Origin of the sequence: Nosocomiicoccus sp. HMSC067E10 (assembly GCF_001810835.1) — a bacterium.
Lineage (GTDB): Bacteria > Bacillota > Bacilli > Staphylococcales > Salinicoccaceae > Nosocomiicoccus > Nosocomiicoccus ampullae_A.
In genome coordinates this window covers 20846-78516 of sequence record NZ_KV802757.1, presented here as the reverse complement: position 1 = coordinate 78516, position 57671 = coordinate 20846, and the positions used below count along the sequence as shown (strand labels likewise).

The window sequence follows — 57671 nt, the reverse complement described above, 5'->3', positions numbered from 1 at the left end:
GACAATGGTGACGACTCAAGCACTGACGAAGCACATCCAGGAGAACAAGTTGCAAAACAAACCTGTTCATCTTGTCACGGAGCTGACTTCACAGGAGCTTCAGGTCCAGCACTAGCGGGCACTTCATTAAGTGAAGATGAATTTACAGATATCGTTAAAAACGGTAAAGGCGGAATGCCAGCGTTTGGTAGTTTATCAGACGAAGAAGTTAGCGACTTATACGACTACTTCACGAAATAAAACTCGTAAGGCTTTGTCACTCGACAAAGCCTTTTTAATCAATGGAGACAAATATGAAGCGATTTTTATTAAGTTTAATGGCAGTTGTTATTTTGTCAGCGTGCACGTCTAACGAAAATACAACTGAAGAAAGTCGCGTGGTGTCAGAAATGCACCGCGGGGAAGTTGTATATAAACAGACATGCGTTGGATGCCACGGTGTCGACTTAAGAGGACGCGGCAGTAGCGCAAAAGATCTTTCAAATATCGGAAGTGAAAAATCACCGGAATATATCCGTTCGATTATCGAAAATGGAACGAGAAGTATGCCGAGCGACTTAGTAACGGATGAAGATGACTTAAATGCACTCGTAGAATGGCTAATGGAACAGAAGTAAATATTACGTAAACACAAGGCGCTGTAACAAACAGCGCCTTTTTATTATGGAGGTATATCTATTCTGTTACATTTATGTTACAACGCGAAAAACAGCAAAAATATGTGCTATAGTTTGATTTACATTCACTAATTTTATATTTAACAACTTTGAATTTTACTTTTATTATATATATACGTTTATTTAATACATAGTATTCAGGAGGACATTAGAACTTATGAAGAAGACAGTATTTTCAGTAGCAACATTAACAGCATTAACAGGTACATCACTTACAGCAAACGCAGAAGAAGTTATCGTTAAAGAAGGAGATACACTTTGGGGTATCGCTAACGAAGTTGGCACGACAGTTGAGAAGTTAAAAGAGTTAAACAACTTAAACAGTGATTTAATTCACCCAGAAGATGTTTTAACATATGAAGTTGAAGCAGTAGAAGAAAACAACGGTAATACATACACAGTAAAAGCAGGCGACACTTTATGGCAAATTGCTTTAGACCACGGTATGGATTTAGATGAGTTATTCGCAGTAAACAACCTTTCATCAGACTTAATTCACCCAGGACTTGTATTAACAGTTGGAGCACAAGTTGAAGCGGTTGAAGAAGTCGCACAAGTTGAAGAAGTTGTTGAAGTTGAAGCAGTAGAAGAAGTTGTAGAGCCTGTAGTAGAAAATGAAGTAAACGAAGTTGCTTCAGGTGTTTACCACATCCAAGCTGGAGACACTTTATACTCAATCTCACGTGCAACAGGACTATCTGTTGACGAGTTAAAAGCATTAAACGGCTTAACAAGCGATCATATCGTTGCAGGTGACGTACTTGTATTAGAAGGTAACCCAGTTGTTACTGAAACAGTAGAAGAAGTACAAGAAGTACAAACTGAAGAAGTTGTAGAAGAAGTTGTTGAAGTTGAAGAAGTAGCAGAAGTTGAAAACAACGTTCAAGCAGAAGCTGAAAAAGCAGTACAAGAAGCTGCAGCAGCACAAGCAGAAGCAGACAGAATTGCAGCTGAAGAAGCAGCAGCGGCTCAAGCAGAAGCTGAAAGAGTAGCAGCTGAGCAAGTAGCAGCAGCTCAAAAAGCTGAAGAACAACGTATTGCAGCAGAGCGTGCAGAAGCACAACGTGTTGCTAAAGAAAAAGCGGCAGCTGAAAAGAGAGCTCAACAAGAAGCAGCTAAAAAAGTACAACAAGCACAACAAACACAACAAGCACCAGCAGCTTCAGCACCATCTGTAAATAGTTCACAGTTTGCTGGTTTATCTAACTACTATGACTGGGGATGGTGCACATGGCACGTATTTGAAAAACGTGCGGCACTCGGTAAACCTGTCAGCAACATGTGGGGCAACGCAAATAACTGGGTAAACGGAGCAAGTGCGAATGGATTTGCTGTTAACAACACACCATCAGTTGGAGCAGTTGCACAAAGTTATGCAGGTACAAACGGAGCAGGTGCATTAGGTCACGTTGCAGTTGTCGAATCAATCAACGGCGACGGATCAATCACAATCTCAGAAATGGGTTGGAACGGTACTGTAGGTGTTGTAAGCTACCGTACAATTCCAGCATCACAAGTATCAACATTTAACTACATTCACTAAAATATAAAAATCAAGCACCCGAACGGGTGCTTTTTTTATTATAATAAGAGTAGTAGGATGACGGAGGTTAGTTCTGTGAGTAAACAATTGAAAGTATTAGTTGGCATTGTTCTTTTTGGGTTGATTAGTTTTAGCATATACCAGGTTATTACGTTTTCGAGTGAATTGTTGAAGGATGAAGCAGCAAATGATATAAAACAAAAGCCACCTACTAATAATCATGCGGAAGGTCAGTTGATTACGGAATACTCGTTTAATGGTGTGACGACAGATGAATCGTTTGATAATATTATTAAAAATAATGAAGTAACTGTTGTGAATTTGTTTGCGTCTTGGTGTAATCCATGCCGCAATGAAACGCCAGATTTAAATGAATTTTATTTGAAAGATTTACCAGATGACGTAGAACTTGTCGGGTTAAATGTACAAGATAGTGGTAAAGCACGAGATGCGTTTATTGAAGAGTTTGATGTCCAATATCCGATATACAATATGGACAATGATAAAGACTTTATGGTGGATCTTCGTTTAACGATTATACCGACAACGTTGTTTATTAACAGTGATGGTGAAATTGTGAAGACTTATGTCGGAGAGATTTCTAAGAAAACGTTAGACAGTTACATTCAATATGTAAGGGATGAGTAATATGGAAGACGTTTTTTGGTATATGATGGCAATTACTGTACCAGCATTTACAGTGATTTTGTTTACGACGATTACGAGAAATCGTTACGTCGCGATATTTTTAACGTTTATCGTATTTGCAATTTCGATGTACCGTGGATACTATAACTCGGATTGGATTATATATTTAGATGCGCTAAGCATTGTGATTGGCTATATATTCGTTGAAGTATACAATTTAGATAGTAAAGATGATATTTAAGAAATGACAAACATCCGTTCGGTCATTTCTTTTTTTAATTTCGAAGAAGTGGTGTAAGATAGATATAAGTTAAAAATTTGGAGGTACATTATGGCAGAATTTGAACTCGTTTCAAACTTTGAACCTGCCGGTGATCAACCGCAAGCGATTAAAGAAATAGTAGAACAAATACGTTCCGGACAAAAACACCAAACATTACTCGGTGCAACTGGAACAGGTAAAACATTTACGATGAGTCAAGTTATTAAAGAAATCGGTAAGCCGACGTTAATTATCGCCCATAACAAAACGTTAGCTGGGCAGTTATATAGTGAATTTAAAGAGTTTTTCCCAAATAATAGAGTCGAATATTTCGTCAGTTATTATGATTTTTATCAACCTGAAGCGTACGTACCATCTACGGATACGTTTATAGAAAAAGATGCGTCTATTAACGATGAAATCGACCAACTGAGACACTCGGCGACGAGTGCATTATTTGAAGGCGATGACGTAATAATCATCGCCTCTGTGTCGTGTATTTACGGTTTAGGTAACCCAGAAGAATACCAAAACTTACGTTTAAATATACGTGTTGGAATGGAAATTGAACGAAACGAATTATTACGTCGTCTCGTCGACATACAGTATCAACGAAACGATATCGATTTTGGACGTGGTACGTTTAGAGTGCGCGGAGATATCGTTGAAATCTTCCCAGCAGCTCGAGATGATCAGTGTATTCGCGTTGAGTTTTTCGGTGATGAAATCGATAGAATACGAGAAATTGATTTTATTAGTGGTGAAGTGCTAAGTGAACGCGAGCACTTCGTTCTATTCCCAGCATCTCACTTCGTCACGCGCGACGAAAAGATGACTGTTGCGATCGAACGTATTGAAAAAGAATTAGAAGAACGTCTAAAAGAATTACGCGATGAAGACAAATTACTCGAAGCACAGCGACTTGAGCAGAGAACGAATTACGACTTAGAAATGATGAGAGAGATGGGCTTTACGTCAGGAATCGAAAACTATTCGGTTCACTTAACGTTACGTCCACTGGGGAGTACACCGTATACACTGCTCGATTACTTTAAAGACTTCGTTATTATGATCGATGAGTCGCACGTGACACTTCCTCAAATTAGAGGAATGTATAACGGAGACCAAGCGCGTAAACAAGTGCTCGTCGATCACGGGTTTAGATTACCGTCAGCGTTAGATAACCGCCCGTTAAAATTTGAAGAATTTCAAGATAAAGCACAACAATTATTGTACGTGTCTGCCACTCCTGGACCGTATGAATTAGAACATACAGATAAGATGGTCGAACAAATTATCCGACCGACAGGACTTCTTGACCCGACAATTGACGTACGTCCGACTGAACATCAAATTGACGATCTGCTTCATGAAATACAAACGCGTGTTGAAAAGAACGAACGCGTCTTAATTACGACGTTAACGAAGAAGATGTCAGAAGATCTAACGGCGTATTTAAAAGAAGCGGGCGTTAAAGTTCAATATTTACACAGTGAAGTAAAAACGTTAGAACGTATCGAAATCATTCGTGAATTACGACTCGGTACGTATGACGTTCTCGTCGGTATTAACTTACTACGTGAGGGAATCGATATCCCAGAAGTGTCACTTGTTGCGATATTAGATGCAGACAAAGAAGGATTTTTACGTTCGGAACGTTCATTAATACAAACAATCGGGCGTGCTGCACGTAACAGCGAAGGTCACGTCATTATGTATGCAGATAAAATTACGGATTCCATGAGAGTTGCACTCGATGAGACAGAGCGACGTCGTAAAATTCAAATCGAATATAACGAAAAACACGGGATTACACCGACGACGATTAAAAAGGAAATTCGTGACCTCATCAGTGCTGAAGTTGAAATTAAAGATGATAAAACATATGAAAAAACGGGTACAGTAAAACTCACAAAGAAAGAGCGCGAAGATTTAAAAGCAAAACTCGAACGCGACATGAAAGAAGCAGCGAAAAACTTAGATTTCGAAACAGCAACAGAACTTCGGGATGCGTTATTTGAGTTAGAAGCAGAAGGGTGATAAGTACGTGAGTGAAAAGATAAATAATAAATTCATTAAAATTAATGGTGCAAGACAGCACAACTTAAAAAATATAAATATAGATATACCGAGAGATCAGCTCGTCGTAATGACGGGCTTATCAGGCTCTGGTAAGTCATCGCTCGCATTCGATACGATTTACGCAGAAGGACAACGCCGTTACGTTGAGAGTTTAAGCGCGTATGCGAGACAGTTTTTAGGTCAGATGGAAAAGCCAGACGTCGATACGATTGAAGGGTTATCACCAGCGATTTCAATCGATCAAAAAACGACGAGTAACAACCCGCGTTCAACGGTATCGACAATTACAGAAATATACGATTATTTACGATTATTATATGCACGTGCGGGGACGCCGTATTGTCCGCATCACGATATTGAAATTAAAAGCCAAACGATTGAAGAAATGGTCGACACGATTATGGAACTTGAAACACGTACGCGCCTTCAAATATTATCTCCAGTTGTACGTGGCAGAAAAGGACAACATAAAAAGATATTTGAAAGTCTTCGAAAAGAAGGATACGCAAGAGTCATCGTTGATGGTGAAATGTATGATATCGAAGACGTACCAGAATTAAATAAAAATAAAAAACACGATATCGATATCGTGATTGATAGAATCGGAGTTAAACCAGGTATTGAAGCGAGACTTTCTGATTCACTACAAATCGCATTAGAAAAAGGAGAAGGTAACGCGGTCGCTAACGTTATAGATGGAGAAGATATCCACTTCTCAGAAAACTTTTCTTGCCCTGAATGTGGATTTACAATTAGTGAATTAGAGCCGAGACTCTTTTCATTTAACAGTCCGTTTGGTGCGTGTCCAACGTGTGACGGATTAGGTAAAAAATGGTCGGTTGACGCGTCACTCGTTATTCCAGATGACACGTTATCGTTAAATGACGGTGCGATTTTACCGTGGAGACCGATTAGTTCAGATTATTATCCGAATCTTTTAAAACAAGTCGCTGAACATTTTAATATCGATATGGACCAACCGTTCAAAGATTTATCTAAAGAAGAACAAGACATTATTTTAAAAGGGTCTACCGATTATTTAGACGTTACGTTCACACAGCGTAACGGTGCAAAGCGTACTCGTACAATTCAATTTGAAGGTGTTTTAAATAATATCGAGAGAAGATATCAAGACAGTCCGTCAGAGTATACGCGTGAACAAATGGCGCAGTATATGCGTGAAACAGACTGTACGACGTGTCATGGATATCGTTTAAATATTGAGGCGCGCTCAGTTAAAATTAAGAAACGCCATATCGGTGAAGCGGTAGATCAATCGGTGAACGATGCGCTTCAATTCTTTAATGATTTACATTTAAGTGAAAAGAATCAAGCAATCGCACAGCCGATATTAAAAGAAATCAATGACAGACTCACTTTTTTAAGAAATGTTGGGCTTGGATATTTAACGCTCAACCGCCGGAGCGGCACGTTATCTGGTGGGGAAGCACAGCGTATTCGACTCGCGACACAAATCGGTTCGATGTTAAGTGGAGTGCTTTATATACTAGACGAGCCTTCAATTGGTCTTCATCAACGTGATAACGATAAGCTAATCCGAACGTTAAAAGAGATGCGCGATTTAGGGAATACGTTAATCGTCGTTGAGCACGATGAAGATACGATGATTGCGAGTGATTATTTAATCGATATCGGACCGGGTGCTGGAGAAAACGGTGGACAAATCGTCGCAGCTGGAACACCAAAAGAAGTCATGAATAACGACGCTTCAATTACAGGTCAATATTTAAGTGGTAAAAAAGAAATCCCGTTACCAGAAAATTATCGAAAACAAACGACTAAAAAGTTTAGAGTAAAAGGCGCAGTAGAAAACAACTTAAAAAATATCGATGTAGACTTCCCGCATGGTATCTTAAACGTCGTAACAGGCGTCTCAGGATCTGGTAAGAGTACTTTAGTCAACGAAATTTTATATAAAGGACTCCATAAAGAGCTATATAAATCTAAACTCGTACCTGGAAAGTTTAAAGAAATAGAAGGTGCCGAGTATTTAGATAAGATTATCGACATCGACCAATCTCCAATCGGTCGTACACCGAGAAGTAACCCGGCGACGTATACAGGTGTCTTTGATGACATTCGTGACGTCTATGCTGAAACGAACGAAGCGAAAGTTCGTGGGTACAAAAAAGGGAGATTTAGTTTTAACGTAAAAGGTGGACGTTGTGAAGCGTGTAAAGGTGACGGTATTTTAAAAATTGAAATGCACTTTTTACCAGACGTCTTTGTACCGTGTGAAGTATGTCACGGTAAACGTTATAACAGAGAGACGTTAGAAGTGAAATATAAAAATAAAAACATCTCAGATGTCCTTGAAATGACGGTAGAAGAAGCAGCGAAATTCTTTGAGAACATTCCGAAAATCAGTCGTAAGCTAGAGACGCTATTAGATGTTGGACTCGGCTACGTAAAACTCGGGCAACCAGCAACGACGTTATCCGGGGGAGAAGCACAACGTGTGAAACTTGCGAGTGAACTTCAAAAACGTTCAAATGGTAAGACGCTCTATATACTCGATGAGCCAACGACAGGACTCCACTCAGAAGATATTAGAAAACTGATTAAAGTCATTCAGCGTCTCGTAGATAACGGTGACACCGTCGTCATTATCGAACATAATTTAGACGTTATAAAAGTTGCAGATCATATCATCGATCTTGGCCCTGAAGGTGGCGACGGTGGAGGAGAAGTCGTTGCGCATGGTACAATAGAAGATATAATGGAGACGAAAGAAAGCCATACAGGATACCACTTAAAAAAATGGCTCAATCGTAACCATCAGGAGGTTAAATAATGGATAGTAAAGCGCGAATTTTAAAAATGCTTGAAGATGGTTTAATCACGACAAAAGAAGCAATCGACCTTATGAATGCATTAAACGAAGACGATCAAGATAAGAAACACACGAACGATAAAAAAGAAGAAGAGAACAGTATTTATAAGTTTTTTGAAAATATGACAGACGAAGTTGGAAAAATTTTAGATCCAGATACGATTCAAAAAAACGCGAAAGAAACGTTTAACGATGTCCGCCGTAAAGCAAAAGCAACGAAGAGTACGTCAGATATTTTAAAAACGTTAGAAGACGTATTCGACAAAGCTAAAACGGGAGACATCGATGCGATTTTCCAGCAAGGGTCTAAAAATAAACTCATCGAAACGATCGAAGAAGATTTTTCATCTGTTACGTTAGACGTAACGAATGGTAACGTCGAAGTTAAAAAGACAGATGGCGTCACAGCGGTACGTTTTGAAGTGACACCGTTCTATAGAAAACTCGATAAAAAACGCAATTACTTTGAAGATATTTTCTGCGAAGTAAAAAACGGGAACTTAGAAATTATGTCACCACTTCGTAGTGCGAAAGTAAACGTCGTATTAGAAATTAACGAACGTGCACTCGACTACTTACACATCTCAAGTTCAAACGGCAGCGTCGACGTTGAAGATTTACTGTTAAAAGATTTATCTATCGATATTTTAAATGGTGATATCGAAGTCGACGATATTTCAGCAAAACATGCGTTCGTTAGAACGTCACGTGGGTCATTAGAAATAAAAGAAAGTGCGTTTACGAATTTAGAACTCGTATCGATGCTTGGAACGATTTCAACGAAAGAACTAGATGTTGAAGAAATCGACATTAAAGCGAACGGCTCAGTGTCACTTTCATTAAATGAAGATACGCGCGATGCTAAAATTCAAACGAACATGGGAAGCATCAACGTAGAAATTCCGTCAGGTCGTAAAGTCGAAGGACGTTTAAACACAGTGCTTGGACATATTAACTATCCGCCTGGGTTAAACATCCGAGATATGAAGCCATCCGATTTAGGATTAAAAGAAATTATGATCATTAACGACACAGATGAATCAGGTCTCGTTATAGAAGCGAGCACTAAAGTAGGTTCAGTCACACTCCATACAGTATAAAACGTATTTAAAGGACAAGTAGCTATCAGACTTGTCCTTTTTTGCTATAATAGGAAGTATCAAATTTGAGAGGTATATTATGTTAACGGTAAGTAACGTCATCGAACGATTCAAATTAGAAATTATCACTGGTAAAACAGGTATACATAAACCAATCACAAGTATCGACGTCTCACGACCAGGTCTTGAGATTGCGGGTTATTTTTCACATTATTCAAAAGAACGCGTTCAGTTATTCGGACTGACTGAAACGACGTATTTTAATACGAAATTAACGGATGAAGAACGCGCAACTCGTGCACAACTACTATGTACAAATGAGACGCCGTGTTTTATATTTACAGACGATTTAATACCACCAAAAGAAATTATAGAAGCGTGTGAGAATGCAAATATTCCACTTTTAAAAACGTCGAATACGATTACGAATTTAATGTTTTACTTAACCGATTATTTAGAGATTTCTCTCGCACCTGAGACGAACGTTCACGGCGTACTATTAGATGTCTACGGAATCGGCGTATTAATTACTGGTGAAAGTGGTATCGGTAAAAGTGAAATTGCGTTAGAGCTCGTTAAAAATGGACATCGTCTCGTCGCAGACGATAACGTCGAAATCAAAGAAATCGGTAAAAACGTTCTCATCGGTAAATCTCCAGAGCTCATCGAAAATTTACTTGAAATTAGAGGGCTTGGCATTATAAACGTGATGACATTATTCGGTGCAAGTGTTGTGCTAAGTGAAAAGCGTATTATGTTAAACGTTCATTTAGAGTTTTGGCAAGAAGATAAAGAATACGACCGCCTCGGATTAGATAAACGAACAAAAAATATATTAAATTCTGAAATACCGAGTAAGTTAATCCCTGTACGACCAGGGCGAAACGTATCGAATATTATTGAAGTGGCAGCGATGGACTTTAGACTTCAAAATATGGGAGTCAGTGCAGCGAGAGAATTTAACGAGCGCTTAATTGCGCATATTAGAAGTAAAGATAATGGAGGTAAATAATGATATATGCGATTGACCGCGTCGCAGTAAGTATCGGTGGGTTCGATATTTACTGGTACGGGATTTTAATATTTACAGGAATGATTTGTGCATACTTTTTAGCAAATCATGAAATGGTTAAAAAAGGATTTAGTGACGAAACACTCACGGAGATGATGGTATATATCATCGTCTTCTCACTCGTAGGTGCGAGACTTTACTTTGTGTTATTCAACTTAGATTATTATTTACTCCACCCGCTCGATATTATAAAAGTGTGGGAAGGTGGAATGGCGATCCACGGTGGACTCATCGGTGGGGTCCTTGCAGGATATTACTACACGCGTAAAAACAATTATAGTTTCTTCCAGTTTGGGGATATGTTAATGCCGAGCGTACTACTCGGCCAAGCGATCGGACGTTGGGGAAACTTTATTAACCAAGAAGCACACGGTGGTCCGGTCTCTCGAGCGTTTTTAGAGACGCTACGTCTACCTGAATTTATCATTAACCAAATGTATATCGACGGTGTGTATTATCACCCGACCTTTTTATATGAATCGATTTGGAACGTCGTCGGTATTTTTATACTGATGCGTTTACGTCCGAAATTAAAAATTGGTCAGACGTTTTTACTCTATTTAATTTACTATTCTATCGGGCGCTTCTTTATCGAAGGAATGCGTACAGATAGTTTAATGATTCTAGACCTTCTCCGTACAGCACAAGTGATGAGTCTCTCGCTTATCATCTTAGCGATTATTGTATGGATATATAGAAATAAAAAGTACGACTTACCGGTATATGGTAACGTACACGGAAACTTTAACACGTTTAACAAAAAACAGCGTGCGACAGTTAAACAAAACACGAAAAAGAAAAAGAGGAAATAATTATGCGTAAGCTCGAACGTTTTCCTTCAAAAAAAGAAAATCCGCTTTGGCGAATGTACCGTACGATTTCGTTTTTTAGAGTCGTTAAAAACTTCATCATTGTTGAAGCGGGAAGGTATTCCCCATCCACGAGAATGAAACATACACTGTATAAAACTGGACTCAATATGAAACTCGGTGACAAAGTAAGTTTTGCATATAAAGCGATGCCGGACTTATTTTATCCTGAAAATATTACAGTTGGTGAGAACTCGATTATCGGTTATAACGCGACCTTACTTACACACGAATATTTAGTCGATGAGTACCGTATCGGTTCTATTACAATCGGTAAAAATACGATGATCGGCGCGAACGTTACGGTGTTACCTGGTGTGACGATTGGTGACAACGTATTAGTCGGTGCTGGAAGTGTCGTCTCTAAAGATATTCCAGATAATAGTATCGCGTACGGTAATCCGTTAGTTATAAAGGAGAGAAGCGATATTGAAAAGTAAAATTATCTCGCTTCGTAACGACGGGAGGGTATACTACCGTCAAGCGATGAAGAAAAAGCATCACGGATCATATCGTGATGCTTTAAATCTTATGGAGCGAGCGTTAAATGAAAGTAAAGAACGCGAATATATGACGGAGTATGCGTATATACTCACGTTACTCGGTGAATACGATAGAGCAGAGCAGTTTATAATGACAGAGTTTGCAGCGTCAAATTTTGATACGACATATTACTATGAATTATCTGAGATGAATGTGTTAATCGAAGATGCAAATAAAGGACTGTTATTTGGTATATTGTATGCGGAACTGCATAAGGATGATGATTATTACGACGATTTAATGGAAATGTTTACCGTTGAAGACTATAGTTACGATGAACTTCTAAAGGAAGCGAAAGAATTCGTCGGTCAATATATATTCCAGTCGTACTTTATGAGTGGTCAAATTGAAACATCACTCGATTATTTAGATGATATTGACTTTGACTTATCAAATAAAAGAGAACTTAGAAATTTACGTGGGATGGCGTTACTCTTTTTAAATCGATTCGAAGAAGCAGAAGCGATATTAACAGAGCTATTAAAAGAAGACCAAACAGATATGCATGCGTTAAGTCATTTAACGTTGCTTTATTTTTATACGAATCGTCACGACTTATATGTAAAGTTTTTACGTCATTTAGAAGTCGTCGAACCACTCGACGAAGACGACCGTTTAAAAGTCGGGCTCGTTTTAAACTTTTTGAAAAAGCATAAAGAAGCGTATCAATTACTTTATCCATTATATAAAAAGAAGTATATGGTCAATTTCCAGTTATTACACGCACTCAGTCAAGCTGCGTACAAAATTGGCGAAGTTGAAGAAGCAGAAATGTTTTGGAAAGAGATGCAGCTCTATCACCCACTCGATGAAATTCACAGTCCGTGGCAAAAAGAACAAGCGGCTGAAACGTTAAATAAAATCATCGATGAGTATTTACAAAGTGATGATCCACATAAGCGCATACTCGGTTTATTCCGTACGAGTATTATTCGACCTGAAGATGTCATATTAGGGTCACCCGTATGGGATTTAATTGAACGGTTTGGAAACTTTGAAAAGATGTACACGGCGTATATATTTAACAATTTTAAGTTTAAAAAGTTTGATATATTACATGAAGGACTTGAAGTGTTATCGATTGATTATCTCGATAGAGATGACATTTTACTCGGCTGGATTGACGCGATTACACATATCGACATTAGCGAGTTAAAAGAATCTGGGAAAACATATGCGTTAGCTTTTTTATATGTGTATTATAACGACGGTATTACAGTAGAAACATTGTCAGAAAAGTATCAGGTTTATCCGCATAAATTAAAAAAAGCAATTGAAGATATTAAGCAGAATGAGTGACACACCCGGCTCATTTTAGATATAATATGAAAAGTATGTTACGAGTAAAGGAGAGTCATTATGTCAGAAGTAAAAGAGTATGATGTCGCGATTTTAGGGGCAGGTCCTGCTGGGATGACTGCTGCAGTATACGCGTCACGCGCAGAGTTAAAAACAGTAATGATCGAACGAGGTATGCCTGGTGGGCAAGTAGCAAGTACTGAAGACGTTGAAAACTTCCCAGGATTTTCTTTAATAACAGGCCCTGAATTATCATCAAAAATGTTTGAGCACTCAACGAAGTTTGGTGCAGAATATAAATATGGTGATGTTAAATCAGTTACATTAGACGGTAATTATAAATTGATCGACCTCGGTAGTGAGACGATCAAAGCAAAAGCAGTGATTATCGCAACAGGTACAGAACATAAAAAAATCGGTGTACCTGGTGAAGAAGCGTTAGCAGGTAAAGGTGTCAGTTACTGTGCGGTATGTGACGGTGCGTTCTTTAAAGAGCGTCATTTAGTCGTTATCGGTGGTGGAGACTCAGCAGTAGAAGAAGGTATTTTCTTAACGAAATACGCAAGTAAAGTAACCGTCGTTCACCGTCGTGATACGTTACGTGCACAAAAAATTATTCAAGACCGTGCATTTAATAACGACAAAATGGAGTTCATTTGGGACACTGAAATTCAGTCTATTAATGGAGACGGCGTCGTACAATCAGTGACGCTACTCGACAAAAATACAGGCGAAACGTACGACTATGAAGCGGATGGTGTATTTATTTACATCGGACTGCTCCCGTTAACTGAACCGTTTAAGGACCTCGGTATTTTAGACGAAGAAACAGGATATGTCACTTCGAACGAAGAAATGGAAACGAGTATTCCAGGAATCTTCGCAGCAGGAGACGTACGTGAAAAAACGTTACGTCAAATTGTCACTGCAACTGGAGACGGCAGTATCGCGGCACAAAATGCAAGCGAATATATCGAAACATTTACAGAATAGAATTTAAAAGATGGGACGCTCGTTCCATCTTTTTAAACGTAGATGGGAGGAATCCGAGTGAAAAACCTAATTATATTAACTGGGATGAGTGGTGCAGGTAAATCTATTGCATTAGAGTCTCTTGAAGACATGGGCTATTTTGCGATCGATAATTTACCCGTACCGTTATTACCAAAAATTGTAGAAATGATGCAGTCGACAAACGAAGATATGCATGACGTTGCGCTAAGTATCGACTTAAGAGATCGTATGTTTTTTAGTCAGTTTATTCCAGCAATCAACGATCTTATTTCAGTAAAAGGGATTCGCACACAAATCGTCTTTTTAGATGCGACAGATAATAAATTAATTAGTAGATACAAAGAGACGAGAAGAAGTCATCCGTTAAATGATAATGTGTCATTATCTGAAGCAATTAAAAATGAGCGTAGTTTACTAGAAGACGTGAAAAAAGCGTCGACAATTATTATCGATACGACAGAAACATCTGCAAAAGAATTAAAAGAAAAGATTTACGACTACTTAAAATATGACCGCGATGAAAAGTTTACTATTAACGTGATGAGTTTTGGGTTTAAACATGAGATCCCTCAAGATGCGGACATTATGTATGATGTTAGATTTTTACCAAATCCGTATTATATCGAGTCACTTCGTCCGAAAACGGGACTCGACCAAGACGTCTATGATTACGTTATGAAGTTTAAAGATACAGAAATATTTTATGAGAAGTTCATCGACCTTATTAATTTTTCACTCCCGTTATACGTAAAAGAAGGAAAATCTCAATTAAATATCGCAATTGGTTGTACAGGTGGACAGCACCGTTCAGTTGCGATCGCAGAACGTATTTCTAATGATTTAAAAACTAAACATATGTATAAAATCAATACAATCCACAAAGAAACACATAGGCACCGCCATGAAGACTAATACAATCAACGTCGTTTTAATCGGTGGTGGAACGGGATTAAGTGTACTTGCGCGTGGGTTAAAAAATTATCCAATCGATATATCTGCAATCGTTACAGTCGCAGATGACGGTGGATCTACAGGAAAAATACGTTCTGAAATAGATATGCCAGCACCAGGAGATGTTAGAAACGTCCTCGCTGCACTAAGTGAATCTGAAGCATTAATTAAAGATTTATTTACATATCGCTTTAACCGTGAAAAAATCAGCGGACATAGTCTCGGGAATTTAATGCTCGCTGCGATGTATGATATGCAAGGAGATTTTTCAGTCGCGGTTGAAAAGCTATCCGAGATATTAAACGTCAAAGGTAAAGTGATTCCAAGTACAAATCGCTCCCCAAAACTCGTTGCGATAATGACAGACGGGACAAAATACGAGGGAGAAAGTTATATTCCGAAAGTTAAAAAGAAAATCGATCATATATATTTAAGCCCATCGGGAATCGAAGGTTCGAATACGGCAATCGAAGCGATTCAAAACGCGGACTTTATTATATATGGTCCGGGAAGTTTATATACGAGTATTATCCCAAACGTCTTACCGACGAGTATAAAAAAATCGCTACAAGAATCCCATGCAAATCAGATTTATATTAGTAATCTCGTAGAACAACCGGGAGAAACAAAATCGATGACAGCAGGGGACTGTGTCGATGCGATTCATAAACATATTGGAAAAGACGTCATCACACACGTATTAGCAAGTGACGAAGATACAAAGCAACTCGTCTCACAGCGATATAAAAAAGAAGACGTGTGTGCAGTATTTGTCAATAAAGAGGATTTAGAAAAACGAGGAATCAATGTATATATATATGATAATATCGTTCAAAAAACAGAGGATGGTATATTAAGACACGACTCGATACAACTAGCTAAAAATATATATGAACTTGTACTCGAACTATTTGAAACGATAGAATATTGAAAGAGAGGTGAGTCAATATGTCGTTTGCCTCAGAAATGAAAGGTGAGCTGTGTCGAATAGAAGCGGACGAAAAATGTAGTAAAGAAGAATTGTCGGCAATTATAAAAATGAACGGATCGATCGCAATATCAGAAGGTAAATGGATCATCAACATCCAAACAGAAAATGCAGCAATCGCAAGACGTATATTTAGACTCATTAAAGAGCTATATAAAATCGAACCAGAATTAGCCGTTCGAAGAAAAATGCAGTTAAAGAAAAATAACGTCTATATATGTAGGGTAAAAGAAAATACGAAAGAAATATTAAGTGACCTAAATGTCATGCGTGACGGAGAAATTATACATGACGTCGAACTGTCGTCACTCACAGATGATGAATGTGTAAGAAGCTATTTAAGAGGCGCATTTTTAGCAGCAGGATCAGTCAACAACCCAGAAACATCATCCTATCATTTAGAAATCGCGTCACTCTATGAAGAACATGCCTACTCACTCATGAAACTAATGAACGAATACGAACTTAACGCAAAAGTCATCGATAGAAAACGTGGGTACATTACGTACTTAAAAGAAGCGGAGAAAATCTCAGACTTCTTAGGACTCGTCGGCGGACATCAAGCGATGCTAAAATTTGAAGACGTTAGAATACTAAGAGACATGAGAAACTCCGTCAACCGACTCGTCAACTGTGAAACAGCAAACTTAAACAAAACAATAAGCGCAGCGATGCGCCAAGTAGAAAACATCAAATACATCGATCAAGAAATCGGGTTAGAAAAACTACCAGACCGATTACGAGAAATTGCGTACTTAAGAAGAGACAACCATGATATGAGTTTAAAAGAACTCGGAGAAAGCATCTCAACAGGACCGATATCAAAATCCGGCGTCAACCACAGACTGCGAAAAATCGATGAGATTGCAGATAAGCTGAGAAGCGGGCAAGATGTGAAGTTGTAGGGGATAATGCGATGATTTCTACGTGTTATTTACAAAAATGAGACTAGAATCTAAAAATATGTTAGATAAATCAATATATCTAACAAAATCAAAAGAAAAGTGTTAAATAAACACGCCGAGTAAAGTCATCTAATAATAATTACAAACAAAATAAAATAAAAGAAGGGATTCAACGAAAGTTGAATCCCTTTTACCTTATACTTATTTAACTTTTTCTGGTTGTAACACATCATCGATTAAACCATACTCTTTAGCTTCTTCAGCTGTTAAGTAGTTGTCACGATCTGTGTCTTTTTCAATTTGTTCAAGAGGTTGACCAGTACGCTCAGCTAAAATCTTATTTAGCTTTTCACGTGTGTTTAAAATATGACGTGCAGCAATTTCAATTTCAGTCGCTTGACCTTGAGCACCACCTAATGGTTGGTGAATCATCACTTCAGCATTTGGTAACGCAAAACGTTTACCTTTAGTTCCAGCAGCAAGTAAGAAAGAACCCATAGATGCTGCCATACCCATACAAATCGTTTGTACGTCTGGTTTAATATGTTGAATCGTATCGTAAATAGCCATACCAGCAGTTACGCTACCACCTGGTGAGTTAATATATAAGTAAATATCCTTCTCAGCATCTTGTGCTTGTAAGAATAGTAACTGACTCACAACAGAGTTCGCGACATTATCATCAATCGCACTACCGATCATAATAATTCTATCCTTTAATAAACGAGAGTAAATATCATACGCACGTTCACCGCGGTTTGTTGATTCAATTACTGTAGGTATTAAGTTCATAAAAAATCCCCCTGTATATACATATCGTAATTTTATTAAAACATATTAGTCAAACAAGGTCAAAAGATATACTTGTCTATGTTATAATACAATTGTTGCCCTCGTGGTGTAATGGATAACACATGAGATTCCGGTTCTCATACTGGGGGTTCGATTCCCTTCGGGGGCGTTTTTTAAATTGAATATTACTGTGTGGATCACTTTTAGCTGTTTTATGTAATGTTCTTCGAACTTTACATAAGATTTACGTTATCTTTACCTTTGATTGCTAGAATTAGGGGATAACAGCTAGAGGTGATTTTTTTGTATTTAATTATTGGGTTAACTATTATTTTTTTAGTACTCGGTATGTTAGATAAATATATACATAATAGACGTTTAAAAAGAGTACCTCTTAGAATTAATATTAACGGTGTGAGAGGGAAGTCTACGATAACGCGTTTGACATATAGTATTTTAAGAGAAGCAGGATATAAGGTCGTTGGTAAAACGACAGGTACAGATGCACGGTTGTTATATTGGTATCAAAATGAAGAGGTTCCGATTGTACGTAAACCGCAAGGTGCGAATATAGGGGAACAAAGAGAGATTATTAGTAAAACTGTGAAGTCTGGTGCAAAAGCGATTGTGAATGAGTGTATGGCAGTGAATCCAGATTATCAGAAAGTATTTCAACAAGACTTGTTAAAAGCCAATGTCGGTGCGATTGTGAACGTTATGGAAGATCATATGGACGTATTAGGTCCAACGTTAGATGAGGTCGCAGAGTCATTTGTCGCAACGATACCGAATAACGGTCACTTAGTCGTGCTGAAGGGTCATTATGAAGAACTGTTTAAAAAAGAAGCAGCGAAAAGAAATACTGAAGTGATTATTACTGATCCGTCAGAAGTATCTGAGGAATATTTAAAGGAGTTTCCGTATTTAATATTCGCTGAAAACGTTGCGATTGCACTTGGTATTTCTAGAGTAATCGGAATTGATGACGATATCGCTTATAGAGGGATGTTAAAAGCACCCCCAGACTCTGGAGCAGTTGATATTGTGTCTTACGTGTCAAATGGTACGAATAATATATTTGTAAATGCATTCGCAGCGAATGAGCCGACATCTTCTAAAGCAATATTAAAGAAAATTGAAGCATCCGGATATGAGTATGAGTCGAAAGTGTTATTACTGAATTGCAGATCGGACAGAGTGGACCGGACGAGACAATTCGTTGAAGACTTTTTACCGAATGTACAGTTTGATGCACTCATTTGTACAGGAAAATCCACACAGATGGTAACCGATTTTATGAAACATAGAAATGAAACATATGTTAACTTAGAAGGTAAAAGCAATGAGGACGTATTAAACGAGATATTAAACATATCAAGAAACATCCTACTATTTTGTGTCGGTAACATTCATGGTCCAGGCAAAACAATTATTCAGTATATGGAGGATTTAAAAGAATGATTGGTACAGAACTTTATTTTTCACTGTTTACAGGGGTACTATTAAGTTTACTGTTTGCTGAACGGTTTGGTATAAGTCCAGCAGGGCTAGTCGTTCCAGGATACCTCGCACTAATATTTGACCAGCCAGTCATGTTATTTTCGATTCTTATTATTAGTTGTTTGACATATATCATTGTCGACAAAGTACTCAGCAAGATCATTATTTTGTATGGTAGAAGAAAATTCTCAGCGATGATCTTAACAGCGATGGTCTTAAAATTTATATTTGATGCGTCGTTCCCGTATGCACCGATACCATATGACATGATTGAAATTACAGGGATAGGTATGGTCATCCCTGGTATTATCGCAAATACAATCCAAAGACAAGGTGTAGTCATTACGTTATCATCATCGCTATTCGTTACATTTTTAACGTATGCTCTCTTAAATGTGTATAACTACGTTGTATTACTATAGTTAGGTGATTTAATAATGAAAAAACTAACACTTCAAGAAAAAATATTAAAATATATCAAACATAATAAACGTTCTAACTTAATGATTGTACTAGTAATGCTAGTCATTAGCGTTATAAGTATATATTTTGTGAATAGAACATATACACCGATCGAAGTAGAGAGTTTTGAAACAGAAAACAGTCCGACTATTTTCTACACGGGGAATTTATATTTACAAGAATATAACGACATATTTGAGTCCGAGCACTTTCTAACAAGTTTACAGGGGCCCTTATTAGAAAATGAATTATCATTTACAAATGTCGTGTTAGACAAACGAGTAAATAATAAGAATGAGCAAATTAATGAGATACAAGACAATTACTTTACGGATTTAACATTTTTTAACAAAAATGTACCGTACGTTGACCTCGTTGATGTCGAAAGAAATATCGGACTATCATTAGAAAATCCAAGTCTTGAAGACGTCATTGAACATAATGTTGGAGAAAAGAAAATATCATTTTTATCGTTTGTAGATAAAAACTCAAAATTCATATCGAGTGAAATACCACAAATTAACCATGAATTAGAACCGAGTTTCTTTTTACCGAAAATTCAGCAGCTAGATAATGATAGTGATTTAATTATAGTGAGTGTTACTTGGGGGATACCGAACGAACGTGAAGTGACTACAAGACAAAGAGAACTCGCACACGCGTTATCTGACGCAGGCGTCGATATTATTATCGGTAATAATAGCGTCGTTCAAGAAATTGAGAAATATAACGACACAGTTATTTTTTATAGTTTAGGAAACTTAGTGTCAAACGATTATATTTCAAACTATAAAAAGAGTATCGTCGTTCAACATGATATAGAGAACGATCAATTTAAAGTCACACCTGTACAATATAAACATGGCACATTAACTAAAAACAATTTAAATTTCTTTGAGCAAAAAACATTGTTCCAACAAATGCCGACACACACTTCATATAAGGATGGGGAGTTTTATTTTGAACAGTAAAAAGGTACTCATTTGGATTTTACTTATCGTCGTTGTCTGTTCAATGTATATTGCGATGTTTGTTAAGCAAAATGATGAACAGTTAAGTGAATCTGAACGAAAAATTATCGAATACTATACTAAATAAGTGGCGGTTATTATAATGAAAAAATATTTTCCTTTAATTGCATTAATATTATTGTTACTGACATCAGTCGCAATATATATGGTGAAAAATAATCGAGATATGATTTCTTTAGAAAAGGACAGTTTTAAAAATGAAAAGAATGAATCATACTCCGTAACGTCAAGTGACTACCGAGCAAGCGAAGTCGGTCAAAAAATAATCGCAGACGGTGGGAACGCTGCAGATGCTGCGATAGGTGTTGCGTTTGCGTTAGCTATTGTCGAGCCGTATGCTTCAGGACTTGGCGGCGGTGGAGCGTTATTATATTACGATGGTCAAATGGAAGCACCCGATGAAATCAAATATCAGAGTATATCATCAAGCGTATATGAGCAAGGTGATTTAATCGGAATTCCTGGACTCGTTAGAGGAATGGACTACTTACAAAAAGAGTACGGCAGTATGGAAATGGAAGAAATTTTAGATTATGTCATACCTTTAGCTGAAGACGGAATTACAGTCGATGCAAGATTTGCACAAAACCTCGCGTTGTATAAAGAATATAATGACTTAGACAGTCCGTTTTATAAAGACGGTGAGCCAGTAGCTAGCGGCGAAAAGATCACTCAACCGGAACTTGCAGACACTTTACAATACATCCAAGCATATGGCGCTGATGCATTTTACGAAATGCTTGGTGAGAGTATGGCTGATGAGTTTGAACGTTTTAATGTCGAAGACTTCACGAATTATACTGCGACTAAAGGCGACGTATTAAGTATGGACTACCAAGGATCTACAGTATACACGCCGAGTAGCCCGCTCGGTGGAGTGTTTACGTTACAAGCGTTAGCAATCGATGAAATACTACGTGAACAAGATGGTGTGTCTTATAACTTCATACAATCTGTAAGTAACGCGAGAGATATAATGATGATCAACCGAGATATCGTGAGCGATATGGACGGTGACAGAAAGCAATATTTAGACAGATATTATATTGAAAATGAACTGAATCAATTAAACGATATCGAGAACGTCGAGTATGAAGAAAATATTAATAACAACACCACACACTTTGTCGTCGTCGACAAAGAAGGACGTATGATTAGTGCAACGAATACGTTAAATAGATATTTTGGATCAGGTAAATATAGTAGTTTAGGATTTTACTTAAATAACTCTTTAGACAATTTTTCAAAAGATCCGATGAGTCCAAACTTCGGTGAACCAAACAAAACACCAAGATCATATACGAGTCCAACAATTATTGTGAATGACGATGGCTATATCGGTATCGGTACACCAGGTGGAAATATGATACCGACGGTCATATCACAAATTATCATTCAGTACTTTAATAACGATATGACATTAAAGTCAGCCATCAACCAAGGGAGATTATTTAAATCTAACGATCAAATTTATTACGAAGATTTTGCACAATTTGAATTGCTGGGTAATATTGATGAACTCGATTCGCCGATTAGAAAAATTAGTTCACCGAATGAATTCGGTAATATTCAGTCCGTCATTTATGACCGTGAAACTAAAGAAAGTCACAGATATTATGACCGAAACAATCGATAAAGAAGGCGAAACGCCTTCTTTTTTGTGTATATTAGTTTTGTTACAATTATAAGTAAGACAAAAGAAATAAATAATAATTTTTTAGAAAGAGGAATGTGATGAAGAAGTATATCGTATTTTTATTAAGTGTTTTACTTAGTTTAACTATAAGTTTTAAAGCACATGCAAATGAAATTGATAATATTAACATTCATATTGATATTAAAAAAGATGGTTCAGTCGAAGTAACTGAAGAGCGAAAACAAAATATGGATGAAGGTACAGAAAATTATATCGTGTTTAATGAAGACGATATGCAAGGAGCTAAATTAACCCACTTTTCTGTAGACGGATTTAAAGAAGTAAAAGAATGGGATTCTGACTGGAATCGTGAGGAAAAAGCCGGTAAATATAGTATTTTAAATACTGATGATGGCTTTGATTTAGTATGGGGAATTGGAGAGTATGGAGATAAGAATTATACCGTTCACTATACATTAACTAACATGGTAAAAAATTTAAAAGATGGCCAGTCCATTTACTGGGATTTCAATACATTTACAGAACTACCGACTGATGAAATGACGATGACTATCTCATCATACGAACCTTTTACTAAAGATAATGTTCGATTTTATGGATTTGGTATTGTTGGAAATATGCATTTAAAAGATGGAAATATTGTTTGGAAATCTAGTGAAGCTATGGATGGTAGTAACTATGCAACGGTACTTTTACAATTTGATTCGAAATTATTTAATACAAATGTAAATAAAGACAAAACGTTAGAAGAAGAAAGAAGTATGGCATTACATAATTCAAACTATAGTGAGGATTATTTAAATAGTAATGAAACTCTTGGACCGAAGATGAGTCTTACAGGTAAAATTTTCTCAGGATTAGCGATTCTATTTGGAAGTATCGTTGGGCTATGGACGATTGCTGGATTATGGATCGCAAATCGTAAGAAAAAATCACGTGGCCATATTAAATCAGGGTATGCAATTAAAAAGGACTTAAAAAATTCATCAACAAAAATTCCACCGTCAAAAATGAACGATTATGCAGGGTACGCATACTTACTTAATCATTTAGACTATGCGTATTTTGAGCAGTTTATATCTGCATATTTAATAAAATGGCATCGAGATAATCGTATTGAAATTGAATTTGAAGATGACTCCAAAAAATTAAATAAAAGAAATACCTCAATTATTGTAAAAGATTATGAGACTGTGAAAGAGGAATACGGTAAATATTTTGAAGAAGCGCTAAAGCAAATTAAAAACGAAACATATAATGGAGATTACGAGTTATTATTATGGATGATGTTTTTAAATGCGATGGATGATCACAAAGTAATTACGAAAAAGAACCTGGAAAAGTGGTTTAAAAAGAATGCAACAGACGTTTCTAAAGTTGCAGATTACCTCGAAGATTACTCAAAAGAATATTTAGAGGAAAATGGGTATATTAAAGTTGAGAAAGATTCAGCTGCATTTGTACCTTTTGAAATTATAGTACCAACACCTAAAGGACATGATTTAATTGAACACTTCGTTAAGTATAGTAATTACTTACAAAATGAAGATGAGAATACATGGTTAGAACGTGTTAAAAATGATGAAATTCAAACAGAAGAACTCATTTATATTTATTTACTTGGGGTAACAGATGAAATTGAATCAAGATTTAAAAAATATCATTTAAATAAATCTGAGGAGAATTATTTTTACCCAAATTACTTCTATCTCTTTAATAATACGACAAACTCTATAAACCAAGGACTATCCAGCGGTGGATTTAGTAGTTCTCAAGCATCCAGTGGTTTGGGTGGAGCTACTGGAATGGGAGGTGGCATGGGCGCCGGCGGAGGCGGAGGTGGTGGTGCAAGATAGCACCACTTTAGTATAAGAGCGTTAAAAATCATGTTATAATAATGATGATTTTTATAGAAAGAGGCAACACTATGTCAGAATTTAGTAGAGTCGATCGTCTAAAAAACGAAGAGCGTGAGACTCCTATAGTTAAAGATAAAAAACCATCAAAACCTAAGAAAAAACGTAAAACTTTTAAACGAATTATACTAGTTTTACTCGCTTTACTGATAATATTTGCAGTGTTTTCTATATATAAGTTATTTAGTTTAAGCGATGATATACACGCACCTTTAAATCGTGAAACATCATCGTATCGAAATAGTCCAGTTAGTCATTTGTCTGGATATCCGATTTCAGTCGTCATTTTTGGAGTGGATTCAGACAGTGAACGCGGTCTAGCGGGCGGAGAACGTAGTGACGCGATTATGCTACTTTCAATTAATCCGAAGAAAAAGACGACGATGATGGTCAGTATCCCTAGAGACACTCGAACAGAAATCGTCGGTTACGGAACGGTTGAAAAAATCAACCATGCGTATGCGTACGGTGGGCCAGATATGGCTGTTGATACGGTTGAGAACTTTATGGGTGCACCAGTTGATCATTACGTCGCGATGAATATGGATAGCGTCAAGTTATTAATTGATAGTGTCGGAGGCGTTAAAGTAAAAAGTAACGGCACGTTTACTGTAAAAGGTATCGAGTTTGTTGAAGGTGAGACGTATCATATGGACGGAGATACGGCACTTAAATTTATTCGAAGCAGATACGAAGAAGGATCTGGTGGGGATAATGGCCGTCAAGAACGTCAACAGCTCGTCTTAGAGTCACTCGCAACTAAAATGTTAAGTCCAAGCGGTCTACTTCACATGAACACAGTGTTTGATACGTTAGGAGATAACGTCAAAACAGATTTATCTTCTAGAGAAATTAGTTTAATGGCACTTCGTTATTACGGAGCGAAAAACAATATTGAAAAGTATCAACTAGAAGGCGAAGATGTCGTTTTAGAAGACGGGTTATGGTACTTTATCCCAAATACAGAAAGTTTTTATGACATACAATCTAAGTATTTAGAAAATCTAGAGTTACAATAAAGCGTGGAATCACGCTTTATTTTTATATAAAAGAGGTGACACGATGTTAGACGTATTAGAAGAAGTCGAACGCCCCGATAGTAGTCTCAGTTTAAGGTACGTGCGTGACGTGTTCTTTGTGACGTTAAATGCAGGCAAAATGTTACTTGAAAATGGTGCAGAGACGTACCGAGTCGAAGACACGATGGAGCGTATCGCAAAACATTACGGAGTTGAAAACGTTCAAGTATTCGTAGCAACGACTGTAATTATATTGTCGATGAACGACTACGGATTATCTCAACAAATCCGAATTTTAACACGTAACAACAATTTAGAAAAAGTCGTCAATATAAACGAATTATCACGACAAATAATTACAAATGGGATGACGATTCAAGAAGCTAAAAACGCACTAGATGATATTAGCGCTTCAAGAACGTTCCCATTATGGATGGTCGTATTATTTGGTGGAGTCGCTGCGTCGATGTTCTTATTTATGTTTAACGGATCGATTAAAGACTTACCGATAACGTTATTTGCAGGTGCTTTAGGTGTATTCGTCACTGAATGGATTCAGCGTTATACAAAAATTAAGTTTTTCACAGAAATACTAGCGGCGTTTTTAATCGCCTTATTTGCGCTTGTTTACGTGCGCTATAGTTTCGGAGTAAACATCGATACGATTATTATCGCTTCAGTGATGCCTCTTGTGCCTGGGGTGCCAATTACTAATGCACTTCGTGAATTAATACGCGGACACTTTTTAGCAGGGACGATGAAAGGCATTGAAGCGGGACTCACTGCGATTGCGATCGGTGCCGGTGTTGGAACGGTGTTTCTCATATTATAGGAGGTGAAATGAGTATGGTGTTTTTCGCACAATTTATTTTAAGTTTTTTTGCATCATTTAGTTTCGGAATCATATTTAACATACCGAGGCGTCACCTCGCCGCGAGCGGAATAACAGGGGCGCTCGGTTGGGTGATGTATTACTTTTTAAGTCAGACGATAGGGATTGAACCACTCATTTCAAACTTCGTTGCCGCAATTACGATGACGAGTACAGCGATATTTTTTACGAAACGACTTCAAGCGCCACTTATCGTATTTGTAACGTGCGGACTTATACCGTTAGTTCCTGGAGGTAAAGCGTACGAATCCGTACGTGCCGTCGTAGAAAATGATAATTTAGCTGCATTAGATTCAGGATTTCAAGCGGCACTTATCGCATTATCAATTGCGATGGGAATCATCATAACTGAAATGATGTATGAACTATTTAATATTATAAAAAGAAAGGTCACAAACCGATGAAACTCGTATTATATACTTCACCGAATTGTAAGTTATGTGAAGATGCGAAGCTCCAATTAAATATAGCGTTAGAATCATTTAAAGACGTTGAAGTGAGTGAAGTCGATATTACGTCAGACGACACGTTACATGAACGATTTTTAATCCGGGTACCAGTTGTTATGCACGAAGATGAGATCGTTCAAGAGGGTATTATCGACTTTTTTACGATTCATGAATATGTTGAAGGGGCGAAACAGTGATTCATCCCTTAACCGTTTAAAATAAATGTAAATAACGATATAATTAAGAGAGTGTATATTTTTATTTGGAGGATCTCAATGAAACAGACAATTAAGGATGTAGAATTTAAAGGAAAGACAGTACTCGTACGTGCGGATTTTAACGTACCGTTACAAGACGGTGAAATTACGAACGACAAGCGTATTAAAGCAGCACTACCGACGATACAATATATAATAGACGCAGGTGGTAAAGTCATCTTATTCTCACATTTAGGACGTGTAAAGACAGAAGAAGACTTAGAAGAGTTATCGCTATTACCAGTTGCGAAACGTTTAAGCGAACTGTTAGATAAAGACGTATTCTTTGTCAACGCGACGCGCGGTGAAGAATTAGAATCTTCGATTGAAGACTTAAACGAAGGAGACGTATTACTCGTAGAGAACACGCGCTTTGAAGATTTAGACGGTAAAAAAGAAAGTAAAAACGATCCAGAGCTCGGTAAATATTGGGCGTCACTCGGGGATGTGTTTGTTAACGACGCATTCGGAACAGCACATAGATCTCACGCATCAAACGTTGGGATTTCTGAACATTTACCTGCTGTGTCAGGATTTTTAATCGAAAAAGAAATCGACTTCTTAGGTGAAGCGGTATTAAATCCAAAACGTCCACTCGTTGCGATTTTAGGTGGCGCAAAAGTGTCAGATAAAATAACGGTAATCGAAAGCTTACTTGAAAAAGCAGATAAAATTCTAATCGGTGGCGGAATGGCGAACACGTTTTTACGTGCTCAAGGCTATGACACTGGAAAGTCACTCGTTGAAGAAGATAAACTCGTTCTCGCAAAATCTCTTCTTGAAAAAGGGAAAGATAAGCTCGTATTACCGGTTGACGTCGTTGCAGCTAAAGAATTTAGTAACGACAGTGAGCACGCTGTAAGAGACGCTTCAGAGATTGAAGCAGATGAAATGGCATTAGACGTTGGTCCAAAAACAGTAGAATTGTTTGAAGAAGTTCTAAAGGACGCGAAAACAGTCGTATGGAACGGACCGATGGGTGTGTTTGAAATGTCTAATTTCGCACAAGGTACGATTAAAGTATGTGAATCACTTGCGAAGCTAGAAGACGCAATTACGATTATCGGTGGTGGAGACTCTGCAACAGCAGCTGAACAGCTCGGCTTTGAAGAAGACTTCTCACACATTTCTACAGGTGGCGGAGCGTCACTCGAATTTTTAGAAGGTAAAGAATTACCAGGAATTAAAGCATTAAATGATAAGTAAGGAGATAGTTATGCGTACACCATTTATTGCAGGAAATTGGAAGATGCACAAAACAGTTAGTGAAGCAGAAGCATTTTTAAAAGAATTATTAACGAAAGATTTACCAAGCGGAGTCGATGCTGCGATTTGTGCACCGTTTATTCATCTAGATAGACTCGTTCAAACTACGAACGACAAAGTCGGAATCGGTGCAGAGAACGGACACTTTGAAGCACAAGGGGCGTTTACTGGGGAAGTATCGATTGATAGTTTAAGTGACTTAGGTGTAGACTACGTCATTATTGGTCACTCTGAACGCCGTGAAATGTTTAATGAGACAGATGTATCTGTGAATAAAAAAGTGTTAAAAGCGTTAGAAAAAGACGTCGTACCGATTGTATGTTGTGGTGAAACGTTAGAAGAGCGCGAAAATGAGACATATATCGAGAAGATTACGACACAAATTGAAAAAGCTTTTAAAGATGTAGATGCTGAAGACGCTAAAAAAATTGTCGTTGCGTATGAGCCGATTTGGGCGATTGGTACAGGTAAAAGTGCGACGAGTGAAGACGCAAACAAAATGTGTCAACTCGTTCGTGAAACGATTGGAAAAACATTTAATACAGAAATTAGTGAAGCAGTACGTATCCAGTATGGTGGATCAGTAAAACCCGAAAACATTAAAGAATATATGAGTGAACCACATATTGACGGTGCACTCGTCGGTGGAGCGTCACTTGAAGTTGAAAGTTTTGTCGCGCTTTTAGAAGGTGCACACAATGCATAAACCAGTCGGTTTAATTATTTTAGATGGATTCGGTTGCCGAAAAGAAACGTTCGGTAACGCTGTAAAACAAGCGCATAAACCAAACTTTGACCGTTACATGAGTGAGTATCCAAATAACCGATTAGTCGCATGTGGCGAAGACGTCGGACTTCCAGCAGGTCAAATGGGGAATTCCGAAGTCGGACACTTAAATATCGGCGCAGGCCGTATCGTATACCAAAGTTTAACGCGTATTAATAAATCGATAGAATCAAAAGAGTTTTATAAAAACAAAGCGCTAAACGAAGCGATTGACCACGCGTTAACAAATGACAGTACGCTCCATATTATGGGACTATTGTCTGACGGTGGTGTGCATTCTCATTACAATCATATGTTTGAAATTATAAAACTCGCAAAAGAAAAAGGCGTGAAGCGCGTTTACGTACACGGATTTTTAGATGGCCGTGACGTCGATCAGCAATCTGCACTCACTTATATCGATGAAGCAGAAAGACAGTTTGAAGCGATCGGTCTTGGTGAATTTAAGACGATTTCTGGAAGATATTATGCGATGGATAGAGACCGTCGTTATGAGCGTACAAAAAAGACACACGACGCGATTCACTACGGTGCAGGGCCTTTATTTAAAACGGCACGTACCGGTGTAGAACGTGCGTATGAGGCTGAGATATACGACGAGTTTGTTTCGCCGTTTATCGTCGGACAAAAAGAAAGATTTTTAAAAGATAACGATTCGATGATCTTTTATAACTTTAGACCAGACCGTGCGGTTCAATTATCTAAAGTGTTTGCGGAAAAAGGTTTTGATGAGTTTTTAATCGAACCATTTGAAAACGTAAAATTTACGACGTTTACGAAATATGATGATAGCATCGACGCGAGTATCGTGTTTGAAAAAGAAGATTTAGTAAATACGATCGGTGAAGTCGTTTCAAATGCCGGAATGAGTCAGTTACGTATTGCAGAAACTGAAAAGTATCCACACGTCACGTACTTTATGTCAGGTGGCCGTCACGAAGAATTTAATAACGAAGAACGCATTCTCGTGAACTCGCCAAAAGTCGCAACGTATGACTTAAAACCTGAGATGAGTGCGTACGAAGTAAAGGACAAAGCGATTAATCGTCTTAAAAAAGGCAACTTAGACATGATGATTTTAAACTTCGCAAATCCAGATATGGTCGGACATAGCGGAATGTTAGAACCGACAATTAAAGCAGTGGAAACAGTTGACGAATGTCTTGGTGAAATTGTCGATGAGATTATCTCTCAAGGTGGTGTTGCAGTCATTACTGCAGACCACGGTAACGCTGACGAAGTCGTACAACTAAACGGGGAACCGATGACCGCACATACGACAAACGACGTTCCGGTCATCGTTACTAAAAAAGGTGTAAATGTAACGAGTGGTCGACTTGCAGATTTAGCACCGACAGTGTTAGATTTATTAGGTATAGACCAACCAAAAGAAATGACGGGTAAAACTTTATTACAATAAATAATTATAAAATAAAAGGAGATTAACCATGCCTAAAATTATTGATATTTATGCGCGTGAAGTATTAGATTCAAGAGGTAATCCAACAGTTGAAGTTGAAGTATTAACGGAAAGTGGTGCATTTGGACGTGCAATCGTTCCGTCTGGTGCATCAACAGGTGAACATGAAGCAGTTGAATTACGCGACGGTGATGACCGTTATTTAGGTAAAGGTGTACAACAAGCAGTAGAAAACGTAAATGATATTATCGCTCCAGAAATTATCGAAGGCGAATTTTCAGTACTTGAGCAAGTATCATTAGATAAAGTCCTCATCGCATTAGATGGTACAAAAAATAAAGCAAAACTCGGTGCGAACGCAATATTAGGTGTGTCAATGGCAACTGCACATGCAGCAGCAAACTACTTAGGCCAACCACTATACAAATATCTAGGTGGATTTAACGCAACAGAACTTCCGGTACCGATGATGAACATCATCAACGGCGGAGAGCATGCAGACAACAACGTCGACATTCAAGAGTTTATGATCATGCCAGTTGGTGCGAAAACATTTAAAAAAGCTTTACAAATGGGTACGGAAGTATTCCACGAGTTAAAGAAAGTGTTACAAGATAAAGGTCTTCAAACAGCAGTTGGTGACGAAGGTGGATTTGCACCGAACTTAGACTCAAACGAAGAAGCACTTGAAACGTTAATCACTGCAATTAAAGGTGCAGGATTTACTCCAGGTGAAGATATCGTACTTGCGATGGACGTTGCATCGAGTGAGTTTTACAATGCAGAAACAAAAACTTACGAATTAAAAGGTGAAGGTAAATCATTCACAGCTTCAGAACTTGTGGATTGGTACGTTCAGTTATGCGATAAGTATCCGATCATTTCAATTGAAGACGGGTTAGATGAAAACGACTGGGACGGGCATAAAGAGTTAACAGAAAAACTCGGCTCTAAAGTTCAACTTGTCGGGGATGACCTATTCGTTACGAACACTGTAAAACTTGAAAAAGGTATCGAAGAAGGCGTCGGTAACTCTATTTTAATTAAAGTAAATCAAATCGGTACGTTAACTGAAACATTCGAAGCTATCGAAATGGCAGCACGTGCAGGATACACATCAGTGATTTCACACCGTTCAGGTGAAACAGAAGATACGACAATCGCTGACATCGCTGTAGCGGTAAACGCAGGTCAAATTAAAACTGGTGCACCGTCACGTACAGACCGCGTTGCGAAATACAATCAGTTACTAAGAATCGAAGACGAATTATATGAAACTGCGATTTACAAAGGTAAGAATGCGTTCTTTAACTTACGCTAATTATGTAGTTGATTACAATATCAATTACTGATATAATATGTAACGATATAGCAAGTAGGGGGAACACGCGATGTATACAGCTTTAATCGTATTACTGATCATTGTGTGCATTTCACTTATCGCGGTCGTTTTACTCCAGTCAGGTAAGAGTGCTGGACTATCAGGAGCAATAAGTGGTGGTGCAGAACAGCTCTTTGGTAAACAAAAAGCAAGAGGTATGGATTTAATATTACACAGAATGACAGTTGTTTTATCTGTCATGTTCTTTTTAATAATGATTCTATTAACATATGTCAGTTAATACTACACGCCGGGGTGTTTAATCACCTCGGCGTTTTATTGTTTTCGTCGTTCTTTATCTTCTAATATATATCTCGTACAATAGATGTAAGGAGTGGTACGAATGAAAGTAAGAATGCCTGGAAATTTTGAGTTTAGTGAAGGTACAAAAGACTATGCGGTACTTTTACTTCATGGATTTACAGGAAATACGTCAGACGTGCGACAACTCGGGAGATTTTTAGAAAAGAACGAAGTTCCGAGCTACGCATTTAATTATGAAGGGCATACTGAAAGTCCTGAAAATATATTAAAATCGTCGCCATATGTGTGGTATAAACAAGCAATTGATAAGTATGACGAGTTAAAAGAATCGTATGACAAAGTATTTGTCGTTGGTCTATCGATTGGTGGCGTGCTTGCGTTAAAGTTATCGATGGACCGTGACGTTGAAGCGTTAGCAACGATTTGTTCACCTATGACGTTAAAAACGGAAAGTGAATTACTCAATAACTTTAAAATATACGCTGAGATGTTTAAAAAACGTTTTGAACATAAAGAAGACGGGCAAATTAAAAGAGAGTTAGAAAGTTACACCGACGCATCGATTTTTACAGATATTAAGAAGATTATAGGAAGTACGAGAGACCGTCTCGGGGAAGTGACAGAACCGATATTTGTCGCTCAAGGAAAACTCGATGATGTGATTGATATAAATAGTGCTGAAATTATAATCGATGAAGTCGGCAGTGACGATAAAGAAGTAAAATACTATGAAAACTCTGGTCACGTTTTAACGATTGACAAAGACAAAGAAGAATTATTTGAAGATTATTACGCGTTTTTAAACCGTAATTTATAGGAGGACTTATTCATGAGAGATTTTAAAGACGAAGTGTTAGAAATAATTGATCGTGATACGTATACACCGATGACAACTGAAGCGTTTGAAAGTGAACTGGATATTCACGACGCAGAAGATTTTAAAGCACTCATTAAAGCTTTAGTCTCTCTTGAAGAGTCGGACATTATACGTCGCACAAAGAAAAATAAGTACGTCAAAGTTGTGACGTCAAAAGTCGTTAAAGGTACGTTATCTATGCATAAGCGTGGATTCGCATTTTTACGCCCTGACGAAGAAGGAATAGATGATATATTTATTCCGCCAAATGAAATTAACGGCGCATTAGACGGAGACACTGTACTCTGTACGGTAGAAGAGTCGATGCGTGGTGAGAATCATGAAGGTCGCGTTGTAAAAATTATCGAACATAACGTGACAAAACTCGTCGGTAAATATGAAGGGTCAAAAGGATTCGGATTCGTCGTACCGGATTCCCTTACGTATAATACGGATATTTTTATCCCAAGTGAGCAAAATTTAGGTGCAGTTTCCGGTCATAAAGTGCTCGTTGAAATTACGAAATTCCCTAAAAATAACACCGATAACCCGGAAGGTCATATCACAAAAATTCTCGGACATGAAAATGATCCGGGTGTCGATATTTTATCTATCGTATATAGTCACGGTATTGATATCGACTTTAGTGATGACGTACTCGAACAAGTCGAAAACATTCCAGACCACGTACTCGAAGAGGAAAAGAAAGGTCGCGTCGATTTAACGAAGCAAATGACGATTACAATCGACGGAGAAGACGCAAAAGATTTAGACGATGCGATTTCTGTCGAAAAGTTAAGTAACGGAAACTACGAGTTGACAGTAAGTATTGCGGACGTATCACATTACGTAAAAGAAGGGACACCACTCGATAAAGAAGCGTATAACCGAGCGACGAGTGTTTATTTAGTCGACCGAGTGATACCGATGTTGCCGCATAAATTATCAAACGGTATATGCTCGTTAAATGAAGGTGTCGAGCGACTTGCGATGACGTGTCAGATGGAAATCGATACGAATGGAACAGTCGTAAATCATCGTATTTTTGAAAGTGTTATTCAATCGGACAAACGTACGACATACACAGCAGTTAACAAAATATTAGAAGAAGACGATGAAGCGACAAAAATCTCACATGGTGAAATTACAGACATGATTATCCATGCGGGTGAACTCGCAAAAGTTTTACGCCGTAAACGCGATAAACGTGGAGCGTTAGATTTTGATTTTAACGAAGCACAAATTATCGTTCAACGCGACGGCACGCCTGAAGATATCGTTTTACGTAACCGCGGGAAAGGTGAGAAGTTAATCGAAGAATTCATGCTCGTATCGAACGAGACGATCGCTGAGAACTTCCACTGGCTCGATTTACCGTTTATTTACCGTATTCACGAAGATCCAAAAGAAGATAAACTTCGCCAATTCTTCGAGATTCTAACGAGCTTTGGTATTTTCGTTAAAGGTAAAGGGAACTCTGTGCATCCGCACGCGTTACAAGAAATTTTAGATGAAGTAAAAGATACCCCTGAAGATACAGTCATTTCGATGATGATGTTACGTTCGATGCAACAAGCGAAATATTCATATCAATCACTCGGACATTTCGGGTTATCGACAGAATTCTACACGCACTACACAGCGCCGATTCGTAGATATCCGGATTTAATGGTACACAGATTAATTCGTACGTATTTAATCGAAAAAGATACGAGTCCAGCAACGATTCAAAAATTTAAAGAAAAGTTACCAGAAATTGCGTCGCATTCATCTGAACGTGAACGCCGAGCAGTAGATGCTGAACGCGATACGAACGACCTCAAAAAAGCAGAGTATATGCAGCAGCATATCGGAGAACGCTTTGAAGGGGTTATATCAGGCGTCATGAACTTCGGTATGTTCGTTGAACTACCGAATACAGTCGAAGGACTCGTTCATATGAACAACTTAGGTGACGACTATTATAACTATAACGAGCGTATGATGGCGTTAATCGGTGAACGCACAGGGAAAGTCTTTAGAATGGGCGATAAAGTAGAAATCGAAGTTGAAAACGTCAATATCGCAGAGCGTTTAATCGATTTTACAGTCGTTGGAATAACACCGCGTAAAAAAGTAAAAGAAGAACAAAAAGACAAGCAAAAACCGAAATATATCGATTCTAATGGTCGTAAAAAAGACAAAGTGAGAGACCAAACGAAAAAACCGAAAGGCAAAAAGCCATTCTATAAAAGTGCGCCGAAAAGAAATAGAAAGAGGAAGTAAATGATATGAAGAAACATCACGGAAAAGTACTCGCTCAAAACAGAAAAGCAAGTCATGATTATATCATTGAGGATACGATTGAAGCGGGGATCGTATTAAAAGGGACTGAAATCAAATCGATTCGTAAGGGATCTGTTAGTTTACAAGACGCATTTTGCCGTGATTTTAAAGGTGAAATGTTCGTCTACAACATGCACGTCGCCCCTTACGAAGAAGGGAATAGATTTAACCACGACCCGTTAAGACAACGAAAGTTACTGCTCCATAAAGCGCAGATCGACCGACTGATCGGTTATTTGCATAATCCAGGTCATGCACTCATTCCACTTAGACTCTACATTAAAAACGGAGTATGTAAAGTGCTGATTGGATACGCAAAAGGTAAAAAGAAATACGATAAGCGTCACGACTTAAAACAAAAACAAATGAAACGAGACATCGACCGTGCGCTAAAAGAGAGAAACCAATAACTTGAAATGAAAAAGCGAATAATGATATAATAATCATTACGCAAATAAACGGGGACGTTCTGGATTCGACAGGGGTTATTGAGCACTTTAAGCGTGTCGGAGGTTTCGACTTCGTTACGAACGATACTCAGTTATAATAACTGGCAAAACTAACAATCTCGTAGCTGCATAATTTCAGCTACATCGTCTCGTACGTTTTCTTGTGACCTACTGAGACGATTCAACTTTAGCAAGATATACTAGAAGTCTTCCGTCTGCAGACTTCTAGAAGAACTTAATCAGACTAGCATGAATTGTGGAACGTTCTCTTCCGGCGTTCATGCGAAACATTAATTGAGAACTACACACGTAGAAAGAAGTGTAGCAAGATCCTTGGACGCGGGTTCAACTCCCGCCGTCTCCATATATTTTTACATCAATGAGATTACTTCACAAGCTATAAAGTAGTCTCATTTTTTATTTTAAAATATCGACTTTTAGTTCGAATAAGTGTATAGTTTTATTGTTAGATTAGATAGAAACTAAAGATATATAGAAAGTAGGAAATAAATTTGAAAAAGAAATTATTATTATCAGCACTCACATTAAGTGCGACATCTTTTTTAGTTGCAGCTCCAATGCTAGCAGCACAACACCAGCAAGCGGAATCAGAGGCAAAGGTTAATTTTACAGCACCTGAAGATGAACCTGAAATTTTAGACCCTGAAACATTACAGCCAGGTACTCCAGAAGATGGTAATGTTACAGGTAATACAGGACCATTATCTTTAGATTTTGTTTCTAATATAGATTTTGGTACACACGAAATTTCAACTGCAGCTGCTAAGTACGAGTCGGTTAGTGAAAGACCATATATTCAAGTTTCCGATCGTCGTGGTACTGGACAAGGTTGGAGTGTAAGTGCTCAAGCTTCTCATTTCACTCAAAACGGTACGAACACTTTAGAGGGTGCAGTTATTTCATTCTTAAATGGTGAAGCAGCCTCTCCAGTACAAGGAGTTAATCCACCGTTAGTAAACAATAATATCGTTTTAAATACTGGTGGAGACAGTGCATCAGTTGTTAATGCTGAAGGTCGTTCAGACAATGCACAAATTGGAACAGCACAAGGTCTTGGAACATGGATTGTTAAGTGGCTAAAAGGTGACGGAGAAACAAACGAAAAAGTAACTTTAGATGTTCCACAAGGTGCCGCTTCAGCAGGTGAACATACATCTACAATTACTTGGACTTTATATGATGGACCTGGTAACCAGTAATATAAGCGAAAATCTTAACCCTGAACAGTAGTTCGGGGTTTTTCTTTAGAGGAAGTTGATGATGAAAAGAATTACATGGATATTGCTATCTATACTACTATTATTTAATATCGCACCTACAGCATTAGCAAGTGAAGAAGTTCCGTATTCTTTACGTACGATTTTACCGGACAGTCAAGTTGATTCTGAGAAGACATACTTTGATTTAGCAGTTGAAAAAAATACTACAGAGAAATTACAAGTAGAAGTATTTAATAACTCAAATGAACCAATCGAAGTTAAAGTTAGCGCAAATACAGGAGCGACAAACAGTAATGGATTACTTGTTTACGATGGTTCAATTAAAGAGTTCGATAACTCTTTAAAATATAATTTTACTAAAATGACAGATGTACTCACACCGACGTTAAAAATTGAGCCATATGAGAAGGCAATCGCAGAATTTTCTATTCAAATGCCAGAAAAAGATTTCGATGGCACGATTTTAGGTGGCTTAAGATTTTTACTTATAGATGATTCAAAAGAAGACTCTTCCGGTGTACAAATTAAAAATAACTACGCGTATGAAATTGCAGTTGTTCTAAATGACAAAAATAGTAATAAAAAATTGCAAGAAGAAATTGAAATAAATCGTGTTAACCCTGGATTAATTAATAATAGAACAGGTTTAAATGTTGAATTTAGCAATAAGCAACCATTACTAATGACAAATTCAAAAATCGAGGGTGCTGTATTTAAGAAGGGGAACGATACACCATTATACGAAAGAAAAGATGACAACTTTTCAATCGCACCAAATGCTTTATTTAATCATCCTATATCTTTTAATAATGAAAAATTAAAAAAAGGTAAGTATGTCTATAAAGGAACGATTACAACGGATAATGAAACATTTGAATTCGAGAAAGAATTTGAAATTACTGAAGAAACTGCAAAAGAAGCGAATGACAATGCTGTAGAAGTTGAAAAAACTGACTGGAAAACATTTGCATTAATCATTGCAGGCATGACTATTTTTGGTTTATTAATACTGTTAATACTCATGGTAATACGAAAGAAAAAGTAGGGTGAATTAATATGATAAAGTATTTAAACTTAATATTATGTATTTTATTAATGACGCCCGCAACTCTCGTACAAGCGGCAGAAATGACGGCAGTAAATTCATGTAATGTTAATTATTCAGTAGATATAGTAGATTCTAAAACTATTAAAGGTACTGGAAATAATGAAAAACCGGTTGAGCTTTATGTTAATGAACAATTTGTAGAAGAAACAATTGTAAATGATGGAGAATATCTTTTTTCCTTATCTACCGCTTTAGAGGATGAGGATAAAGTAAAACTCATTAGTGAAAACAATATTCTAAGCATAGATTATAAGATAGATGCAGACAATACGAAAAGCTTTGACGACATATACCAATGTGAAACAACTGAAGAATCAAACGAATCATACGATGAAGAAGAGACCGAAACAGAAGATACCGAGGATGATAAAGAAGCAACAGACATATCTGAAAGCAATGGTAATAAAGAAGATGAGTTAGAAGTCGCTAAAGAAGAAAAGAAAATAGCAACGCGTTCTACAACAGAACGCCAGTTTGAAGCAGGGAAATGCCCAACAGCAGAGGAGTACAATACATCAAAAAGTAATTTGATTGGATCGGTAATTTCGAAATCTGTTACTGGTGAAGTAAGATGTGTAAGTACAGCTGATGAATTCAATAAAGCGATATATGCTAGAAATGTTGAAGTGATACTATTTACAAACGATATTTCTACGGATAGGAATCAATACATTTATTCAAATTATAATCAAAAAATTTTAGACGGTAATGGTTACTCTTTAAATATCGGTACTAGCAGGCTCTATAATACGAGTATTTCTGAGATAGCTGTTATGAACTTTTCAAACTTATCTACTACCAACCGAGATAAAAATGAAGGTATGTTTAGATCGAACCATGCGAGCCAACTTCGTTTAAAAGATGTTGCTTTTAATGGCAGTCATATCGGTGCAAGTTGGGAAAGTGTACTTCATGTATATGGTAATGTCACAATAAACGCGAGTGCAGGCTACGCTGCATATTATAGATTTTACGAAATTCATAACGGAGCAAATTTCACAGTGAATGGTGCACTTGGAGGTTTATATGCACAATCAAATAAGACAGTGAATGTACAACTAAATGGAATTAGAGTCGGAGAAAATGCGGTAGCAAATGTTACTGCGAATAACGGTGTAGCATTATATTCAGGAGGGGATTATCAAAAATATGTTGAATCAGGTGCGAACAGTCGCTTATCTTTAAAATCTTTAAATTCAAATGCGGTTCAATTCAGTGATGATAAAGACTTTTTCATTACTGCGCATCACGATGGAGAAATTATTTTAGAAAGTTTGAATAGCCCAGTGACATCACAAGGAATAGGAGCTATTACAGTGGACGATCATGGTAGTCTAATCGTTCGTAAAACTGGTAATTCAAGTGCACCTTTATTCTCAACTAACAGTGCGGTGACACTCAATGTCTATTATCCTAATGTGGTAGATTTTGACAATATGAATGGTCCGATTTTCCCTACAGAAAATGTGCTTAAAACTTTTAACGTAAACTATGTAAGTATGGAAGGCTATGCAACTCAAAATAAAACACCGGATTATAAAACAAATATGTTAAACGGTTCATTTACAATGAGTGGAAATACTACTAATGCAGATTCATCGATTAAAAAAGTTGCTCCAAATTTTAATCAAGAATTTAAATCTACCTTGAAAAGAATAAGGATGATTGGAGATATTAAAGTTAATATAAAAGTGAATGAACCTGTTACAGATGAAAGTACTAAGATTACCGGTACTGCTACAGCTAATCGTAAAATTAAAATGCTTAATACACGTACAAATAAAGTGTATGAAACGACTAGTGACAATACAGGCAAATTTACTTTTAATAATATTCCAATAGGTGACTTAAAAGATGATGACAAGCTTAAGTTTTTTGTAGTAGTTGATAAATATGAAATACCAAGCGCTGAAGTTATTGTTGAAGGTACAATTTTAGAATTACTACCAGTTGAAGATATTGTATTTAAAGACACAAAAATCACCAATGTTGGAGAGTCAATTATTAAAAGAAAGAGTAACCCTCATAAAGTGAAAGTGAGAAGTACTAAAAAAAGTGATTTTTCAGTAAGTGTCTATAGTAAAACACCGTTAACACATACAAATGGAATTGATCAGCTTAAAAATGCACTTTACTTCGTAAAAAATAAAGATTTTAAACTGATTGAAGGGGAAGTAAATAGACAAACAGTCGGTAAAAAGTCTGATGCTACAAAAAGTGGAGATGAATTTCACTTTAATTTTAATGAAGATGAAGGAATTTTATTAAAAACAAATCCAGCGACTGCTCAAAGAGGTAGTTATCAATCAACACTAGTGTGGACGTTAACAGATGGACCATAAAGTATAAACATTTCAATTAAAACAGAGTGTTATTTAACCGAGGTCTCAGAATATAAAGCTTTATAGGTTAGGGTTTCAAAGTAGCAAGTGTCAAATATGTGTCAAGTGTTTAATTATGAAATTCAAAAGAAGTATCAACTTTAATAAGTTGTTACTTCTTTTTCTTTGGCCAAATAAAAAATGAAATTGTGATAATCAAGTCTACTACAATTACAATCGTCCAAACGTTCGTTACTCCATCTAATGCTTGTGTCTCTTCATTATTGTGGACGAGTATTTTTATCAGATAAAGTAATCCAGTTCCTATTACGTACGCAATAATGTGTTTCATGAACGACTTTGCATATAGTTTTGCATAGTCATATCCAAATATTTGCCCTGGCTTTTCTCCTTGCTTCATTACATAATATCTAAATCGATCATCAAACCAGCGGATCATATCTCTACCAAACACTAGTGACACAGCAATATACAAGGCAGCTATCGCATGTGGATATCCTGCTGTTGCTCCGTTCATCAAATCAAACGTCGTCACTATCAAAAGCACCACATCAATCACTGGTGTCATTGCTAAAAATATAAAACCTAACTTTTCTTTTCTAAAAATATATCTAAACACTAACCCTATGGCAATTACTACCCAAAAGGCGATTTCACAAAATACAATTAACCAAGCGATGTAACTCATAGACACCAACTCCTCAAATAGGCTACTTGAATTATATTCTATTTAAATAATTAAAAACAATCATTATTATGCTTCTTCATGTGTGAGGTAAATAATTTTTCTTGAGTTTTAGTCAAAATAGTATATAATTCATATCACTACTTATAAAATACCAAAATCTCAAAAAAGGTAATTAAGGTGAAGAAAATGAGCAAATATTATCCACTAAACAAAGTGTTTCATATGAACAGTGAAAATCACGAAGTAGAGTACCAAAATAGATTAAATCAATTAAGTGCCTATCTCACAGAAATAGAAATAAAGCCGATTAGAAATGGGAATTTTTACAATGAATCTTTTCCTTTGTTTTTAGTAAACACACACAAGTTAGCAGCTTTAAATGAAGCAATCATTGAAAATAGTCGTACAATTACTCTTCTGAAAAATCGATTGCCGAGCGCATCACAACAAAGTTTCTATACCAATCTACTTATTAATGAAATACAAAGTACAAACGAAGTAGAAAATGTTAGAAGTACAAAAAAAGAAATATCTGAGGTGTTAGAAGATATTAAAAACAGTGATTTAAAGAAAGGTAGTATCACAAAAAAGAGATTGTTTGGTCTTGTAAAACTGTATTATTTTATTGAGAAAGAGTCAGAAATCACTAAGATTGAAGATATTCGTTCAATCTATGATGAACTAGTTTCATCTGAAATTTCAAAAGGGGATAGACTAGATGGTGAGCTTTTTAGAAAAGGTTCTGTAAGTGTTTATAGTGGGGGTAAAGAAATTCACAGAGGTGTTAAGTCAGAATCAAAAATCATTTCTATGTTAGGACAGATGATTAGTTTCATTAGAAATGATGATATGCCTTATCTATACAAATTAATGCTCTCGCATTATATATTTGAATATATTCATCCATTCTATGATGGTAATGGAAGAATGGGGCGTTATATTGTATGTAAGTTTTTGTCTAAAAAATTAGATGTTTATTCTGCAGTGACATTCTCAACTATTATAAATAACCATAAGAGTAAGTACTATAAGGCTTTTACAGAAACATCTCATCCATTGAACAAGGCAGAGGCAACTTTTTTTGTACAAGCTATGCTAGAAATGATCGTTGAAGGACAAGAACACGTCATAGCTATACTTGAAAAAGATATAGACAAAATAAATAAGATAAGTAATAATTTAGATGCATTAGTAGAAAAAGAATTTGATCGTTCTGTTCTTTTTATAATGGCTCAAAGTGCTATTTTTCAAAACAAATCTAATAGAATTTCAGTAAATGAATTAGCATACGAACACGATTGCGAAAGAAGAAAAATCTTAAGTGCTTTAGATAGATTTAAAGATCAATTGGAAGTAGTAAAAAAGAGACCAACGATATATACATTAACTGATGAGTATCTTGATGAATTATTATCTTAAAGCTCTGTGTTTATAAGTGCTAGGTGATTTATCACCTAGCTGTTTTAAATTTCTTTAAAACAAAAGAGATAACAACTAACTGCCTAAAGCAATTGACATTATCTCTCTGTTTGATTTTATAATATTTTATTGAATTTGATTTTTTAAAGAAAAATCTTACTTTACATAAGTCATATGATAATACTCTTGCCCATACAATTCGAGGACCTCGTCTTTTTTAAACCCAAGCTTCAGATAAAGGCCTAAAGCCTTCTCATTCTCTACCTCACAAATGAGTCCAAAAGGACGTGCTTCTTCACTATCTAGTAAATACTTCAATAACTTAGTCGCGATACCTTGTCCGCGGTACTCACTAAACGTTGCCACGCTATCTATGTACATTTCATTGTCACGTGCTTCTCTCAATTCAAGTGGTGGACTATATGGATGAAATTTCTTGTCCAGTCCAAGTTTCTCCCACACGTGTTTAAATTCGTGTTCGGTATGGCCGGGATAGCTCAGAACGAATCCTGCAACATCTCCATCTACCTCATACACGTGAATGGTTCTTTCTGAGTTTCGAAATTCTTCGTCACTGAGACACATTTCAAACGCTTCGAGTACAGTTTTTTTATCAAATTTCTCAATTATTTCGAGATCCATACCTTCCCAAATGATATAAACAAGTTCAGCGACTTTTCTGTTATCTTTTTGTTCCTTTTTACGGATCACAAAAACCTCTCCTTTTTCTTATATTTCTATCGTAACAAAACCAGTGGCTTTTCGGGAATCATAAAAACTCCTACATAATTTCTATAGAAGGATGTGTATAATAATTTCTGCCTTCCGGAGGTTGGAATCTTTTCTTTACTTTTAAATACACGCATGTTTCCACCCGAAATTTCATTTATCTATCGTAAAAATAAAATGTGGCATTGTAATTCAAACTCAGTTTTATCAGGGCTTTTTTGTTTTGAGCAAATCGTTAATAGAACGATGTTGGATGATGGTAGAATACGGAAATCATATTAAGAAGGATAGGTATTAAAATGAACTTCCATAAGGACAATGCTCAAGTAACAAATATCACATTAAACATTCGAGATTTAAGTAAAATGAAAGAGTTTTATATAAATATTTTAGGCATGAAATTAATTGAAGAAAGTGAAGTAGGTTTCGTTGCTGGTTTTGAAAGTAGTACGCACACATTCACTTTTGAAGTTTTAGAGAATGGTAGAGTGGCTTCACCAAACGAAGCGGGATTATTCCATATCGCAATTTTACTACCAACCCGAAGTGATCTCGGTCGTTTTATTAAATACATGTTTGATAGACAGATTCCCCTATCAGGTGGAGATCACTTAGTGAGTGAAGCGACGTATCTTGTTGACCCAGAAGGAAACGGTATTGAAGTATATGTGGATAGAGATCCTGATACATGGTCTTGGTCTAAAGGACAAGTGGTAATGGATACTCTAGCTTTAGATTTTGATGGTATTATTGAATCAAGTCGTAATAAAGAGTGGTCAGGTATGCCAGAAGGTACAATTATTGGGCACTTGCACTTGAAAGGTGGCGTGGTGATTGATCCAGAATTCTATGGTAACTACGGATTTGAAATCGCGACTAAAGTCATGAGCGCATATTTCTTAGGCTCAAATAAATATCACCACCACATTGCAGTGAACAACTGGCATAGTAATAAAGCAAGAATCGATTCAATGAACACATACGGCTTAAAAGCATTTAACATTTTAGTGCCAGACGCTGCGAGCGAAACAGTAGAAACACCAGAAGGTATTAAAATGGTCGTAAACTAATAATCATGTGTTTATCGTTTGAAATAACAAAATAGCTCCCCCGTCAAGTCACAATGAAAAAACAAGGAATGTCTCTTTTATGAGGCATTCCTTGTTTATTTTCGTTCAAAATTTAAAATAATTTATATTAATTATTTATATTATTCTAAATTCTGTCTTACTTCTTTATTTAATTCATCAAATTTTTCATTGTGGCTGGATACGATAGCTCCGTCTAATTCTTCTTTATCGATATAATGCTTCGCGAAATTTACTGCTTCACTTGCTTCCGGATATCCCGTCGCGATTAGATGTACGCGGTTGTCGTAGTGGACTTGGTCACCGATTGCATATAGTCCATCCACACCTGTTTTTACTCTTTCCTCGGTTAAAATTTGATTATATTCGTTCATTTTTACGTCACCTTTTAATGATTCTAATAATGCGCTATCTGATTTGTATCCGTGATTCACAAATACGATATCGACATCAATTTCTTCACCACCTGATAAAACAACGCGTTCGATCATAGTGCCATCTTTGTTTGAACGGAGTTCTTCAATCGTACGTTGCTTAATAATATGGACATCTTTCTTCTCTAACTCTTTAATTGTCGCTTCGTATCCTTTAAGTTCATCTTTTCTACACACGAGTGTGACGTCTGCAATACCATCTGCAAGATGTGCGGCCCAGTCGAGTGCGGAGTTTCCACCACCGGAGATTAACACATGCTTATCTTTATAGTGTTTGGTTTCTTCTATGTAGTAGTGAAGATTATCATACTCAAAGTCTTCTGCACCTGGTAAATTAAGCTTTACCGGACTAAAGACACCGACTCCAGTCGCTAAAATTACCGTATTCGCGTAATGTGTGCCCTTTGTCGTCTCTACTTTAAACACATCTCTTTCTTTATTTACACTGATTACCGATTCATTCAAATGAACAGTCGGGTCAAATGTAAGTCCTTGCTTCACCATGGATTCGCGAATATTTGCTGCAGTATTTGCTTCAACTCCGCCGATATCCCACACGATCTTATCTAAATAAAATTTCAGCTTTCCGCCAAGTCGGTCCTGATGTTCTATAATTGTTACGTCTAATCCTCGTAGCCCTGCATAAAATGCTGCGAATAGTCCCGATGGACCCCCACCTACAATCAGACAATCCGTATTGTTCATATTTTTGCCTCATTTCTATTGTACATTTACCATTGCTCATATTATAATCTAATTGAGAATTATTATCAATTAGATAAAAAGGAGAAATTTAATGAAGCGTATTTTATTTTTATTCAGTTTAATTTTTGTCGTACTACTTGCGGCATGTTCTGGTGAGGACAACACAGACGAAGCAGTGAAGGAAGAAACACCTGAAACTGTAAAATATACTACTGACGATGGTGAGGAAATCGATATACCAAAAGATCCAAAGCGTATTGTTGTGATGGGTTTTGGTTACTTCGGTAACTTAAAACAGCTTGATGCAAATATCGTTGGTGTACACAATTTAGTTCAAGATTCAGAAGTTCTGAGTAAAGAAGTTGGAGATATTGAATTAATCGAAGAAGGAAATATTGAACAAGTCTTAAATTTAGATCCTGATTTAATTATCACTTATAGCACAGATGAGAATATTAAGGAATTAAAAGAAGTAGCCCCTACAATTGGGCTTGATTATGTAAAGTGGAATTATTTAGATGTTCATAAAGAACTTGGCAAGATTGTAGGTAAAGAAGACCAAGCAAACAAGTGGGTCGAAGATTTCGAAGCAAAACTTGCTGAAAATAAAAAGACAGTACAAGACAAACTTGGCACAGACACAAGTGTTTCTGTTGCAGAAGCTTTTTCTAAAGATATTTATGTCTATGGTACAAACTGGGGTCGTGGAACAGAGATTCTTTACCAAGGGTTAGAAATGAAAGTGCCTGAAACAATCGAGAAAGATGTTGTAGAAACTAGTTGGAAAAAGATTTCAGCTGAAGAAGTTGCAAAGTATTCTGGAGATTTCATTTTTTTAGGTGATGGAGATCCAACAACAAACAAAGCAATCGAATCGACAAGTGTATGGAAAAACTTAGACGCAGTTAAAAATGACCGTGTAGTTGAGTTTGATTCAAGTACATTCTTGTTCAACGACCCACTGTCACTCGAATATCAGCTTGAATTTATTGTAGATCAATTAACGAAATAAACATTTGGAAGTGGTTTTTGTGAGCAAGGTAGAACTAAAAAATATCGTATATGAAGTAGGGGACACGAGAATCCTAAAAGATATCAACATGGAAATCTTGAGCGGACAGGTGACGACAATTATCGGTCCAAACGGTTGCGGTAAATCTACGTTGCTTAAGTCTATCGTAAAACTTTTACCTTATAAAGGTGAAGTGTATATCGACGACATCAAAATCCGCGATTTAAAATCGAAGCAGATGGCGAAGATGGTCGGGATTTTATCTCAAAAAAATAGATTACAGTATGATGTACGCGTGATTGACCTGTTAACTTACAGTCGCTACGCACACTTAAAACGTTTTGAAGGATTAAAACAAAGAGACATTGACATGATTGACTGGGCGTTAAAAGAAACGGGCGCAATAGATTTTAAAAATCGAATGATGAGCGAACTGTCGGGAGGTCAACAACAGCGTGTATGGATTAGTTTCCTACTCGCACAAGGAACAAACACACTGTTACTTGATGAGCCGACGACATACCTAGACATTCACCATCAGCTTGAAACACTGAACATCGTGCATGAGTTAAACCGTAAGACGGGCCAGACCGTAGTCATGGTATTACATGATTTAAACCAAGCGATTCGCTATTCAGATCAAATCATTGTCATGCAAAAAGGTGAAATCGTGACATACGGTAAGCCAGAGGACGTACTGACGAACGACGTATTAAATAATGTATTTAACATTGATGGTCGAATCGAATTTGATGGGGTAACCGGCAGACCTTATCTCGCTGCTTATGACTTATTCTGTAACACAATAAAGGATATTCACAATGAATAGAACATATATTTTAGCGAGTGCTCTTTTTATAGGGGTGATCGCCTCATTCTTTTTAGCCATGATGATTGGAGTCGAACATTACACCTTTCAAACCGTTTTAAACAGTTTAATGCACCCATATGCCAATGATTCAGTGACACAAACATTGATGGAGATTCGCCTACCACGTATTTTAGTTGCTTTTCTCGTTGGCATGATGATCAGTGTTTCAGGATTAATTATGCAAACGGTGACGCATAATGATTTAAGTGAGCCGAGTATTTTAGGTGTTAATGCAGGAGCTAACCTTATGATTGTGCTCGTTGTTGTGCTTGTTCCGACAATTACGTTTGTTGGAATTATCATCAGTGGGTTTATCGGTGGCGCGTTAGTTGGTTTATTTATATTAATGATGACACGTTATAATTCACCGGTGAAACTCGTTTTAGCAGGTGCGGGGATTTCTTTACTACTACTCGCGTTAACGAATTTTATTGTCATCACAAATGGACTTGGACAGTTCGCGATGTTTTTTACGTCAGGTGGGGCAGCGGGTCAGACATTGTCGAATGTTTTAATGGTGACGCCCGTTGCGATTGTTTTAATCCTCATATTGATTTTGATGTCACGAGAATTAGATGTGCTACTATTATCCGATGACGTTGCGCATTCTATTGGACAGAATCAGCGCATCTATAAATTTGTGAGTTTGTTTATTGCGATTATGCTTGCAGCGATTTCAGTCGCACTCGTTGGAAATATTATTTTCTTAGGAATGCTTGTACCACATATTGTTAAGATGATTGTTGGGCACTTGCATAAAAAAGCACTTATTTTTACAGCAATTTTAGGTGGCGTATTCTTCGTTTTAGCAGATATGTTTGCAAGAATGTTTAACGAAATGCCAGTGAATGCTGTTATCGCAATGATTGGCCTCCCGTTCTTTATCTATATCATTAGAAGAAGGGGGCATACGTATGCGTAATAGTGTTAAGATTTTAATTCTTGTTATACTAATTTTTGTAACAATCGTACTCACCTTAACGACAGGTACGTTTAAGATGTCACTCATAGACATTTGGAACTTAATGACGGGGCAGGCAACTAGCAAAGTCGCACTTGTATTTTATAAATTTAGAATGCCGAGACTCATCATCACGCTCGTATGTGGTGCAGCGCTTGCGTTATCTGGGCTTATCTTACAAGTCGTTTCGAAAAATCCATTATCAGATCCAGGGATTATAGGTGTGAACGCAGGTAGTGGATTTGGAGTGGTATTATTTATTGCCTTCGTTGCTGGAAATAGTGGTGTGAACCATTTATACACACTACCACTAATGAGTTTCATTGGTGGATTACTTACAGTGCTACTCGTTTTCGCGTTATCGTTTGTTGGTGGTAAATTCTCAAGCAACACGTTTATTTTAATCGGAATTGCGACGGCACTCGGTGTCACAGGATTTGTGTATGTATTTACGTCGATGTTTGATAACACACAAATGGACATGTTAAACCGATTCTTTGCGGGGAATATTTGGGGAGACTCATGGGAATTTGTTATTGTGACGATTCCATATATTGTAATCATCATGATAATTACGCTGTTTAGAGTACGCGAGATGTCGATGATGTCACTTGATGACGATATGCTCACAACACTAGGTATGCATGTCACACGTGAGAAGATTATTTTAATTGTTTTAGCAGCACTACTATCGAGTATCAGTGTGAGTGTTGCGGGGTCGATTTCATTTATTGGACTCATTGCACCACACATTGCACGCATGATGTTTAAAATTGATATGAAAATTATATTTGTGGGAACTCTATTAATCGGTGCGTTTCTTTTAAGTTTTGCTGATTTTGTCGGTAAGACTATCGCTGAACCGCTCATCATTCCAGTTGGAATTGTCGTGTCACTCATCGGAGGACCATACTTCTTGTATTTACTATTCAGAGGAAAAACAATTTAAAGAAGAAAGTGGAGATGGTTCTACAAGTGAAAGCATCTCATTATACAAACTTTCGATTTCTGAATATACTTCTTTACATTCGTACAGATGTTCTGTAATTAAAGTAGTTATTAATGATTCAAATAAAATATGGTATTGTCGTTTCAAATATAATTTAATCATAGATTTTTGGTTTTGAGCAAATCATTAATAGTACGATGTTGAATGATGGTAGAATACGAGAATTATATTAAGAAGGATAGGTATTAAAATGGTCGTAAACTAAATAAACGATAAACGATATGTTTAACGTTTGAAATAAAGTGGCATTCGGAGAATAATATTTGGATTTATAGATTATTCTTTAAATAACAAGATAGCCGCTCTTTAGCAAGATTTACTAGAAGTCTTCCGTCTGCAGACTTCTAGAAGAACTTAATCAGACTAGCATGAATTGTGGAACGTTCTCTTCCGGCGTTCATGCGAAACATTAATTGAGAACTACACACGTAGAAAGAAGTGTAGCAAGATCCTTGGACGCGGGTTCAACTCCCGCCGTCTCCATATACAAACATTGTCATATCAATGTTTACCGTCATTCACGGGGCGTATACGGGCGTTTTCATTTTATTATGAAAACAAGTCCCGTATTTTTTGTGTGAATAGATTTATTAATTATCAACAGCAATTTAGAAAAATGTTGACAAATAAACTTGATGACTGAGATAAAAAGACTCGAATAATAATTCAATTTTTTTAGTATTGAAATTATAAAAACACTATAAGGAATAAAAGGGTGCTTACAATATAGAAAAACCCTCGCGTTTAGTCACATTAATTAAATCTAGAACTTATGTGTAAATGATTTTAATTGACTTACGTTTTTAGAATAAGCATAATTATAAATAGCAGTAAAACACAAATGAGTGATGTAATGATAATAGATGATTTTAAACTTTGGGGATGTCATGGGACAGACTCTACTAAAATTGAAAAATTGACACAGGCTCAACCTATGGAACCTAATAGAAAATTTTTACCTCCAGATTTAGGATTCGGTCTTTATCTATATGTTATGCGACGAGATGATGTTTTAGAACCATATAACAATGCTATTAATTACCTTAATAGATGGAAACCTGATTATAAGCAAAAGGTCGTCGTTAAAATTGAAGCCAATATTAACCCCGATAAAGTATTAAATCTAGATGAGTTTGAAAATCAAGTTATATTTAACGATTTTTATGAAGAAAACGAAAATAAAATTATCACAGAGTTACAACGATTATGTAAAAATAATACCTACCATCGTGGTAATTTTGATGGTTTAATAATCGAGATGATGATTAATGAATATAATATCAATGTTGATGCGATTGCATGTGAAACGTATACTCAGTTTAATCATATAAAAGATAGAAAAAGATCAAATATTCCTAACGGTAAAGAGATTTGTATTAGAAATTATAGTACCATTTCAAGGAAAATAATATGTTGCCCTATTAATTAATGGAGGTGCTAGCAATGGGTATTAATTTAAAGGATTATATAAACAGAGATAATATTAACTTGAGTGAAGAAAAAATTAGAAAACACTTAATAGATATTTTAAATCTTAGTGACAACGATTTTTTCATTTTAGATATAGATTTAGAACGTATCGATGTTTCTTCGAGAATTAAAGATATTACTAACTCCCAAATGCATGAAGAAGAACCAATAAACATTCCCTTTGATCAGATAACACCTAGAAAAACTTATGAGTTACGATTAGAGGGATCAATGTTTAACTATTATAATCAGGGATTGATAGCATAATGAAAGCTGAATTAAAATTTTCTGAATATGAGATTGAAGAGATAACTTATAAGATTAATGTACTCTCAGAAGTAGAGGTTATGGATGATGACGAGAACGCTCCCAGATTAATTTGTAATGTAATTCATTCAGAAGAAGATAACTCTAGATTTATCATTAAATTAGGGTTGGAATTAGGAGATTCAAATCTTTCAAAAAATAATATCTATTTGAAATGTATTGTCATTGGAGTTTTTGAGCAAAGCAAGTCTGCAGAATTAAATTTAGTACCAAATGCTGTATCTATACTTTTTCCATATCTTAGATCAATAATTTCTGATGTTACGTCTAAGGGGAATAGACGTCCAATTATTCTGCCACCTATTAATATTAATGAATTCTTAAATCGTGCGGAAAAAATGGATGAAACTATTGAATGATTGTTTAGAAGACTTTGCTTTTTTATAAAGTGTGCTTTTAAAATATGCTTAAACTGTTACAGTTAATTTTATTATTTTTCTTATAAAGCGCCTCCTAAAAATACTTCTTTACATTCGTACAGATGTTCTGTATAGTTAGGATATGGTAATAATTATTCAAATGAGATGTAGTGTTATTTAATAGATTCACTCGTAGAAGTTTGAATGTTTTACACATATTATATTTATTACGGGGGTATTCTATTATGAATAACGGTACAGTTAAATGGTTTAACGCAGAAAAAGGTTTTGGATTCATCGAGAGAGAAGACGGAGACGACGTATTCGTACACTTCTCAGGTATTGTTGGTGAAGGTTACAAAACTTTAGAAGAAGGACAAAACGTTGAGTTCGAAATCGTTGAAGGCGATCGTGGACCACAAGCAACAAACGTTGCTGTTCAATAATTTAAAATTTATATAGTAATATATAATAAAAGTCAGCAATCTTTGGATTGCTGACTTTTTTGTTTATAAATCTAATTCAGGGTATGCGTTAAACTCTTCGAAATCTCCTGCAGTATTTAATAGTGGTGCAAATTTCGCAGTAACTACTTCTGGCGTTCCGTTAAACGCGTAATAGACTTTTCCAGTAATTTCTTCACCAGGTGCGATTTCTTGTAATATCGAGCTGTCTAAATCATAGTACGTCGCTTCTTTATCATTCACTTGTACTGAGACGTCACGTCCTGCTGGGAAGTTTTTGTCTGTATTGTTTTTATAATACACTTCAAGCTCTAATACATATTCAAACGATTCAAAATGATCTTCGATTCTTTCATCTGTTAATTGACTCGATTTCACAGTGAAGTCGATGCCGTCGATTGTGACGATTTTCCCGATATCGTTACGCGTATCATTTTCAATTTCCTTTTCAGGCGATACTTTCACTTCTTTTACTTCAGTTTTTTCTGTCGTATCGTTGGTTGACTCTTTTGTAACATCATTTTCGTTATCTGTACTACAACCTGCAATAAATACGATTAGAACAGTGCTTAACAGTAATTTTTTCATAGTGTCTCCTATCGTTAAATGTTTAAAAATATGGTATCATTCTTTTAAATGAGAAACAAATGAGAGTGGTAGTATGACAGAGATTGTCGTCACGTTAAGTAGCCGTAATTTGACGGAACTTCAACAAGAGTTAGAGGACTTACATCACGCACGAGACGATTTCGATATTTTAGAATTTCGTGGCGATTATTTTGAAGACGATGAAGAAATCATCGACGCATTATATGGTTTAAGAGAGTTAAATAAGCGTATTTTATATACATATCGTACGGAAAATGAAGGTGGCTTTGGTAGCGATGACGCGTATGTGTCACATATTAAATACATTTCAACGCATGCACCGTTTGATATTTTAGATATTCAGTACAATAGTTATAGAGAGGCTGCGTTTATTTCACACGTCAAATCTCGTAGTATCGATGTACTGTTTAGTCATCATGATTTTCTAAAAACGCCAAATAAAAAAACAATACAGTCGATTATCGATGGAATGTATGAATCATTTGCGGACTATTGTAAAGTCGCGTATATGCCAACAAATAATGAAGACGTCGAATTACTCTTTGAATTGTTAAAACAAAATAAAGAAAAGTACGGAAATATGATTATTATCATCGCGATGGGGGAAAGGGGTAAAATAACACGCGTCGCAAAAGCACCGTACAATTCAGCGTTCACTTACGGATGTTTAAAGACGCCACAAGCACCCGGCCAAGTGGAAATAAAAATGCTAAGAGAGGTATATCAGCATAATGAATAAATATTACGAGTATAAAAAATGTTCAACATGTCGTAAAGGTAAAAAGTATATAGAAGATAAAGGAATCAATTTAGAAGTCATTGATATGGTAGAGGAACCACCATCAGAATACGAATTAAAAGACATCGTTAGTAAAGCAGATAATTACGAAATTGATGACTTTTTCAATAAGCGCGGCAAAGTATTTAAAGTTCTCGGTTTAAAAGAAAAGTTAGATACGATGTCATTCGATGAAAAAATTAAATTATTATCGAGTGACGGTATGCTCATTAAGCGTCCGATGCTCGTTACAGAGAGTGCGGTCATATTAGGATTTAAGGAAGAAGAATACGACGCAGTTTTAAATAATTAATACTATATTTTAATTTGTTTATATTATAGTTATATGAGATAATACAATTATTAATTATTCATTACTAGGGGGTTTTTGTTTTGGCAACACCAAACAACTTAAAGTATTCAGAAGATCATGAGTGGGTAAAAGTTGACGGAGATACAGTAACTATTGGTATTACTGAGTTCGCACAGTCTGAATTAGGAGACATCGTTTTCGTTGAACTTCCTGAAGAAGGAGACGAAATCGCAAAAGGTGACGACTTCGGTTCAGTAGAATCTGTAAAAACAGTATCTGAATTATATGCACCGGTTTCTGGTGAAGTACTTGAAGTGAACGAGGAGCTTGAGGATAGCCCTGAGTTAGTAAACGAATCACCATACGAAGAAGCTTGGATGTTAAAAGTTAAGCTTAGAGACGCGTCAGAACTTGATGAGTTAATGGATGCAGCAGCTTACGACGAAATGACAGGACAATAATTTATGTAAGAACTCTAGACGATGTCTAGAGTTTTTTCTTTCAAAGGATTTAAAAAATGAAACAAAAAATTACAGAAGAAGAACTAACATCTATCATAAAACGAAGCGGCGTTGAAGTGATCTACGGGTATACGCCAATGTGTGCGACGTGTAAACTCGCAGAGTCGTTTTTAAATATCGCAACAAAAATCATAGACGTTAACGTCACAAAGATTGATTTAAACTATTACGAGGCTTTTATTCAGCAATATAAAATTCACAGCGTACCAGCGCTGTTAATCTTTAAAGGCGGTAAACTACAAGAAGAAGTGTACGCGTTTGAGTCGGTGACTAAAATTGTCGAAATATTTAAAAAGTACGTTGACAACGAAAATTCGTAGTGCTACAATAAATCAAACTTAATAATTCTTATCCAGAGTGGTGGAGGGAAGTGCCCAAGGAAGCCACGGCAACCGTCTAAATAGACAAGGTGCTAATTCACTGAATGATCAAGATCATTCGAAGATGAGAAAGCGAACGTTATTTATGCTTACTCATTTTTGAGTAAGCATTTTTTATTTTCTTCAAGTGAAAAAGAATTATTAAGCGGATATAACTGGAGGCAAAGCGATGATTGATATTAAAAATGTCACTAAAGTTTTTAAAGGGAAAAAGAAAACCGTCCATGCGGTAGATGATGTGTCGTTACATATCGAAAAAGGAGAAATTTTCGGTATTATCGGATACTCCGGGGCTGGAAAGTCTACGCTAATCCGAATGCTTAACGGTTTAGAAACACTTTCAAGTGGAGACGTTGTAATCGGTGGAGACACGATAAACACCCTTTCAAAAAAAGCATTACGTAAAAAGCGCCAAAAAGTGTCGATGATTTTCCAACATTTTAACTTGTTATGGTCCCGCACAGTCTATGAAAACATTCGCCTCCCCCTTGAAATCGCAGGTGTATCAAAGAGTGAAATGGACGCTCGTGTGACGGAGTTAATTCATCTTGTCGGTTTAGAAGGTAGAGAACATAACTATCCAAGTGAATTATCCGGCGGTCAAAAGCAGCGTGTCGGTATCGCAAGAGCACTTAGCAATCATCCGGAAGTTTTATTATGTGACGAAGCGACGAGTGCTTTAGACCCACAAACGACAGATGAAATACTCGATTTACTCGTAAAAATTCGCGAAGAGCTAGGGTTAACAATCGTCATGATCACACACGAGATGCAAGTGATTCGTAAAATTTGCGACCGTGCAGCCGTCATGGAAAATGGTAAAGTCATCGAAGTTGCACCGATTATCGAATTGTTCCAAAATCCAAAATCATCAGTTACAAAACGATTTGTACAAGATGATTTAGACGATGAAGACGTCGACGTTCAAATTAAAGCGATTAAAGAAAGTTTCCCAAATTCGACAGTATTAAAACTCGGATTTGTCGGTACGAAAGCAAACAGCCCAATCGTCTCTCAAGTGATTAAAACGTATGATTTAGACATGAACGTCTTATCAGGAAATATTAAACAAACAAACGACGAATCATACGGTCATCTATACGTTGCGACTGAAGTTCAAGGTGAGACGTTAACTAAAATTATTGAGCAGTTTGAACGTGAAAATGTGTCAGTGGAGGTCATCAAATGAACGATATAAAAGAAATGTTCCGATTTGAACACGTCAAAATCGATGCACTAATCGAAGCGACGATAGAAACGCTGACAATGACAGGAATCGCGACGCTATTTTCATTCGTCATAGGAATTATACTCGGTGTCATTTTATTTCAATCATCAAAAGGTAAGGCGATTGCCTCTAAACCAGTGTACGGTGCGACATCATTTGTCGTTAACCTATTTCGTGCCATTCCGTTTATCATTTTAATCATATTACTCATACCGTTCACAAAAGCAATTATGGGAACGATGATGGGAGTATGGGGAGCGATGCCCGCGTTAATAATCGGCTCGTCTCCGTTTTATGCGAGACTCGTTGAGATCGCGTTAAAAGAAGTCGACAAAGGCGTCATTGAAGCTGCTGAGTCGATGGGTGCAACGCAAACTGAAATTATTTGGAAAGTGTTACTCCCTGAATCACTTCCAGCACTCATTTCAGGGATTACAGTAACGGCGATTATGCTCGTCGGTTCAACTGCAGTGGCTGGTGTTATTGGAGCAGGAGGTCTTGGAAGTCTAGCATACATGGTCGGATTTACGAGAAATCAACCAGACGTGACACTCGTTGCGACAATCGTTGTTTTAATTATCGTTTTTATCATTCAAATTATAGGAGACACTGTATCAAAAGCAGTCGACAAAAGATAAGAGGAGACTTATTTATGAAAAGAATATTATTTGCATTTACATTATTACTAACAGTAGTACTCGCTGCATGTGGTGGCGGAAAAGAAGCAAACGAAAAATTAACAGTCGTTGCGACACCAGTACCACACGCTGAAATTTTAGAAGAAGCAAAACCATTATTAGAAGAAAAAGGAATCGATCTCGACATTAAAGTCGTGAACGACTACAACACACCAAACCAAATGTTAGACAGTGAAGATGCAGATGCAACATTCTTCGCACACATTCCATACTTTAACAACTTATTAAAAGAAGGATTCGACTTTGAAAACATTGGAGCTGTTCACTTAGAGCCTATCGGTGTATATTCTAACGATTATAAATCATTAGAAGAGTTACCAGACGGAGCAAAAATTATGCTTTCAAACAACGTGCCAGATGAAGGACGTATCCTTAAATTCTTCGTCGACCACGGTTTACTTACGTTAAAAGACGGTGTTGACCCAATCGAAGCAACAATCGACGATATCGAAGACAACCCACATAACTTCGTATTCGACAACAAAACAGCACCAGAAATCATGGTCAAAGCATACGAAAATAACGAAGGTGATGTGTTCTTTATCAACGCAAACTACGCGATTGACTCAGGATTATCACCAAAAGAAGATGCAATCGAACTTGAAGCGGCAGACTCAGACTACGTAAACGTTGTAATTGTAAGAAGCGCAGACAAAGATAACGAAAACTTAAAATCACTTGTAGAAGTATTACAAAGTGAAGAAATCAAAAAATTCATCGACGGAAATTATGACGGTGCAGTCATTCCAGCGGAATAATGAGAAGAGACACGGCTTTTTAAGTCGTGTTTTTTTGTGTGGAGAGACGAATTTTTTATCTTTTTATTAAAGAGTAAGTTTATATTTGTTCGATAGCTGGGTATATTTACATATCAAGAATTTACTGGAGGTAATCTAAATGGATGAATTTGAACGTAATTCAGAATACACATATGAAACACGCCCTGTGTTTGACGGACAAATCGTCATGCTATCGTACTTATCATTATTTGTATCAGCATTCATTGCGCCGTTAATTATATGGGCAGTTAAGAAAGACGACGATCCAGAAACGGGTGCTGCACTAGCTGACGTACTAAACTTCTCGATTTCGTATTCAATCTATTCATTTGTTTCTTCGATATTAATTGTAGTTCTCATCGGCTTTATTACGACACCTATTATATTAGTCATGGTTGTAGTATTCACGATTATTGGAGCGATTAAATCATCAAACGGTGAAAGATATCTTCCACCACTAACAATTCGATTCATTAAATAAGGGAAACGCATGTGCCTAAGCACGTGTGTTTTTTCGTGTGGAGTGTGAGTGAGCTGTGTCGGTGTCTACCGTATACGATAATTGATCTTTCGCCTGTTTTTCATCTTAATTAACAAAAAATTGTTGA

General features: G+C 36.7%; 60 protein-coding genes, 1 tRNA gene, 1 other RNA gene and 1 riboswitch (1 of these 63 cut by a window edge). Of the genes, 57 read left to right on the top strand and 5 right to left on the bottom strand.

Annotated elements, in window-relative coordinates:
• From HMPREF2767_RS02610 to whiA, 16 genes are all read left to right on the top strand, one after another.
• Positions 1-240, top strand: partial view of a c-type cytochrome gene (locus HMPREF2767_RS02610; protein ID WP_070622522.1) — the 3' portion only. The gene continues 78 nt to the left of window position 1, outside the view; 240 of the gene's 318 nt are visible here — the last part of the coding sequence; the start codon falls outside the window, past its left edge; it ends in the stop codon at positions 238-240.
• 53 nt (positions 241-293) lie between these two features.
• On the top strand, positions 294-617 hold the full coding sequence (locus HMPREF2767_RS02605) for a c-type cytochrome (RefSeq protein WP_070622521.1): 324 nt from the start codon (positions 294-296) through the stop codon (positions 615-617).
• A 217-nt stretch (positions 618-834) separates the two neighbouring features.
• Positions 835-2220 carry a LysM peptidoglycan-binding domain-containing protein gene (locus HMPREF2767_RS02600; RefSeq protein ID WP_070622520.1) on the top strand — a complete coding sequence of 462 codons (1386 nt, stop codon included), beginning with the start codon at positions 835-837 and terminating at the stop codon, positions 2218-2220.
• 75 nt (positions 2221-2295) lie between these two features.
• Positions 2296-2868 carry a TlpA family protein disulfide reductase gene (locus HMPREF2767_RS02595; RefSeq protein WP_168162110.1) on the top strand — a complete coding sequence of 191 codons (573 nt, stop codon included), beginning with the start codon at positions 2296-2298 and terminating at the stop codon, positions 2866-2868.
• Positions 2861-3109, top strand: a complete 249-nt coding sequence (locus HMPREF2767_RS02590) for a DUF2198 family protein (RefSeq protein ID WP_246828760.1) — start codon at positions 2861-2863, stop codon at positions 3107-3109. Before HMPREF2767_RS02595 ends, HMPREF2767_RS02590 begins: the two co-directional genes overlap by 8 nt.
• Before the next feature lie 90 nt (positions 3110-3199).
• Positions 3200-5170 carry an excinuclease ABC subunit UvrB gene (gene uvrB, locus HMPREF2767_RS02585; RefSeq protein ID WP_070622518.1) on the top strand — a complete coding sequence of 657 codons (1971 nt, stop codon included), beginning with the start codon at positions 3200-3202 and terminating at the stop codon, positions 5168-5170.
• Positions 5171-5189: 19 nt separating this feature from the next.
• The gene (uvrA, locus tag HMPREF2767_RS02580; RefSeq protein ID WP_070622534.1) at positions 5190-8027 is read left to right on the top strand and encodes an excinuclease ABC subunit UvrA; all 2838 of its coding nucleotides are present in this window, start codon (positions 5190-5192) and stop codon (positions 8025-8027) included.
• On the top strand, positions 8027-9166 hold the full coding sequence (locus HMPREF2767_RS02575; RefSeq protein ID WP_070622517.1) for a DUF4097 family beta strand repeat-containing protein: 1140 nt from the start codon (positions 8027-8029) through the stop codon (positions 9164-9166). The genes uvrA and HMPREF2767_RS02575 overlap by 1 nt, the downstream gene beginning before the upstream one ends.
• Before the next feature lie 79 nt (positions 9167-9245).
• Complete coding sequence (hprK, locus tag HMPREF2767_RS02570; RefSeq protein WP_070622516.1) at positions 9246-10178, top strand: HPr(Ser) kinase/phosphatase; 933 nt, start codon at positions 9246-9248, stop codon at positions 10176-10178.
• Positions 10178-11050, top strand: a complete 873-nt coding sequence (lgt, locus tag HMPREF2767_RS02565) for a prolipoprotein diacylglyceryl transferase (RefSeq protein WP_070457300.1) — start codon at positions 10178-10180, stop codon at positions 11048-11050. Before hprK ends, lgt begins: the two co-directional genes overlap by 1 nt.
• A 2-nt stretch (positions 11051-11052) precedes the next feature.
• Positions 11053-11547: an acyltransferase gene (locus tag HMPREF2767_RS02560; protein WP_068129876.1), complete on the top strand. Its 495-nt coding sequence runs from the start codon at positions 11053-11055 to the stop codon at positions 11545-11547.
• The gene (locus HMPREF2767_RS02555; RefSeq protein ID WP_070622515.1) at positions 11537-12949 is read left to right on the top strand and encodes a tetratricopeptide repeat protein; all 1413 of its coding nucleotides are present in this window, start codon (positions 11537-11539) and stop codon (positions 12947-12949) included. The genes HMPREF2767_RS02560 and HMPREF2767_RS02555 overlap by 11 nt, the downstream gene beginning before the upstream one ends.
• Positions 12950-13009: 60 nt before the next feature.
• Entirely contained in the window at positions 13010-13942 is a 933-nt protein-coding gene (trxB, locus tag HMPREF2767_RS02550; protein WP_068129881.1) for a thioredoxin-disulfide reductase, read from the top strand.
• 57 nt (positions 13943-13999) lie between these two features.
• Positions 14000-14875 (top strand): RNase adapter RapZ, encoded by an 876-nt coding sequence (gene rapZ, locus HMPREF2767_RS02545; RefSeq protein ID WP_246828759.1) that lies wholly within the window; start codon positions 14000-14002, stop codon positions 14873-14875.
• A complete protein-coding gene (gene yvcK, locus HMPREF2767_RS02540; RefSeq protein WP_070622513.1) occupies positions 14865-15845 on the top strand; it encodes a gluconeogenesis factor YvcK family protein in 981 nt (326 codons plus the stop codon). Before rapZ ends, yvcK begins: the two co-directional genes overlap by 11 nt.
• Positions 15846-15862: 17 nt before the next feature.
• A complete protein-coding gene (gene whiA, locus HMPREF2767_RS02535) occupies positions 15863-16807 on the top strand; it encodes a DNA-binding protein WhiA (RefSeq protein ID WP_070457308.1) in 945 nt (314 codons plus the stop codon).
• A gap of 201 nt (positions 16808-17008) precedes the next feature.
• Here the strand turns inward: whiA and clpP are convergent, their stop codons facing one another.
• Complete coding sequence (gene clpP / locus HMPREF2767_RS02530; protein WP_040929443.1) at positions 17009-17599, bottom strand: ATP-dependent Clp endopeptidase proteolytic subunit ClpP; 591 nt, start codon at positions 17597-17599, stop codon at positions 17009-17011.
• Between the two features lie 97 nt (positions 17600-17696).
• On the opposite strand from clpP, the gene HMPREF2767_RS02525 reads away from it, so the two are divergent.
• From HMPREF2767_RS02525 to HMPREF2767_RS02420, 23 genes are all read left to right on the top strand, one after another.
• Positions 17697-17768 (top strand) — tRNA-Arg (locus tag HMPREF2767_RS02525).
• Between the two features lie 134 nt (positions 17769-17902).
• Positions 17903-19060, top strand: coding sequence for a poly-gamma-glutamate synthase PgsB (gene pgsB, locus HMPREF2767_RS02520; protein WP_070622512.1), 1158 nt, complete (start codon positions 17903-17905; stop codon positions 19058-19060).
• Complete coding sequence (gene pgsC / locus HMPREF2767_RS02515) at positions 19057-19521, top strand: poly-gamma-glutamate biosynthesis protein PgsC (protein ID WP_040929441.1); 465 nt, start codon at positions 19057-19059, stop codon at positions 19519-19521. Before pgsB ends, pgsC begins: the two co-directional genes overlap by 4 nt.
• Before the next feature lie 15 nt (positions 19522-19536).
• On the top strand, positions 19537-20532 hold the full coding sequence (locus HMPREF2767_RS02510; protein ID WP_070622511.1) for a CapA family protein: 996 nt from the start codon (positions 19537-19539) through the stop codon (positions 20530-20532).
• Positions 20522-20659, top strand: coding sequence for a hypothetical protein (locus tag HMPREF2767_RS08720; RefSeq protein WP_168162109.1), 138 nt, complete (start codon positions 20522-20524; stop codon positions 20657-20659). The genes HMPREF2767_RS02510 and HMPREF2767_RS08720 overlap by 11 nt, the downstream gene beginning before the upstream one ends.
• Positions 20660-20674: 15 nt before the next feature.
• Positions 20675-22228, top strand: coding sequence for a gamma-glutamyltransferase (locus HMPREF2767_RS02505; protein WP_070622510.1), 1554 nt, complete (start codon positions 20675-20677; stop codon positions 22226-22228).
• 98 nt (positions 22229-22326) lie between these two features.
• Positions 22327-24105 carry a DUF2207 domain-containing protein gene (locus tag HMPREF2767_RS02500; RefSeq protein WP_070622509.1) on the top strand — a complete coding sequence of 593 codons (1779 nt, stop codon included), beginning with the start codon at positions 22327-22329 and terminating at the stop codon, positions 24103-24105.
• 71 nt (positions 24106-24176) lie between these two features.
• On the top strand, positions 24177-25184 hold the full coding sequence (locus tag HMPREF2767_RS02495; protein ID WP_083302027.1) for an LCP family protein: 1008 nt from the start codon (positions 24177-24179) through the stop codon (positions 25182-25184).
• Positions 25185-25227: 43 nt separating this feature from the next.
• On the top strand, positions 25228-26016 hold the full coding sequence (locus HMPREF2767_RS02490; RefSeq protein WP_070622508.1) for a threonine/serine exporter family protein: 789 nt from the start codon (positions 25228-25230) through the stop codon (positions 26014-26016).
• An 8-nt stretch (positions 26017-26024) separates the two neighbouring features.
• Positions 26025-26480: a threonine/serine exporter family protein gene (locus HMPREF2767_RS02485; protein ID WP_083302026.1), complete on the top strand. Its 456-nt coding sequence runs from the start codon at positions 26025-26027 to the stop codon at positions 26478-26480.
• Positions 26477-26722, top strand: a complete 246-nt coding sequence (locus HMPREF2767_RS02480; RefSeq protein ID WP_070622507.1) for a glutaredoxin family protein — start codon at positions 26477-26479, stop codon at positions 26720-26722. The genes HMPREF2767_RS02485 and HMPREF2767_RS02480 overlap by 4 nt, the downstream gene beginning before the upstream one ends.
• A gap of 78 nt (positions 26723-26800) precedes the next feature.
• The gene (pgk, locus tag HMPREF2767_RS02475; RefSeq protein WP_070622506.1) at positions 26801-27988 is read left to right on the top strand and encodes a phosphoglycerate kinase; all 1188 of its coding nucleotides are present in this window, start codon (positions 26801-26803) and stop codon (positions 27986-27988) included.
• Positions 27989-27998: 10 nt separating this feature from the next.
• Positions 27999-28754, top strand: a complete 756-nt coding sequence (gene tpiA, locus HMPREF2767_RS02470) for a triose-phosphate isomerase (RefSeq protein ID WP_070622505.1) — start codon at positions 27999-28001, stop codon at positions 28752-28754.
• A complete protein-coding gene (gpmI, locus tag HMPREF2767_RS02465; RefSeq protein WP_070622504.1) occupies positions 28747-30255 on the top strand; it encodes a 2,3-bisphosphoglycerate-independent phosphoglycerate mutase in 1509 nt (502 codons plus the stop codon). Before tpiA ends, gpmI begins: the two co-directional genes overlap by 8 nt.
• Positions 30256-30283: 28 nt before the next feature.
• On the top strand, positions 30284-31576 hold the full coding sequence (gene eno / locus HMPREF2767_RS02460; RefSeq protein WP_070622503.1) for a phosphopyruvate hydratase: 1293 nt from the start codon (positions 30284-30286) through the stop codon (positions 31574-31576).
• Positions 31577-31646: 70 nt separating this feature from the next.
• Entirely contained in the window at positions 31647-31877 is a 231-nt protein-coding gene (gene secG / locus HMPREF2767_RS02455) for a preprotein translocase subunit SecG (RefSeq protein ID WP_068129929.1), read from the top strand.
• A 102-nt stretch (positions 31878-31979) separates the two neighbouring features.
• Positions 31980-32717, top strand: coding sequence for an alpha/beta hydrolase (locus tag HMPREF2767_RS02450; RefSeq protein WP_070622502.1), 738 nt, complete (start codon positions 31980-31982; stop codon positions 32715-32717).
• A 12-nt stretch (positions 32718-32729) separates the two neighbouring features.
• Positions 32730-35021 (top strand): ribonuclease R, encoded by a 2292-nt coding sequence (gene rnr, locus HMPREF2767_RS02445; protein WP_070622501.1) that lies wholly within the window; start codon positions 32730-32732, stop codon positions 35019-35021.
• 5 nt (positions 35022-35026) lie between these two features.
• A complete protein-coding gene (smpB, locus tag HMPREF2767_RS02440; protein WP_068129936.1) occupies positions 35027-35491 on the top strand; it encodes an SsrA-binding protein SmpB in 465 nt (154 codons plus the stop codon).
• A gap of 50 nt (positions 35492-35541) precedes the next feature.
• Positions 35542-35897: a transfer-messenger RNA gene (gene ssrA, locus HMPREF2767_RS02435) on the top strand.
• A gap of 145 nt (positions 35898-36042) precedes the next feature.
• Complete coding sequence (locus tag HMPREF2767_RS02430) at positions 36043-36750, top strand: WxL domain-containing protein (RefSeq protein WP_083302025.1); 708 nt, start codon at positions 36043-36045, stop codon at positions 36748-36750.
• A gap of 61 nt (positions 36751-36811) precedes the next feature.
• Positions 36812-37816 carry a WxLIP family cell surface protein gene (locus tag HMPREF2767_RS02425; RefSeq protein WP_070622500.1) on the top strand — a complete coding sequence of 335 codons (1005 nt, stop codon included), beginning with the start codon at positions 36812-36814 and terminating at the stop codon, positions 37814-37816.
• An 11-nt stretch (positions 37817-37827) separates the two neighbouring features.
• A complete protein-coding gene (locus HMPREF2767_RS02420; protein WP_070622499.1) occupies positions 37828-40221 on the top strand; it encodes a carboxypeptidase-like regulatory domain-containing protein in 2394 nt (797 codons plus the stop codon).
• A 151-nt stretch (positions 40222-40372) separates the two neighbouring features.
• Here the strand turns inward: HMPREF2767_RS02420 and HMPREF2767_RS02415 are convergent, their stop codons facing one another.
• A complete protein-coding gene (locus tag HMPREF2767_RS02415; protein ID WP_070622498.1) occupies positions 40373-40909 on the bottom strand; it encodes a hypothetical protein in 537 nt (178 codons plus the stop codon).
• Between the two features lie 186 nt (positions 40910-41095).
• Between HMPREF2767_RS02415 and HMPREF2767_RS02410 the strand changes: the two genes are divergently transcribed.
• Positions 41096-42328 carry a Fic family protein gene (locus HMPREF2767_RS02410; protein ID WP_070622497.1) on the top strand — a complete coding sequence of 411 codons (1233 nt, stop codon included), beginning with the start codon at positions 41096-41098 and terminating at the stop codon, positions 42326-42328.
• 156 nt (positions 42329-42484) lie between these two features.
• Here HMPREF2767_RS02410 and HMPREF2767_RS02405 read toward each other — a convergent pair whose 3' ends face one another.
• Entirely contained in the window at positions 42485-43039 is a 555-nt protein-coding gene (locus HMPREF2767_RS02405) for a GNAT family N-acetyltransferase (RefSeq protein WP_070622496.1), read from the bottom strand.
• Between the two features lie 317 nt (positions 43040-43356).
• Here HMPREF2767_RS02405 and HMPREF2767_RS02400 point away from each other — a divergent pair, with 317 nt between their 5' ends.
• Positions 43357-44127, top strand: a complete 771-nt coding sequence (locus tag HMPREF2767_RS02400; protein WP_070622495.1) for a VOC family protein — start codon at positions 43357-43359, stop codon at positions 44125-44127.
• A gap of 140 nt (positions 44128-44267) precedes the next feature.
• Here the strand turns inward: HMPREF2767_RS02400 and HMPREF2767_RS02395 are convergent, their stop codons facing one another.
• Positions 44268-45284, bottom strand: coding sequence for an NAD(P)/FAD-dependent oxidoreductase (locus HMPREF2767_RS02395; RefSeq protein ID WP_070622494.1), 1017 nt, complete (start codon positions 45282-45284; stop codon positions 44268-44270).
• Positions 45285-45375: 91 nt separating this feature from the next.
• Between HMPREF2767_RS02395 and HMPREF2767_RS02390 the strand changes: the two genes are divergently transcribed.
• The 8 genes from HMPREF2767_RS02390 to HMPREF2767_RS02355 all read left to right on the top strand — a co-directional run bounded on the left by HMPREF2767_RS02390 (position 45376) and on the right by HMPREF2767_RS02355 (position 51739).
• Positions 45376-46296 carry an ABC transporter substrate-binding protein gene (locus HMPREF2767_RS02390; protein WP_070622493.1) on the top strand — a complete coding sequence of 307 codons (921 nt, stop codon included), beginning with the start codon at positions 45376-45378 and terminating at the stop codon, positions 46294-46296.
• Between the two features lie 19 nt (positions 46297-46315).
• Entirely contained in the window at positions 46316-47125 is an 810-nt protein-coding gene (locus HMPREF2767_RS02385; protein WP_070622492.1) for an ABC transporter ATP-binding protein, read from the top strand.
• Positions 47118-48089: a FecCD family ABC transporter permease gene (locus HMPREF2767_RS02380; protein WP_070622491.1), complete on the top strand. Its 972-nt coding sequence runs from the start codon at positions 47118-47120 to the stop codon at positions 48087-48089. Before HMPREF2767_RS02385 ends, HMPREF2767_RS02380 begins: the two co-directional genes overlap by 8 nt.
• Positions 48082-49077 carry a FecCD family ABC transporter permease gene (locus tag HMPREF2767_RS02375; RefSeq protein ID WP_070622490.1) on the top strand — a complete coding sequence of 332 codons (996 nt, stop codon included), beginning with the start codon at positions 48082-48084 and terminating at the stop codon, positions 49075-49077. Before HMPREF2767_RS02380 ends, HMPREF2767_RS02375 begins: the two co-directional genes overlap by 8 nt.
• A 901-nt stretch (positions 49078-49978) precedes the next feature.
• Positions 49979-50566: a hypothetical protein gene (locus HMPREF2767_RS02370; RefSeq protein WP_144265387.1), complete on the top strand. Its 588-nt coding sequence runs from the start codon at positions 49979-49981 to the stop codon at positions 50564-50566.
• Positions 50567-50580: 14 nt separating this feature from the next.
• Positions 50581-50874: a hypothetical protein gene (locus HMPREF2767_RS02365; protein WP_070622488.1), complete on the top strand. Its 294-nt coding sequence runs from the start codon at positions 50581-50583 to the stop codon at positions 50872-50874.
• Positions 50874-51293 carry a protein-export chaperone SecB gene (locus HMPREF2767_RS02360; protein WP_070622487.1) on the top strand — a complete coding sequence of 140 codons (420 nt, stop codon included), beginning with the start codon at positions 50874-50876 and terminating at the stop codon, positions 51291-51293. The genes HMPREF2767_RS02365 and HMPREF2767_RS02360 overlap by 1 nt, the downstream gene beginning before the upstream one ends.
• A 245-nt stretch (positions 51294-51538) precedes the next feature.
• Positions 51539-51739: a cold-shock protein gene (locus HMPREF2767_RS02355; RefSeq protein ID WP_068130854.1), complete on the top strand. Its 201-nt coding sequence runs from the start codon at positions 51539-51541 to the stop codon at positions 51737-51739.
• A gap of 63 nt (positions 51740-51802) precedes the next feature.
• On the opposite strand, the gene HMPREF2767_RS02350 is transcribed toward HMPREF2767_RS02355, so the two are convergent.
• Entirely contained in the window at positions 51803-52345 is a 543-nt protein-coding gene (locus HMPREF2767_RS02350) for a hypothetical protein (RefSeq protein WP_070622486.1), read from the bottom strand.
• Positions 52346-52418: 73 nt separating this feature from the next.
• Here HMPREF2767_RS02350 and aroD point away from each other — a divergent pair, with 73 nt between their 5' ends.
• The 8 genes from aroD (at position 52419) to HMPREF2767_RS02310 (ending at position 57544) form a co-directional block, all read left to right on the top strand.
• Positions 52419-53105: a type I 3-dehydroquinate dehydratase gene (gene aroD / locus HMPREF2767_RS02345; RefSeq protein WP_070622485.1), complete on the top strand. Its 687-nt coding sequence runs from the start codon at positions 52419-52421 to the stop codon at positions 53103-53105.
• On the top strand, positions 53098-53457 hold the full coding sequence (locus HMPREF2767_RS02340; protein ID WP_070622484.1) for a Spx/MgsR family RNA polymerase-binding regulatory protein: 360 nt from the start codon (positions 53098-53100) through the stop codon (positions 53455-53457). Before aroD ends, HMPREF2767_RS02340 begins: the two co-directional genes overlap by 8 nt.
• An 80-nt stretch (positions 53458-53537) precedes the next feature.
• Complete coding sequence (gene gcvH, locus HMPREF2767_RS02335) at positions 53538-53918, top strand: glycine cleavage system protein GcvH (RefSeq protein ID WP_070622483.1); 381 nt, start codon at positions 53538-53540, stop codon at positions 53916-53918.
• Positions 53919-53974: 56 nt separating this feature from the next.
• On the top strand, positions 53975-54298 hold the full coding sequence (locus tag HMPREF2767_RS02330) for a thioredoxin family protein (RefSeq protein ID WP_070622482.1): 324 nt from the start codon (positions 53975-53977) through the stop codon (positions 54296-54298).
• Between the two features lie 25 nt (positions 54299-54323).
• Positions 54324-54429, top strand: a riboswitch (SAM riboswitch).
• Positions 54430-54527: 98 nt separating this feature from the next.
• Entirely contained in the window at positions 54528-55547 is a 1020-nt protein-coding gene (locus HMPREF2767_RS02325) for a methionine ABC transporter ATP-binding protein (RefSeq protein ID WP_070622481.1), read from the top strand.
• The gene (locus HMPREF2767_RS02320; RefSeq protein ID WP_068130835.1) at positions 55544-56224 is read left to right on the top strand and encodes a methionine ABC transporter permease; all 681 of its coding nucleotides are present in this window, start codon (positions 55544-55546) and stop codon (positions 56222-56224) included. Before HMPREF2767_RS02325 ends, HMPREF2767_RS02320 begins: the two co-directional genes overlap by 4 nt.
• Before the next feature lie 14 nt (positions 56225-56238).
• Positions 56239-57042 carry a MetQ/NlpA family ABC transporter substrate-binding protein gene (locus tag HMPREF2767_RS02315; protein ID WP_070622480.1) on the top strand — a complete coding sequence of 268 codons (804 nt, stop codon included), beginning with the start codon at positions 56239-56241 and terminating at the stop codon, positions 57040-57042.
• A gap of 139 nt (positions 57043-57181) precedes the next feature.
• Positions 57182-57544 carry a DUF4870 domain-containing protein gene (locus tag HMPREF2767_RS02310; protein WP_070622479.1) on the top strand — a complete coding sequence of 121 codons (363 nt, stop codon included), beginning with the start codon at positions 57182-57184 and terminating at the stop codon, positions 57542-57544.
• Positions 57545-57671 lie beyond the last annotated feature (127 nt).

Coding starts and splice junctions, on each gene's coding strand:
- HMPREF2767_RS02605 (WP_070622521.1), top strand. CDS start 294: ATGAAGCGATTTTTATTAAGTTTAATGGCAGTTGTTATTTTGTCAGCG.
- HMPREF2767_RS02600 (WP_070622520.1), top strand. CDS start 835: ATGAAGAAGACAGTATTTTCAGTAGCAACATTAACAGCATTAACAGGT.
- HMPREF2767_RS02590 (WP_246828760.1), top strand. CDS start 2,861: ATGAGTAATATGGAAGACGTTTTTTGGTATATGATGGCAATTACTGTA.
- uvrB (WP_070622518.1), top strand. CDS start 3,200: ATGGCAGAATTTGAACTCGTTTCAAACTTTGAACCTGCCGGTGATCAA.
- HMPREF2767_RS02575 (WP_070622517.1), top strand. CDS start 8,027: ATGGATAGTAAAGCGCGAATTTTAAAAATGCTTGAAGATGGTTTAATC.
- hprK (WP_070622516.1), top strand. CDS start 9,246: ATGTTAACGGTAAGTAACGTCATCGAACGATTCAAATTAGAAATTATC.
- lgt (WP_070457300.1), top strand. CDS start 10,178: ATGATATATGCGATTGACCGCGTCGCAGTAAGTATCGGTGGGTTCGAT.
- HMPREF2767_RS02560 (WP_068129876.1), top strand. CDS start 11,053: ATGCGTAAGCTCGAACGTTTTCCTTCAAAAAAAGAAAATCCGCTTTGG.
- trxB (WP_068129881.1), top strand. CDS start 13,010: ATGTCAGAAGTAAAAGAGTATGATGTCGCGATTTTAGGGGCAGGTCCT.
- yvcK (WP_070622513.1), top strand. CDS start 14,865: ATGAAGACTAATACAATCAACGTCGTTTTAATCGGTGGTGGAACGGGA.
- whiA (WP_070457308.1), top strand. CDS start 15,863: ATGTCGTTTGCCTCAGAAATGAAAGGTGAGCTGTGTCGAATAGAAGCG.
- clpP (WP_040929443.1), bottom strand. CDS start 17,599: ATGAACTTAATACCTACAGTAATTGAATCAACAAACCGCGGTGAACGT.
- pgsC (WP_040929441.1), top strand. CDS start 19,057: ATGATTGGTACAGAACTTTATTTTTCACTGTTTACAGGGGTACTATTA.
- HMPREF2767_RS02510 (WP_070622511.1), top strand. CDS start 19,537: ATGAAAAAACTAACACTTCAAGAAAAAATATTAAAATATATCAAACAT.
- HMPREF2767_RS02505 (WP_070622510.1), top strand. CDS start 20,675: ATGAAAAAATATTTTCCTTTAATTGCATTAATATTATTGTTACTGACA.
- HMPREF2767_RS02500 (WP_070622509.1), top strand. CDS start 22,327: ATGAAGAAGTATATCGTATTTTTATTAAGTGTTTTACTTAGTTTAACT.
- HMPREF2767_RS02495 (WP_083302027.1), top strand. CDS start 24,177: ATGTCAGAATTTAGTAGAGTCGATCGTCTAAAAAACGAAGAGCGTGAG.
- HMPREF2767_RS02490 (WP_070622508.1), top strand. CDS start 25,228: ATGTTAGACGTATTAGAAGAAGTCGAACGCCCCGATAGTAGTCTCAGT.
- HMPREF2767_RS02485 (WP_083302026.1), top strand. CDS start 26,025: ATGAGTATGGTGTTTTTCGCACAATTTATTTTAAGTTTTTTTGCATCA.
- HMPREF2767_RS02480 (WP_070622507.1), top strand. CDS start 26,477: ATGAAACTCGTATTATATACTTCACCGAATTGTAAGTTATGTGAAGAT.
- pgk (WP_070622506.1), top strand. CDS start 26,801: ATGAAACAGACAATTAAGGATGTAGAATTTAAAGGAAAGACAGTACTC.
- tpiA (WP_070622505.1), top strand. CDS start 27,999: ATGCGTACACCATTTATTGCAGGAAATTGGAAGATGCACAAAACAGTT.
- gpmI (WP_070622504.1), top strand. CDS start 28,747: ATGCATAAACCAGTCGGTTTAATTATTTTAGATGGATTCGGTTGCCGA.
- eno (WP_070622503.1), top strand. CDS start 30,284: ATGCCTAAAATTATTGATATTTATGCGCGTGAAGTATTAGATTCAAGA.
- secG (WP_068129929.1), top strand. CDS start 31,647: ATGTATACAGCTTTAATCGTATTACTGATCATTGTGTGCATTTCACTT.
- HMPREF2767_RS02450 (WP_070622502.1), top strand. CDS start 31,980: ATGAAAGTAAGAATGCCTGGAAATTTTGAGTTTAGTGAAGGTACAAAA.
- rnr (WP_070622501.1), top strand. CDS start 32,730: ATGAGAGATTTTAAAGACGAAGTGTTAGAAATAATTGATCGTGATACG.
- smpB (WP_068129936.1), top strand. CDS start 35,027: ATGAAGAAACATCACGGAAAAGTACTCGCTCAAAACAGAAAAGCAAGT.
- HMPREF2767_RS02425 (WP_070622500.1), top strand. CDS start 36,812: ATGAAAAGAATTACATGGATATTGCTATCTATACTACTATTATTTAAT.
- HMPREF2767_RS02420 (WP_070622499.1), top strand. CDS start 37,828: ATGATAAAGTATTTAAACTTAATATTATGTATTTTATTAATGACGCCC.
- HMPREF2767_RS02415 (WP_070622498.1), bottom strand. CDS start 40,909: ATGAGTTACATCGCTTGGTTAATTGTATTTTGTGAAATCGCCTTTTGG.
- HMPREF2767_RS02410 (WP_070622497.1), top strand. CDS start 41,096: ATGAGCAAATATTATCCACTAAACAAAGTGTTTCATATGAACAGTGAA.
- HMPREF2767_RS02400 (WP_070622495.1), top strand. CDS start 43,357: ATGAACTTCCATAAGGACAATGCTCAAGTAACAAATATCACATTAAAC.
- HMPREF2767_RS02395 (WP_070622494.1), bottom strand. CDS start 45,284: ATGAACAATACGGATTGTCTGATTGTAGGTGGGGGTCCATCGGGACTA.
- HMPREF2767_RS02390 (WP_070622493.1), top strand. CDS start 45,376: ATGAAGCGTATTTTATTTTTATTCAGTTTAATTTTTGTCGTACTACTT.
- HMPREF2767_RS02380 (WP_070622491.1), top strand. CDS start 47,118: ATGAATAGAACATATATTTTAGCGAGTGCTCTTTTTATAGGGGTGATC.
- HMPREF2767_RS02375 (WP_070622490.1), top strand. CDS start 48,082: ATGCGTAATAGTGTTAAGATTTTAATTCTTGTTATACTAATTTTTGTA.
- HMPREF2767_RS02370 (WP_144265387.1), top strand. CDS start 49,979: ATGAGTGATGTAATGATAATAGATGATTTTAAACTTTGGGGATGTCAT.
- HMPREF2767_RS02365 (WP_070622488.1), top strand. CDS start 50,581: ATGGGTATTAATTTAAAGGATTATATAAACAGAGATAATATTAACTTG.
- HMPREF2767_RS02360 (WP_070622487.1), top strand. CDS start 50,874: ATGAAAGCTGAATTAAAATTTTCTGAATATGAGATTGAAGAGATAACT.
- HMPREF2767_RS02355 (WP_068130854.1), top strand. CDS start 51,539: ATGAATAACGGTACAGTTAAATGGTTTAACGCAGAAAAAGGTTTTGGA.
- HMPREF2767_RS02350 (WP_070622486.1), bottom strand. CDS start 52,345: ATGAAAAAATTACTGTTAAGCACTGTTCTAATCGTATTTATTGCAGGT.
- aroD (WP_070622485.1), top strand. CDS start 52,419: ATGACAGAGATTGTCGTCACGTTAAGTAGCCGTAATTTGACGGAACTT.
- HMPREF2767_RS02340 (WP_070622484.1), top strand. CDS start 53,098: ATGAATAAATATTACGAGTATAAAAAATGTTCAACATGTCGTAAAGGT.
- HMPREF2767_RS02330 (WP_070622482.1), top strand. CDS start 53,975: ATGAAACAAAAAATTACAGAAGAAGAACTAACATCTATCATAAAACGA.
- HMPREF2767_RS02325 (WP_070622481.1), top strand. CDS start 54,528: ATGATTGATATTAAAAATGTCACTAAAGTTTTTAAAGGGAAAAAGAAA.
- HMPREF2767_RS02320 (WP_068130835.1), top strand. CDS start 55,544: ATGAACGATATAAAAGAAATGTTCCGATTTGAACACGTCAAAATCGAT.
- HMPREF2767_RS02315 (WP_070622480.1), top strand. CDS start 56,239: ATGAAAAGAATATTATTTGCATTTACATTATTACTAACAGTAGTACTC.
- HMPREF2767_RS02310 (WP_070622479.1), top strand. CDS start 57,182: ATGGATGAATTTGAACGTAATTCAGAATACACATATGAAACACGCCCT.